General features: G+C 47.6%; 47 protein-coding genes (1 of these 47 cut by a window edge). 31 read left to right on the top strand and 16 right to left on the bottom strand.

The features are described from left to right. Window positions 1-128: 128 nt before the first annotated feature. The 3 genes from U868_RS0117325 to U868_RS0117315 all read left to right on the top strand — a co-directional run bounded on the left by U868_RS0117325 (window position 129) and on the right by U868_RS0117315 (window position 2,651). Window positions 129-914 carry an endonuclease/exonuclease/phosphatase family protein gene (locus U868_RS0117325; protein ID WP_025154399.1) on the top strand — a complete coding sequence of 262 codons (786 nt, stop codon included), beginning with the start codon at window positions 129-131 and terminating at the stop codon, window positions 912-914. 139 nt (window positions 915-1,053) lie between these two features. Beyond that, on the top strand, window positions 1,054-2,241 hold the full coding sequence (locus U868_RS0117320) for an NAD(P)/FAD-dependent oxidoreductase (RefSeq protein ID WP_025154398.1): 1,188 nt from the start codon (window positions 1,054-1,056) through the stop codon (window positions 2,239-2,241). A gap of 14 nt (window positions 2,242-2,255) precedes the next feature. Then, window positions 2,256-2,651 (top strand): hypothetical protein, encoded by a 396-nt coding sequence (locus tag U868_RS0117315; protein ID WP_025154397.1) that lies wholly within the window; start codon window positions 2,256-2,258, stop codon window positions 2,649-2,651. 70 nt (window positions 2,652-2,721) lie between these two features. On the opposite strand, the gene U868_RS0117310 is transcribed toward U868_RS0117315, so the two are convergent. After that, window positions 2,722-4,083: an amino acid permease gene (locus U868_RS0117310; RefSeq protein ID WP_015422464.1), complete on the bottom strand. Its 1,362-nt coding sequence runs from the start codon at window positions 4,081-4,083 to the stop codon at window positions 2,722-2,724. A 149-nt stretch (window positions 4,084-4,232) separates the two neighbouring features. Between U868_RS0117310 and queE the strand changes: the two genes are divergently transcribed. Then, window positions 4,233-4,904: a 7-carboxy-7-deazaguanine synthase QueE gene (gene queE, locus U868_RS0117305; protein WP_025154396.1), complete on the top strand. Its 672-nt coding sequence runs from the start codon at window positions 4,233-4,235 to the stop codon at window positions 4,902-4,904. Here queE and queD read toward each other — a convergent pair whose 3' ends face one another. Then, a complete protein-coding gene (queD, locus tag U868_RS0117300; RefSeq protein ID WP_025154395.1) occupies window positions 4,905-5,267 on the bottom strand; it encodes a 6-carboxytetrahydropterin synthase QueD in 363 nt (120 codons plus the stop codon). A 198-nt stretch (window positions 5,268-5,465) separates the two neighbouring features. Between queD and U868_RS0117295 the strand changes: the two genes are divergently transcribed. The 5 genes from U868_RS0117295 to truD all read left to right on the top strand — a co-directional run bounded on the left by U868_RS0117295 (window position 5,466) and on the right by truD (window position 9,965). Then, on the top strand, window positions 5,466-7,244 hold the full coding sequence (locus U868_RS0117295) for a diflavin oxidoreductase (protein WP_025154394.1): 1,779 nt from the start codon (window positions 5,466-5,468) through the stop codon (window positions 7,242-7,244). Window positions 7,245-7,325: 81 nt separating this feature from the next. Further along, entirely contained in the window at window positions 7,326-7,640 is a 315-nt protein-coding gene (gene ftsB / locus U868_RS0117290; protein ID WP_025154393.1) for a cell division protein FtsB, read from the top strand. 26 nt (window positions 7,641-7,666) lie between these two features. Next, a complete protein-coding gene (gene ispD / locus U868_RS0117285) occupies window positions 7,667-8,443 on the top strand; it encodes a 2-C-methyl-D-erythritol 4-phosphate cytidylyltransferase (protein ID WP_051583077.1) in 777 nt (258 codons plus the stop codon). Further along, a complete protein-coding gene (ispF, locus tag U868_RS0117280) occupies window positions 8,443-8,922 on the top strand; it encodes a 2-C-methyl-D-erythritol 2,4-cyclodiphosphate synthase (protein ID WP_025154391.1) in 480 nt (159 codons plus the stop codon). The genes ispD and ispF overlap by 1 nt, the downstream gene beginning before the upstream one ends. Beyond that, a complete protein-coding gene (gene truD / locus U868_RS0117275) occupies window positions 8,919-9,965 on the top strand; it encodes a tRNA pseudouridine(13) synthase TruD (protein WP_025154390.1) in 1,047 nt (348 codons plus the stop codon). The genes ispF and truD overlap by 4 nt, the downstream gene beginning before the upstream one ends. A gap of 64 nt (window positions 9,966-10,029) precedes the next feature. On the opposite strand, the gene U868_RS0117270 is transcribed toward truD, so the two are convergent. Further along, complete coding sequence (locus U868_RS0117270) at window positions 10,030-10,425, bottom strand: DUF5329 domain-containing protein (protein WP_025154389.1); 396 nt, start codon at window positions 10,423-10,425, stop codon at window positions 10,030-10,032. Between the two features lie 162 nt (window positions 10,426-10,587). Between U868_RS0117270 and surE the strand changes: the two genes are divergently transcribed. The 4 genes from surE (at window position 10,588) to rpoS (ending at window position 14,277) form a co-directional block, all read left to right on the top strand. Next, the gene (gene surE, locus U868_RS0117265; protein ID WP_025154388.1) at window positions 10,588-11,349 is read left to right on the top strand and encodes a 5'/3'-nucleotidase SurE; all 762 of its coding nucleotides are present in this window, start codon (window positions 10,588-10,590) and stop codon (window positions 11,347-11,349) included. Next, window positions 11,346-11,972, top strand: a complete 627-nt coding sequence (locus U868_RS0117260; protein WP_025154387.1) for a protein-L-isoaspartate(D-aspartate) O-methyltransferase — start codon at window positions 11,346-11,348, stop codon at window positions 11,970-11,972. Before surE ends, U868_RS0117260 begins: the two co-directional genes overlap by 4 nt. 141 nt (window positions 11,973-12,113) lie before the next feature. Beyond that, window positions 12,114-13,235 (top strand): murein hydrolase activator NlpD, encoded by a 1,122-nt coding sequence (nlpD, locus tag U868_RS0117255; protein ID WP_025154386.1) that lies wholly within the window; start codon window positions 12,114-12,116, stop codon window positions 13,233-13,235. A 49-nt stretch (window positions 13,236-13,284) separates the two neighbouring features. Next, window positions 13,285-14,277 (top strand): RNA polymerase sigma factor RpoS, encoded by a 993-nt coding sequence (gene rpoS / locus U868_RS0117250; RefSeq protein WP_025154385.1) that lies wholly within the window; start codon window positions 13,285-13,287, stop codon window positions 14,275-14,277. Between the two features lie 91 nt (window positions 14,278-14,368). On the opposite strand, the gene mutS is transcribed toward rpoS, so the two are convergent. Beyond that, entirely contained in the window at window positions 14,369-16,930 is a 2,562-nt protein-coding gene (gene mutS, locus U868_RS0117245; protein WP_025154384.1) for a DNA mismatch repair protein MutS, read from the bottom strand. A gap of 230 nt (window positions 16,931-17,160) precedes the next feature. Here mutS and U868_RS0117240 point away from each other — a divergent pair, with 230 nt between their 5' ends. Genes U868_RS0117240 through U868_RS0117230 form a run of 3 tightly spaced genes read left to right on the top strand, consistent with a single transcriptional unit; the run spans window position 17,161 to window position 19,962 of the window. Then, a complete protein-coding gene (locus tag U868_RS0117240; protein WP_025154383.1) occupies window positions 17,161-18,441 on the top strand; it encodes a tyrosine-type recombinase/integrase in 1,281 nt (426 codons plus the stop codon). A 47-nt stretch (window positions 18,442-18,488) separates the two neighbouring features. Continuing rightward, window positions 18,489-19,313 (top strand): GTPase domain-containing protein, encoded by an 825-nt coding sequence (locus U868_RS0117235; protein ID WP_025154382.1) that lies wholly within the window; start codon window positions 18,489-18,491, stop codon window positions 19,311-19,313. Continuing rightward, complete coding sequence (locus U868_RS0117230) at window positions 19,306-19,962, top strand: hypothetical protein (protein WP_025154381.1); 657 nt, start codon at window positions 19,306-19,308, stop codon at window positions 19,960-19,962. The genes U868_RS0117235 and U868_RS0117230 overlap by 8 nt, the downstream gene beginning before the upstream one ends. Window positions 19,963-20,029: 67 nt before the next feature. Here the strand turns inward: U868_RS0117230 and U868_RS23730 are convergent, their stop codons facing one another. From U868_RS23730 to U868_RS0117220, 3 genes are all read right to left on the bottom strand, one after another. Further along, on the bottom strand, window positions 20,030-20,434 hold the full coding sequence (locus U868_RS23730; RefSeq protein WP_025154380.1) for a hypothetical protein: 405 nt from the start codon (window positions 20,432-20,434) through the stop codon (window positions 20,030-20,032). Between the two features lie 209 nt (window positions 20,435-20,643). After that, a complete protein-coding gene (locus U868_RS26365; RefSeq protein ID WP_071997724.1) occupies window positions 20,644-20,844 on the bottom strand; it encodes a DNA translocase FtsK in 201 nt (66 codons plus the stop codon). A 61-nt stretch (window positions 20,845-20,905) separates the two neighbouring features. Then, entirely contained in the window at window positions 20,906-21,322 is a 417-nt protein-coding gene (locus U868_RS0117220) for a hypothetical protein (protein WP_025154379.1), read from the bottom strand. 137 nt (window positions 21,323-21,459) lie between these two features. Between U868_RS0117220 and U868_RS24650 the strand changes: the two genes are divergently transcribed. From U868_RS24650 to U868_RS0117200, 5 genes are all read left to right on the top strand, one after another. Continuing rightward, window positions 21,460-21,732 carry a helix-turn-helix domain-containing protein gene (locus tag U868_RS24650; protein WP_071997725.1) on the top strand — a complete coding sequence of 91 codons (273 nt, stop codon included), beginning with the start codon at window positions 21,460-21,462 and terminating at the stop codon, window positions 21,730-21,732. A gap of 67 nt (window positions 21,733-21,799) precedes the next feature. After that, window positions 21,800-22,183 carry a hypothetical protein gene (locus tag U868_RS0117215; RefSeq protein ID WP_162817252.1) on the top strand — a complete coding sequence of 128 codons (384 nt, stop codon included), beginning with the start codon at window positions 21,800-21,802 and terminating at the stop codon, window positions 22,181-22,183. Between the two features lie 13 nt (window positions 22,184-22,196). After that, window positions 22,197-22,553, top strand: coding sequence for a hypothetical protein (locus U868_RS0117210; RefSeq protein ID WP_025154377.1), 357 nt, complete (start codon window positions 22,197-22,199; stop codon window positions 22,551-22,553). A gap of 255 nt (window positions 22,554-22,808) precedes the next feature. After that, window positions 22,809-23,231 carry a DUF2787 family protein gene (locus tag U868_RS0117205; RefSeq protein ID WP_025154376.1) on the top strand — a complete coding sequence of 141 codons (423 nt, stop codon included), beginning with the start codon at window positions 22,809-22,811 and terminating at the stop codon, window positions 23,229-23,231. A gap of 122 nt (window positions 23,232-23,353) precedes the next feature. Then, complete coding sequence (locus tag U868_RS0117200; protein WP_025154375.1) at window positions 23,354-23,887, top strand: hypothetical protein; 534 nt, start codon at window positions 23,354-23,356, stop codon at window positions 23,885-23,887. A 140-nt stretch (window positions 23,888-24,027) separates the two neighbouring features. Here U868_RS0117200 and U868_RS0117195 read toward each other — a convergent pair whose 3' ends face one another. Continuing rightward, window positions 24,028-24,501, bottom strand: a complete 474-nt coding sequence (locus tag U868_RS0117195; protein ID WP_025154374.1) for a hypothetical protein — start codon at window positions 24,499-24,501, stop codon at window positions 24,028-24,030. A gap of 307 nt (window positions 24,502-24,808) precedes the next feature. On the opposite strand from U868_RS0117195, the gene U868_RS0117190 reads away from it, so the two are divergent. From U868_RS0117190 to U868_RS25735, 6 genes are all read left to right on the top strand, one after another. Continuing rightward, entirely contained in the window at window positions 24,809-25,021 is a 213-nt protein-coding gene (locus U868_RS0117190; protein ID WP_025154373.1) for a helix-turn-helix transcriptional regulator, read from the top strand. Between the two features lie 62 nt (window positions 25,022-25,083). After that, window positions 25,084-26,235 (top strand): hypothetical protein, encoded by a 1,152-nt coding sequence (locus tag U868_RS0117185; RefSeq protein ID WP_162817251.1) that lies wholly within the window; start codon window positions 25,084-25,086, stop codon window positions 26,233-26,235. A 489-nt stretch (window positions 26,236-26,724) separates the two neighbouring features. Beyond that, window positions 26,725-28,227 carry a hypothetical protein gene (locus U868_RS26010; protein WP_025154371.1) on the top strand — a complete coding sequence of 501 codons (1,503 nt, stop codon included), beginning with the start codon at window positions 26,725-26,727 and terminating at the stop codon, window positions 28,225-28,227. Between the two features lie 204 nt (window positions 28,228-28,431). Next, a complete protein-coding gene (locus tag U868_RS0117175; RefSeq protein ID WP_025154370.1) occupies window positions 28,432-29,148 on the top strand; it encodes an HNH endonuclease in 717 nt (238 codons plus the stop codon). A gap of 301 nt (window positions 29,149-29,449) precedes the next feature. Then, on the top strand, window positions 29,450-30,415 hold the full coding sequence (gene rlmF, locus U868_RS0117170) for a 23S rRNA (adenine(1618)-N(6))-methyltransferase RlmF (protein WP_025154369.1): 966 nt from the start codon (window positions 29,450-29,452) through the stop codon (window positions 30,413-30,415). A 456-nt stretch (window positions 30,416-30,871) separates the two neighbouring features. Further along, window positions 30,872-31,036 (top strand): hypothetical protein, encoded by a 165-nt coding sequence (locus tag U868_RS25735; RefSeq protein WP_006536548.1) that lies wholly within the window; start codon window positions 30,872-30,874, stop codon window positions 31,034-31,036. On the opposite strand, the gene U868_RS0117160 is transcribed toward U868_RS25735, so the two are convergent. Next, the gene (locus tag U868_RS0117160; protein WP_025154368.1) at window positions 31,033-31,650 is read right to left on the bottom strand and encodes a Fic/DOC family protein; all 618 of its coding nucleotides are present in this window, start codon (window positions 31,648-31,650) and stop codon (window positions 31,033-31,035) included. The two genes, U868_RS25735 and U868_RS0117160, sit on opposite strands and share 4 nt — an antisense overlap. Before the next feature lie 612 nt (window positions 31,651-32,262). Next, the gene (locus U868_RS0117155; protein WP_025154367.1) at window positions 32,263-32,718 is read right to left on the bottom strand and encodes a hypothetical protein; all 456 of its coding nucleotides are present in this window, start codon (window positions 32,716-32,718) and stop codon (window positions 32,263-32,265) included. 343 nt (window positions 32,719-33,061) lie between these two features. On the opposite strand from U868_RS0117155, the gene U868_RS0117150 reads away from it, so the two are divergent. Genes U868_RS0117150 through U868_RS0117140 form a run of 3 tightly spaced genes read left to right on the top strand, consistent with a single transcriptional unit; the run spans window position 33,062 to window position 36,350 of the window. After that, window positions 33,062-34,057, top strand: coding sequence for a hypothetical protein (locus U868_RS0117150; protein WP_025154366.1), 996 nt, complete (start codon window positions 33,062-33,064; stop codon window positions 34,055-34,057). Further along, complete coding sequence (locus U868_RS0117145; protein WP_025154365.1) at window positions 34,057-35,199, top strand: BamA/TamA family outer membrane protein; 1,143 nt, start codon at window positions 34,057-34,059, stop codon at window positions 35,197-35,199. Before U868_RS0117150 ends, U868_RS0117145 begins: the two co-directional genes overlap by 1 nt. Beyond that, a complete protein-coding gene (locus U868_RS0117140; protein ID WP_029991263.1) occupies window positions 35,199-36,350 on the top strand; it encodes a DUF4056 domain-containing protein in 1,152 nt (383 codons plus the stop codon). Before U868_RS0117145 ends, U868_RS0117140 begins: the two co-directional genes overlap by 1 nt. Here the strand turns inward: U868_RS0117140 and U868_RS0117135 are convergent. The 5 genes from U868_RS0117135 to U868_RS0117115 all read right to left on the bottom strand — a co-directional run bounded on the left by U868_RS0117135 (window position 36,330) and on the right by U868_RS0117115 (window position 41,661). Then, entirely contained in the window at window positions 36,330-36,809 is a 480-nt protein-coding gene (locus U868_RS0117135) for a GNAT family N-acetyltransferase (RefSeq protein WP_025154363.1), read from the bottom strand. The two genes, U868_RS0117140 and U868_RS0117135, sit on opposite strands and share 21 nt — an antisense overlap. A gap of 82 nt (window positions 36,810-36,891) precedes the next feature. Beyond that, window positions 36,892-37,947 carry a hypothetical protein gene (locus tag U868_RS0117130; protein WP_025154362.1) on the bottom strand — a complete coding sequence of 352 codons (1,056 nt, stop codon included), beginning with the start codon at window positions 37,945-37,947 and terminating at the stop codon, window positions 36,892-36,894. Continuing rightward, window positions 37,944-38,945, bottom strand: a complete 1,002-nt coding sequence (locus U868_RS26005; RefSeq protein WP_240182736.1) for a hypothetical protein — start codon at window positions 38,943-38,945, stop codon at window positions 37,944-37,946. The genes U868_RS0117130 and U868_RS26005 overlap by 4 nt, the downstream gene beginning before the upstream one ends. A 111-nt stretch (window positions 38,946-39,056) precedes the next feature. Next, on the bottom strand, window positions 39,057-40,529 hold the full coding sequence (locus tag U868_RS0117120; RefSeq protein ID WP_025154360.1) for a DASS family sodium-coupled anion symporter: 1,473 nt from the start codon (window positions 40,527-40,529) through the stop codon (window positions 39,057-39,059). Window positions 40,530-40,722: 193 nt separating this feature from the next. Continuing rightward, complete coding sequence (locus U868_RS0117115; RefSeq protein ID WP_025154359.1) at window positions 40,723-41,661, bottom strand: helix-turn-helix domain-containing protein; 939 nt, start codon at window positions 41,659-41,661, stop codon at window positions 40,723-40,725. 80 nt (window positions 41,662-41,741) lie between these two features. Between U868_RS0117115 and U868_RS0117110 the strand changes: the two genes are divergently transcribed. Then, a complete protein-coding gene (locus U868_RS0117110; RefSeq protein WP_025154358.1) occupies window positions 41,742-42,338 on the top strand; it encodes a TetR/AcrR family transcriptional regulator in 597 nt (198 codons plus the stop codon). A gap of 24 nt (window positions 42,339-42,362) precedes the next feature. On the opposite strand, the gene U868_RS0117105 is transcribed toward U868_RS0117110, so the two are convergent. Further along, a protein-coding gene (locus tag U868_RS0117105; protein ID WP_025154357.1) for an alpha/beta hydrolase crosses the window boundary here: on the bottom strand, window positions 42,363-42,492 show its 3' end. It continues 812 nt past the right edge of the window; the window shows 130 of its 942 coding nt (coding positions 813-942); the start codon falls outside the window, past its right edge; its stop codon occupies window positions 42,363-42,365.

Here is a 42,492-nt window from a genome sequence, read left to right as displayed (position 1 = left end):
GTGGCTTTTTTGCGTTTGGGGAAAAAGAAAAAATATTTTTCGCCTGAATACGTGTTCTGAACCGGATAGCATGAATCAAAGTTTGCTAAGATAGTGACGGACAGAAGCAAACAGTATCGGGGTCATCGTTGAAAGAGAGAAAAAACTGGTCTGTCCGGTATGTCGCAGGGCATCCGGCACGACAAATCCGTCCCATGTCAGCTGATATGCTGGGTAACGGATTACCGGTTGGTTTACCATTATCTGCACCGGAGCAAACTATCCGCGTTGTGGTCTGGAATATCTATAAGCAACAGCGTCCTGACTGGCGCAAAACCCTTGATCGTATTCTGCATGACACCCAACTTGTGCTGCTTCAGGAAGCGCAGCCTTCTCCTGAGCTGGTCAGCCTGGCCGGAAAACATCAGCTGGTTGCTGATCAGGTTCCCGCGCTGCATTTTCAGCAGCATCCTTCCGGTGTGATGACACTGGCAACCTCTCATCCAATCTATTGCTGCCCGTTGCAGCAGAAAGAACCCTTATTGCGTCTGCCGAAATCAGCATTAGTTACGGTATATCCACTGCCGGACGGACGCCAGCTGATGGTAATTAATGTCCATGCTATTAATTTCAGTTTTGGCGTGGATGTTTACCGGCGTCAATTGAATACGGTTGGCTCTCAGATCCGCTGCCATATCGGGCCGGTGATCCTCGGCGGTGATTTTAATGCCTGGAGCAGACAGCGAATGAATGCCCTGAAGCGTTTTGCCCGCGCTCAGGGGCTCAAAGAAGTGCTGTTTCCGCATGATATCCGTACCAAAGCATTTGGTCACCCGCTGGATTATCTGTTTTATCGCGGATTTAAACTGGTTTTATCGGACGTTATGCAGACAGATGCATCTGATCACCATCCTTTGATTGCAGAATTTCAATAATTCGGTTTGTATCAAAAAAAATATATAAATATAAATTATATAAACAGTAATGATTAACTAACTGCTATAGTTAACTCCGTGTTGATGTTGTGTGTGATTTATTTAATTTTAATGTTAAATAATTAACCGGAGAAATTAAATGCAGCGTATTGTTATTGTTGGCGGCGGCGCCGGCGGCACGATGGTCGCAAATATTCTGACCAGAAAGCTGTTAAATGATATTTATCAGAAGAAAGTGGAAGTTGTCCTGATTTCAGACAGTGAATGGCACTATTATAAACCTGCGTTTATGTATGTGGCTTTTAATCTGTATCTGAAGGAGGAATTACGGAAGTCACAACGCTCTCTGCTTCGCCCCGAAATTCAGTTTATTCATGATCGTGTCGAGCATTTCGATTTTGCATCACAGACGCTGCAGGGAAAAAGCGGCACCAAATACGGATATGACTATCTGGTGATCGCGACCGGCTGTCAGCCGAGACCGGATCGGATCTCCGGAATGAAAGAAGCCGCCGACCATTTCTATCAGTATCAACCTGCCCGCCAGCTGGCTGAAAAACTGGCGAAATTTGAAAAGGGCCGGATTTTTATCACCGTTTCTTTCCCGAATACCCCGAATGTTCCTCACCAGTGCGGTATCGCACCGATGGAAACCACGCTGATGCTGGATGATTATTTTCGTCAGCGCCGTGTCCGCCAGGATATCGAAATCGTTTATACCTACCCGACAGTATCTCAATTATTGCGTAACTGCCTGTTTATGCAGAAAGATGTTTGTGAAGTACTGCCGGCGATCTTTCAGGAGCGCAATATTCAGGCCCAGCGCGGTTTTACCCTGGAGCGAGTCTGCCCTGAAAAGAAAGTTGCCTATTCCAAAGAGGGGGAAGAGCAGCCGTTTGATCTGCTGATAGGTACGCCGCCGATTTCTGCGGTGGAGTCGGTACGCAATACCGGATTATCCGACGGCGACCCGGAAGAGGGCTGGCTGCCGACAGATCCGGAAACGTTGCAGGTATACGGGCTGAAAAACGTGTATGTTCTCGGGGATACTGTGGATCTGCCGATCAGTAAAGCCGCGGGCAGCTGTCATAACCAGTCAACTGTCGTGGTGGATAATATTATCGGCGAGATGCGTTTCGGCTATACCACCGCCATTTATGACGGACGGGTTCAGGCGGTCGCGCAGATGGGACTGAATGCGGGGATGCCGCTCCAGTATGATTATAAGCATGATGTGTTACCGACACCGGCGACAAAGCTGGGCGGCCTGCTGCGTACCGGTTTTAACCGCGGGCTGTACTGGTCAACCGTTCGCGGTCTGGTATAACGGAGGAAACTGCAATGTCTGCAACAGAACAGATGAATGAACAGACTGCTGCGCCACAGCCTGAATTATCCGCAGCGACAGCGGAAAAACTGGCGGTGTTAATGCAGCTTAACCGCTTTGATAATGTGATCGATCTGCTGTCGCTGGTCTCGGATCTGGTCGATATTATCGGCAAGAATGAGGTCAATAAACTGGCGGATAATGCGGAATCGGGTATCGCATTATTGTGGGAAAGCGGGCTGGCGCTGAACAAGGCCAAAATGGAAATGATGTACAGTGATGAAAAGTACAATTTCCGCAATACCTATAAATTACTGAAAGATCAGGACACGCTCAAAGGCATCAATATGGTGCTCAGAACGTTACAGATTATGGGCTCCCGTATTCAGCGCATCGACAGCGAACCCTGATACCGGACATAAAAAAAACCGGGTGTTGTATTCACCCGGTTTCGTGTTTTCAGAACAGTGAGCTGTCCGTCTATACCCGTTTTTTCACACCGGCAAAATAACCGACAGTCAGAATGACCACCCAGGCAATTCCCACCATCAGTGCCACACGTGTATCCGGGAAGTAACCCAGCAGCGCAATCACAAAGACCATAAAGGCGATGGTCAGAGCGGGTGCAACCGGCCACATCGGTACCGGGAATTTCAGGGTTTTGACCTCTTCCGGTTTCATCTTCCGGCGCATTGCCACTTGTGATAACAGGATCATCAGCCAGACCCAGACGGTCGCGAAGGTGGCGATGGAGGCGATAATAATGAAGATTTTTTCCGGGATCAGGTAGTTCAGAACCACACCGACCAGCAGAACCGCACTCATCACCAGAACTGTCATCCACGGCACACCGTTTTTAGTGAGCTTCATAAAGGATTTAGGCGCCTGACCTTCCTGTGCCATGCCGTACATCATCCGGCCTGCACCGAAGATATCACTGTTAATCGCAGATACTGCGGCAGTGATCACGACCAGGTTCAGAATATTGGCCGCGTAAGAGATATTCAGTTTCTCGAAAATCTGCACAAACGGGCTGCCGTTATGGCCGATCTGGTTCCACGGGAAGATACACATCAGAATAAACAGTGTCAGCACATAGAACAGCAGAATACGCAGCGGTACTGCGTTGATCGCTTTCGGAATGGTTTTTTCCGGGTTCTGTGCTTCACTGGCGGTGATGCCGATAACTTCAATACCGCCAAAGGCGAACATCACAATGGCCAGTGAGGCTATCACCCCGCTTATTCCGTTCGGCATAAAGCCGCCGAATTCCCATAAGTTACTGATACCGGTAGGATGTGCGGTTTCCTGGCCGAAGCCGAACAGCATAATCGCCGCACCGCCGACAATCATGGCGATAATCGCGGTCACTTTGACAATCGAGAGCCAGAACTCCATTTCCCCGAATATCTTTACGTGACATAAATTCAGCGCGCCAATGAAACAGACAATGCCCAGTACCCAGATCCACTGATCGACATCCGGGAACCAGAGCTTCATATAGAAGCCGAAGGCGGTGACGTCCGCGAGACAGACAATCAGCATTTCAAAAACATAGTTCCAGCCGGTGAGAAACCCGGCAAGCGGCCCCATATAATGGCTGGCATATTGTGAAAATGAACCCGGTACCGGATGGTGGACTGCCATTTCGCCCAGCGCACGCATCACCATAAAGACTGCCGCACCCCCGATAAGGTAGGCCAGCAGAACAGCAGGACCCGCCTGCTCAATAGAGGCTGCCGAGCCGTAAAACAGGCCGGTGCCTATCGCCGATCCGAGAGCCATAAAGCGGATGTGCCGCCCTGTAAGCCCCCGTCGTAGCGCCGTATTATTTTCTTTCATGTATTTAATCCTGTCGCTGTCGTGATGAGCAGCGTTTTTACTGATGTGAAACGCGGTCAGAGTCAACCCGGTACTTTAACATAAAGAGTCATGCTGACGGGATAATTATCTGCAATAATACGGTTCTGAACGTAAGGAACAGATGAGTGATGCAATACCCTATTAACGAAATCTTTCAGACATTGCAGGGCGAAGGGGTTTTTACCGGCGTTCCGGCAATTTTTGTCCGCTTGCAGCGCTGTCCGGTCGGGTGCAGCTGGTGCGATACCAAACATACCTGGGAACAGCTGCCGGAAAAAAACTGTTCAGCAGAAGACATGATGAATAAAACAGAGGAGGACGACCGCTGGGCCTCTCTGGATGCAGACGGCATTATTATGCAGTTTGAGGCGAAAGGTTATACGGCCCGCCATGTGGTGATCACCGGCGGTGAACCGTGTTTATATGATTTGCGGCCGCTGACGGCAGCGCTGGAAGCGCGGGGTTATCAGTGCCAGATTGAAACCAGCGGCACACAGCCGGTGCAGTGCAGTGAGAAAACCTGGGTGACAGTATCCCCGAAAGTGAATATGCGCGGGGGTTATGATGTACTGACGCCTTCACTGCGGCGGGCTGATGAGGTGAAACATCCGGTCGGGCGGCAGCGGGATATCGACGAACTGGATTTACTGCTGGCAAAACTGCCGGGGGATAAGCAGCCGGTGGTGGCATTGCAGCCGATCAGCCAGAAACCGGCAGCCACCGCACTCTGTATTGAGACCTGCATCGCGCGCAACTGGCGTTTCTCGATGCAGACTCATAAATATCTTAATATTGCCTGATTATTCGCCGCGGTAAACACAGCCTGCGGTACAGGTCTCTTTGACCAGCACGGCACTCAGCATTGGCAGCAGCGGTTTGGTCTGCTGCCAGATCCACTGTGCCAGCACTTCACTGGTCGGATTTTCCAGCCCCGGGATCTCATTGAGATAGTGATGATCCAGACGGTCATAAATCGGTTTAAACGCCTGTTTGACCTCAGCAAAGTCGATCAGCCAGCCGGTATGCGCATCCACTTCACCACTCAGCTCCAGACGGACAAGAAAGGAATGCCCGTGCAGACGCCCGCATTTATGGCCTTCCGGGACATGCGGCAGGCGGTGGGCGGCTTCAAACTGCAACTCTTTAAAAATCGTGGTGGTCATAACTCTCTCCGGATAATGACGGTATGGCGTAATAAAAGCGTCATTTTACGCAATATTCAGTGAAAATGTTACCAAAAAACAGTAAAGTGACGAATAAATAACAGAAGTATCCGGCTATTTTTTATCGACAACACCGGTGCTTTTCTCTATGTTGGAGCGTCAGAATAATAACGGATACACTCATTTACCGGGTTTACTATGACATCGCCGACCACAATCTCTCCGCTTGCCGCGCCTGACTGGCAGTACCTGCAACCCTTACTTGATACACTGACACCGCAACAGCTGAACTGGTTATCGGCCTGGTGCCGGGAACGGGCAGCGGCAGCGCCGTCTGCGGCAGAACGGGAACCGGCAGATATTCTGCTGATCGCCGCGTCCCAGACCGGTAACGCCCGGCGTGTGGCGGAATCCCTGCGGGATCAACTGTTCAGTGCACAGCGGGCGGTGCGTCTGGTAAATGCCGGGGATCTCTCTCTTTCCGGATTTCCGGAATCACCGCTGGTGGTACTTATCTGTGCGACCACCGGGGATGGTGATGCGCCGGAAGAAGCCCTGCCGCTGTTTCATTTCCTTCATTCTGTTCAGGCACCTTTGCTGACAGAAACCCGTTATGCGGTGCTGGCGCTGGGCAACCGGGCGTATCCGCAGTTTTGTCAGGCCGGAAAGAATTTTGATAACCGCCTGCATGCCCTGGGGGCACGGCGGATCCTGCCGCGTGCCGAGGCGGACAGTGATTATAAGGCCACTGCAGATAGCTGGATCTCTCAGCTGATCCCTGAGCTGCTGAATCTGACACCCCCGGCAGATGCGGAGAAGCTCAGCCGTTTTGCTCACAATGCCGTGGTGCAGATTGATTCACAGCCGCACCGGCGTGACAAACCACAGTCTGCGGTTTTGCGCCGCGCTGTGCGCCTGACCGCACCGGAGTCGGAAAAGCATGTCTGTCAGATTGTCCTGGATATCGGCGGCACCGGTTTGCGGTATCAGACCGGTGATGCGCTGGGGGTGTATCCGGAAAACAGCCCGGAGCTGGTCAGCGAACTGCTGGGACTGCTCTGGTTCGACGGTACTGAGCGCGTCATGCTGAAAGGAAAATCGTATTCGCTGCGTGACGCCCTGCTGACGCAGTGTGAGCTGACCATCAACAGTGCGCCGGTTGTGGCGGCTTACGCCCGCCTCAGTCACGCGCCGGAACTGCTGGACATGATTGCGGATCCGCAGCAGCTGACAGCGTATGCACAGCGCAGACCGGTGGCGGATATGGTTCGTGAGTTTGCGGTGCAGACCTCCGCACAAGCCTGGGTGGATTGCCTGCCGCCGCTGATGCCGCGCCTTTACTCTATCTCCTCGTCGCCGCTGGTCTCGCCGGATGAGGTGCATCTGACTGCCGGGGTGGTGGAATACCAGACGGACGGGCGCTCCCGCTACGGTGCGGCAACCCGTTATCTGACACACCAGTTACAGCCCGGGGATACGGTTGCCTGTTTTATTGAGCATAATGATCACTTTCGCCTGCCGGATGACCCGGAAAAACCGGTGATTATGATAGGACCCGGTACCGGTATCGCACCGTTCCGTGCTTTTCTTCAGCAGCGTGCGGCTCAGCAATCCGGCGGAAAAAACTGGCTGATTACCGGCAATCCGCATGAAAAAAGCGATTTTCTGTATGAGACAGAACTGACAGATTTTGTGCGCCGGGGTGTTCTCACGCAACTGACAACCGCCTGGTCGCGGGATCAGCCGCAGAAAGTGTATGTGCAGGATAAGCTCTCTGAAATGCGGGAAACCGTCTGGCGCTGGCTGGAGCAGGGCGCGTACGTTTATGTGTGCGGGGATGCCTTCCGGATGGCAAAAGACACGGATACCGCATTACTGGATATTATCCGCAGTGAAGGGGCGATGTCCGCAGAAGAGGCTCAGGTTTTTCTGAACGGATTACGGACAGCGAAACGTTATCAGCGGGATGTTTACTGATCTTCTGTCTGAATAACGGACGGAACAGTAGCATCTGCGCCGATCTTATGGGAAGATTAGCCGATCTTTTCGGGGGCGGTGATGGGCAAACTGACGCTATTACTTTTAGTTATTCTGGGCTGGCTGCAATATTCATTGTGGTTAGGGAAAAACGGTATTCACGACTATGTACAGGTCAGTGAAGATGTTGCTGCATCAGAACAGGTAAATGCGAAGCTCAAAGCCCGTAACGAACAGTTATTTGCTGAGATCGGCGATCTGAATGACGGGCTTGAGGCTATCGAAGAGCGCGGTCGCAGTGAATTAGGCATGATCAAGCCCGGTGAAAGCTTTTACCGTATCCTGTCCGAAAAACGGACACAGCAAAACGCGCAGTCACAAAGTCGCAGTAACTAACCGCTATGACACTACTTTCTTCCGCAATGACCGGTGCACAACCGGTACCGGACTTATCCGGTATTTCTGATGATGCTCCGGTTACAGCGCTGATCCCGGCTGCCGGTACCGGTACCCGTATGCAGTGCGAATGCCCCAAGCAATACCTGACAATTGCCGGAAAAACCATTCTGGAACATACCCTCGCTATTCTGCTGGAACACCCGCGCATCACACAGGTGGTGGTGGCGCTGCATCCTCAGGATACGGTGTTCAGTACACTACCGGTGGCACGTCACCCGCGTATCCGGACAGTCACCGGCGGTGGTGAGCGGGCGGATTCTGTTCTGGCGGGTCTCGATTATCTGGCGGAGCATACCCCGGAAAACAGCTGGGTGCTGGTGCATGATGCCGCGCGTCCTTGTCTGCAACTTGCGGATCTGAACCGGCTGCTGGCCGTGATGTCAGACACACAGACAGATAACCGCGTGCAGGGGGCGATTCTGGCCTCGCCGGTACGCGATACCATGAAGCGGGGTGTGGCATCTGCCGGGTATACCGGTATTGATCATACCGTTGAGCGCACACAGTTGTGGCATGCCCTGACCCCGCAATTTTTCCCGCTTCATCTGCTGCGTACCTGTCTGCAGCAGGCGCTGTCCCGGCAGGCAGTGATCACCGATGAAGCCTCCGCGCTGGAATTTTGCGGCTATCAGCCTCTGCTGGTGTCCGGCCGCGCGGATAATATTAAAGTCACACAGCCGGAAGATCTCGCACTTGCCGGGTTCTACCTGTCCAATAACAATAAGGAACAGACAACATGATGAGAATAGGACACGGTTTTGATGTTCATGCCTTCGGCGGCGAAGGCCCGATTGTGATTGCGGGCGTCCGCATTCCTTACGAACAGGGATTACTGGCGCATTCTGACGGCGATGTCGCCCTGCATGCGGCCACCGATGCATTGCTGGGTGCGGCAGCGCTCGGGGATATCGGCAAACTATTCCCGGATACTGATCCTGCCTATAAAGGTGCGGACAGCCGTGTCCTGCTGCGTGAGGCATTCCGCCGTATTCAGGAAAAAGGCTACAGACTGGGCAACCTGGATGTCACCATTATTGCCCAGGCACCGAAAATGCTGCCGCATATCCCGCAGATGCGGGTGAATCTGGCGGAAGATTTGCAGTGTCATATGGATGATATCAATGTGAAAGCCACTACCACCGAGAAACTGGGTTTCACCGGCCGCAAAGAAGGGATCGCCTGTGAGGCGGTGGCGCTGCTTGTGAAGGTTGAAGCATGAGTCTCCCTGTCAGCTATTTCCACGGTAAACCGGCGGCCACCGGGGTGCTGAAAGCACAGCCGGAAGATTTTCTGGTGCAGGAAGATCTGGGTTTTGAACCGGACGGCGACGGTGAACATGTGATGGTCCGTATCCGTAAAACAGGCTGTAACACGCGGTTTGTGGCGGAAGAACTGGCGAAATTCGTGAAAATCGCCGCCCGTGCTGTCAGCTACGCCGGGCTGAAAGATCGTCATGCGGTCACCGAACAGTGGTTTTGTCTGCAGATGCCGGGAAAAGAAACACCCGATTTCACACAGATGCAGATTGAAGGCTGCGAAGTGCTGGCAGTTAACCGCCAGAAACGCAAATTGCGGATCGGTGCGCTGAAAGGCAACCAATTTACTATTGTGCTGCGCCGGATCAGCGATCGTGCCGCGACAGAACAGCGTTTACAGCAGATTGCACAATCCGGGGTACCGAATTATTTCGGTGAGCAGCGTTTCGGGCGCAATGGCCAGAACCTGCATTTCGCACAGCGCTGGGCTGACGGTGAAATCAGTGTAAAAGATCGCAGCAAACGCGGTTTTTATCTTTCTGCCGCCCGCAGTGCCATGTTTAACGCAGTAGCGGATGCCCGTCTGACACAACATCTTCAGGCAACCGTATTACAGGGTGATGCGGTACAACTCGCCGGTCGCGGCAGCTGGTTTGCGGCTCAGGCGGATGAACTGGCGGATGTGCAGCAGCGGCTGGATAACCGTGAACTGCGTATTACAGCGCCATTGCCGGGCAGGGGGGATTTGGGCTCTCAGGATGCCGCACTGGCCTTTGAAAACGAACAACTGGTGCCATGGCATTCTCTGTGGCAGCTGGCGGCGAAAGAGGGGGCGGATAATGCCCGGCGTGCGCTGATGCTGTATCCGGAACATTTCGCATCTGAATGGATGGATGATGAAACCGTCCGTTTATCCTTTTTCCTGCCGGCCGGCAGTTTCGCCACCAGTGTTATCCGCGAAATTATTGAGCTGGAAGCGGATCAGGCCGCAGAATTCAGTGAATAATCCACTGACTGATTAACATAAAGAAGGGGCGGAATAATTTCCGCCCCTTCTTTTATTCCGTTTTTTATTTAGCTTTTGCTGCGGTAGCTTTGTCTGTTTCTGCCAGTAACGCTGTCAGATAAATTTTTGCATCCACCGGATCTTTGCCCGGCAGTTTCACCTGATACGGTTTACCGCTGACGGAGGAGCCGGATGCCACTTTATCCACAAACTGCTCTGCGGTGCTCAGGCGTTTTTTCGTTTTGCTTAATTTCAGGCGCAGATGCGATTCCGCGTCGGCGGCATTATGCTCACTGCTGTTACGGATAAAAATCAGCTGTTCCTGCTTCCCGGCGGCAGTCAGCAGGTTCTCCACTCGGGTCTCTTCCTGAGGTGACAGCGCAAATGCCTCTGAGACCAGAAGCAGTCCGGCAGCCAGTGCGGTGAACAGGGTTGCGGTAATTCGCCGGCAGATAGCCATGCAGAAATCCTTTCGGTGATAAATAATAGCAGTATCATGCAGGTGAATATGAAAAAAGCAATCAGACTAAATCTGTTATAACCCTTTTTTATCGCGGCTAACTTGATAAAATAGTTTTTTGACGTGATAAATGAGCTGCTGCTGACAAAAAAGGATACCGTTGTGCTGAGAATTCTGGTGAGTAATGATGACGGCGTCAGTGCGCCGGGGATCCGGACATTATCTGAGGCGCTGCGGCGTACTTACCATGTGCAGGTGGTTGCGCCTGATCGCAACCGCAGCGGGGCATCCAACGCGCTGACACTTGATCGCCCGCTGCGTACGGTGGTTCATGAGAACGGCGATATTGCGCTGGTGGAAGGCACACCGACGGATTGCGTTTATATCGGCGCTAATCTGCTGATGCGCCCGCGTCCGGAGATTGTGGTTTCCGGCATTAACTGCGGCCCGAACCTCGGGGATGATGTGATTTATTCCGGTACGGTTGCGGCGGCAATGGAAGGTCGTCACCTGGGATTACCGGCGATTGCGGTCTCCCTGAACGGCGAAACGTATTATGATACGGCGGCAGAAATTACCTGTCGTCTGCTGACCATGTTACAGCAGGTACCGCTGCGGGCCGGTAATATTCTGAACGTGAATGTCCCGGATATCCCGCTCAGTGAGATAAAAGGAATGAAAGTGACCCGCTGCGGAACCCGCCGGGCACCGGATGTGGTTTATACACAGATGGATCCGAAAGGGAATCCGCTGTACTGGCTCGGTCCTCCGGGGGAAAAACTGGACACCGGCCCGGATACCGATTTTGCGGCGGTGGATGCAGGCTATGTCTCCGTCACGCCGTTGCATGTTGATCTGACCGCCTACAGTGTGCAGGACAAATTAGAAGACTGGTTACAAAAAGCAGGGGTGATACAGGAATGATCCGCCGGGTGGTACAGGATCTGATTACACAGTTACGTCAAGCCGGGATCCGCGATGAACGTCTGTTACAGGCGATGGCGGCTGTCCCGCGGGAGAATTTTGTCGATGAGGCGCTGACACACAAAGCTTACGACAACACCGCACTGCCGATTGGCTGCGGGCAGACTATCTCCCAGCCGTTTATGGTGGCGAAAATGACGGAACTGCTGGAACCGGCTCCGCAGGCGCATGTGCTGGAGATTGGCACCGGATCCGGCTATCAGACGGCGATCCTTGCACACCTTGCGGCGCATGTTTACTCTGTTGAGCGGGTGAAAGGGTTACAATGGCATGCCAAACGCCGTTTTAAACAGCTTGATTTGCATAATATTTCCACCCGTCACGGTGACGGCTGGGAGGGCTGGCCGTCCCGTGGTCCGTTTGACGGCATTATTGTCACCGCTGCCGCCAGCGATATCCCTCCCGCACTGCTCAGTCAGCTGGCGGATAACGGCCGGATGGTGATACCGGTGGGGGAACAGCAGCAGATGCTCAAGCTGATCCGCCGCCGGGGCAATGACTTTCATACCCAATCGATCGGAACTGTCCGGTTTGTTCCCCTGGTTCACGGGGATCTGGGATAAAAATGGCTATTTTGGTAACAAGACTTTTTCATTTCGCTTAGTATCTGTTTTAATAATACAATCCTGCCATGCGGTCTGCGGCTGCGTGGTGACTTTCTGATTGTCCGTTTTCGCACTATTTCCAGTTTCGGGAGAAGGAATATGAACTCAAGAAACCCTATGAAAACAATACGATGGGTTGCAATTGGGTCACTGATGAGCACAGTTCTGGCCGGGTGCTCAACGCCGTATCATGCCGCACCAATCAGCAGTGTGGAAGAGAGCAGCAGTGCACCGGTAATGACAGCAGGTAATGATAATAACAACTCATCTGTGTCGACACCGATGCCGGTACGTCCTCAGCTCAGTTCTGCCAATAACACACAACCGGTCAGCGGGAGTGTGCAGCAGCCGCGTTCTGCCGGGGTGCAGACCAGCAACAGTGGCCGGATTCAGTATAACCGTAATTATGATGCGATCCCGAAAGGCAGTTACAACGGAAATACCTATACGGTTCAGCGCGGCGATACCTTATTTTACATTGCCTATATCTCAGGATCTGACTTCCGTGAACTGGCAGCACAGAATAATATTCCTGAACCGTACAGCCTGAACGAAGGGCAGGTGATCCGGTTAAGCAATGGCGGTGGTAATACCATTGCACCGGTCAGCAGCGGAACTCAGGTCGCGACAAATAGGAATACTCCGCAAAACAGGGTGGTTGATTCTCAACCAACTAATGCGTATTCTGAATCAGCAGGCGCTAAACCGGCCGGCGGTAAGATGCTCTCATCTCAGGTCACCGCACAGGCAAAAGCGAATAACGGTACTGCTGCTGCGACAGCAGCAACAACGGCTGCCGTTACCGCACCGGCAACAACAACCAGCGCGCCTGCCGCCGTAAATAGTGGTTCCTTTAAATGGGGCTGGCCAGCGGAAGGCAAAGTCATTTCCAACTACACAGGACCTACCAGCGGTAACCGGGGTATTGATATCGGTGGTACACGTGGACAGCCTGTTTTTGCTTCAGCGCCGGGTAAAGTGGTGTATACCGGTAACGCGTTACGCGGCTACGGCAATCTGGTCATCATCAAGCACAACGATGATTTCCTGACAGCCTACGCGCATAACGATTCCATCCTGGTTAAAGATCAGCAGGACGTCGCAGCTGGTCAGAAAATTGCCACGATGGGCAGCAGCGGAACCACATCTGTCAGATTACATTTTGAAATTCGTTACAAGGGAAAATCAGTCAACCCGCTGCAGTACTTACCGCAGCGATAAACGGCAGAACAGCTTGTTCTGCCTGAATTATCGGGGTAGGAGCAAGCTGATGAGCCGTAATCCACTGAACGCTAACGAGTTATACGACGAAGATTTTGCCGCCGGGCAGAATGAAGATGAAGAGCTGTTTGATGAGAAACAGCTGGCAGAGGAAAGTGAATCTGACGATCCCGGCCCGGACATTGAGTTCGTGCAGAGTGTCAGCCAGCGTGTCCTGGATGCTACTCAGCTTTATCTTGGTGAGATAGGCTTTTCACCGCTGCTCAGCGCAGAAGAAGAAGTTTTTTTTGCACGGCGCGCCCTGCGGGGTGATACCGCAGCGCGCCAGCGTATGATTGAAAGTAACCTCCGTCTGGTGGTTAAAATTTCCCGCCGCTACAGTAACCGGGGGCTGGCGCTGCTTGATCTGATCGAAGAGGGTAACCTCGGGCTGATCCGCGCGGTGGAGAAATTTGACCCCGAGAAAGGCTTCCGTTTTTCTACCTATGCCACATGGTGGATCCGTCAGACGATTGAACGGGCTATCATGAACCAGACCCGCACCATCCGTCTTCCGATTCATATTGTCAAAGAACTGAATGTTTATCTGCGTACCGCCCGTGAACTGGCACAAAAGCTGGATCATGAGCCGACAGCGGAAGAAATTGCTGAACAGCTGGATAAACCGGTAGATGATGTCAGCCGTATGCTGCGTCTGAATGAGCGCATCACCTCAGTGGATGTCCCGGTGGGTGCGGATTCAGACAAAGCACTGCTGGATATTCTGTCTGATGAAAATGATGTCACACCGGAAAACCGGCTGCAGGATAACAACATGCAGCAGAGCATTGTGAAATGGCTGTATGAACTGAATCCGAAGCAGCGGGAAGTACTGGCGCGCCGTTTTGGTTTGCTCGGCTATGAGGCGGAAACGCTGGAAGATGTCGGACGTGAGATTGGTCTGACCCGCGAACGTGTGCGGCAGATTCAGGTGGAAGGTTTACGCCGCCTGAAAGATATCCTGCATAACCACGGGTTATGTGAGAATTCACTGTTTAACTGAGTGATCAGTAAAACTGCGTTCTCAGAGCAGTTATAAATATTATTCATGCAAAAGGGGGGAATTTATTCCCCCCTTTTCTTTTGTCCGGCTGTCAGAGCATCTCTTTCAGGCGGTAGAGCCAGTCCAGCGCCTGACGCGGTGTCAGTGAATCAGGGTTAATCCCCGCCAGTGCATCCAGTGCCGGTGCTGCTTCCTCCGGCGCATCCAGCAGATTCATTTGCGGTGTTTCCACATGACTGGCCGTCGCATTCAGTGACAGTGATTCCAGCTCGCGCAGCTTCTGCTTCGCGCGTTTAATCACATCACGCGGCACCCCGGCGAGCAGTGCAACCGCAAGGCCGTAACTTTTGCTGGCTGCGCCATCCTGTACACTGTGCATAAAGGCGATAGTATCACCGTGCTCGACCGCATCCAGATGGATATTGGCCACGCCTTCCAGTTTCTCCGGCAGTGTGGTCAGCTCGAAATAGTGGGTGGCGAACAGTGTCAGTGCTTTGATACGGTTTGCCAGGCTTTCCGCACAGGCCCAGGCCAGCGATAAACCATCATAGGTAGATGTGCCGCGCCCGATTTCATCCATCAGTACCAGACTCTGTTCCGTGGCGTTATGCAGGATATTGGCGGTTTCGGTCATTTCCACCATAAAGGTGGAGCGGCCGGACGCCAGATCATCCGATGCCCCGACACGGGTGAAAATCCGATCGACCGGGCCGATAACTGCTTTTTCTGCCGGCACAAAGCTGCCGATATACGCAAGCAGTGCGATAAGCGCTGTCTGCCGCATATAGGTACTCTTACCGCCCATATTCGGGCCGGTGATAATCAGCAGGCGGCGCTGTGGTGACATTGCCAGCGGGTTAGCGATAAACGGCTCTGTCAGCACATGTTCGACAACCGGGTGGCGACCGCCGGTGATCTGAATACCGACTTTATCCGTCAGTTGCGGACAGGTGTAATTGAGCGTTTCCGCGCGTTCAGCCAGGTTGGTGAGCACATCCAGTTCCGCCAGGGTGTCTGAACTGCGCTGAAGCGCTTCCAGATGCGGCAGCAGCAGATCAAACAGCTCATCATAAAGGGCTTTTTCAATCGCCAGTGCTTTGCTCTTGGAGGTCAGAACTTTATCTTCATACTCTTTCAGTTCCGGAATGATGTAGCGCTCGGCATTTTTCAGGGTCTGGCGGCGGACGTAATGGATCGGCACCAGGTGGCTTTGCCCGCGGCTGACCTGAATATAGTAACCGTGGACACCATTAAACCCGACTTTCAGTGTATCGATACCGAGTTTTTCCCGTTCGCGGATTTCCAGTTTGTCGAGATAATCACTGGCGCCGTCCGCGAGAGCACGCCACTCATCCAGCTCTTCATTGTAGCCGGGGGCAATGACACCGCCGTCACGCACCAGTACCGGCGGCGTTTCAACAACGGCCCGCTCCAGCAGAGCCTGTAATTCATCAAACTGTCCGATACGCTGTTGCAGTGTCTGAATATACGGATCAGATACCGCGCTCAGCTGAGCCTGAATATCGGGATACTGTGAAAAAGCATGGCGCATCCGCGCCAGATCACGCGGGCGGGCGGTACGCAGCGCCAGGCGCGCCAGCACCCGTTCGAGATCGCCAATCTGACGCAGAACCGGCTGTAAATCCGGGCTGATTGTCATCAGCGCGGCAATCGCCTGCTGGCGGCTGGCGAGCACCGCTCTGTCACGCAGGGGGGAGTGCAGCCAGCGTTTGAGCATCCGGCTGCCCATCGGGGTCACGCACAGATCCAGTACGGAGGAGAGGGTATTTTCGGTGCCGCCGCTGAGGTTCTGGGTAATTTCCAGATTGCGGCGCGTGGCCGCATCCAGAATCACATTTTCCTGAAGATTTTCCAGGGTCACACTGCGGATATGCGGCAGTGAGGTGCGCTGGGTATCTTTAACATATTGCAGCAGACACCCTGCGGCCTGTAAGGCCAGCGGGGCATTTTCCACGCCGAAGCCGTGCAAATCCCGGGTGCCGAACTGTAATGTCAGCTGCTGGCGGGCGGTTTCCAGTTCAAATTCCCACAACGGACGGCGGCGCAGCCCTTTCTGATTCTGAATAATGGCGAAATCTGCCATATCTTCCGGATAGAGCAGTTCCGCCGGACGGGTACGCTGCAATTCCGCCGCCATCGCGTCTTTATCCTCTAACTGGAGGATACGGAAACGGCCGGATGTGATATCCAGAGTCGCGTAACCAAACCCGCGCGCATCCTGCCAGACCGCAGCGAGCAGGTTATCCTGGCGCTCCTGTAACAGGGCTTCGTCACTGACCGTTCCCGGTGTGACGATACGGATCACCTTGCGTTCCACCGGGCCTTTACTGGTGGCCGGATCGCCGATTTGCTCACAGATGGCAACCGATTCCCCGAGCTGAACCAGTTTTGCCAGGTATCCTTCAACCGCATGGTGCGGGACACCGGCCATCGGGATCGGCTGACCGGCGGTCTGACCGCGTTTGGTCAGTGAAATATCCAGTAACTGTGCAGCCCGTTTGGCATCATCAAAGAACAGCTCATAGAAGTCACCCATCCGGTAAAACATCAGAATATCCGGATGTTGTGCCTTGAGCCGGAAGTACTGCTGCATCATTGGTGTGTGAGATTCTAAATTTTGGCTGTCAGTCATGGGGTTATCTATATTAACTTATTGAATTAACTTGATTCTGTGTTTTTTTATTGTCTCATAAGATCTCATTATATCTTATAAAATATCACAGAATCCCATATATAAGTGTAGGTTAAAGTATAGGTTGTTGGTGGTGATATGGTATAATGGGCATAACAAAAATGGCAACCTACACTTTTCACTAAAAATCTTTAATTATCTTATAGTCAGCGCTAAACAAGGTAACACTTATGAGCCAAAAGCAGCCAGCAAAACCTTTATCAACGAAAGCCATTGAGGCAATGAAACCTGCCAGTAAAGATAGGTCTGATACAGGTGAAAATACAGGTTTACGTGTATTTTGTGGCGCAACAGGCATTAAGACATTTTTCTACCGTTATAGTAGCCCAGTTACACACAAACTTGTACAGCTAAAGATCGGTAATTTTCCTCAAATTTCACTGAGTGAGGCGAGAGTTAAGTTACAAGAGTTGAAACAGTTACGTCAATTAGGTCGATGCCCTGTCACTGAGCTAAAAGAAGAAAAGCAATATAAAAAACAAGAACAACTCCAGCCGCAAAAAAAACAGTTAACAGTAAAAGAACTTGTTGAACTATACTTAGTTGAACGGATTGAAGATCGTAAAGGCAAAGACGGTAAAATTATTTCTGGCTCAAGAAAGAAGAAAGGGCAAAAGGAAGTTCGTCGCATGCTTGAAGCCGATGCTGTTCGTGTTTTAGGTGAGCTTATGGCGCATGAAGTGATCCGAAAAGATGTGATAGAACTCGTGCGTGAAATTGATAGGCGAGGCGCTAAGGTTCAAGCGGGTAATGTATTACGTGAACTGTCGGCAGCCTATGAGTTTGCAATCGGCCTAGAGTATTTCGAAGATAATTTCGCTAACCCTGCTTTATTGGCGAAATCGAGCTTGCAGCAAGCTAAGTTTAAACTAACCAGTAATAAAGGTACTCGTTATCTAGATGATAATGAACTCAAGAAATTTCTAGCGTGGTTGCCTAGTTCTGCTTACACCAATGTTGTGAAAAATGTTTTCCGTCTGACGCTTTGGACAGGCTGCCGAACTGGTGAAGTGTGCGCAATGGCTTGGGATGATGTGGATCTTGAAAAAGGGACTATTCATCTGAAAGAAACTAAGACAGGAATTAAGCGTTACGTTCAATTGCCTCATCAAGCAATCACTTACTTGAAATCAATGCGCATGAACTCCGATAAATACCTTTTTCCATCTCAAGTAACAAAGTTACCCATTCAGCAAAAGTATTTAACAGAATGTGCATGGCGTTTACGCAAAGAAGGCAAGATGCTAGATATCCCTGATTGGTCACCTCATGATTTACGCCGTACAGTGCGTACAGGCTTGGCTAAACTCGGTTGCCCTAATGAAGTGGGCGAAGCGATACTTGGACATTCACGTAGCGGTATCGCAGGAACCTATGATTTATACAGTTATGAGAGTGAATGCAAGGTGTGGTTACAGAAATGGGCGGATTGGATAGACAATCAGTGTTAAAATTTATTAGAATGTAGACATAGATTATTAATATAAGAGCCCAAATTTTGATTAAAATAAGTAGTAAAAATGCTAATGAGTCAAAGCTTTACACTATTTTATTATTGATACTAGCTATTTTAGGAGTGTTATTAGCGTTTATTAGTGATGATGTAAAAAAGTTTTTTATGGAGAACTTTTTATGGACAGCTTTAACTGTACTAATATTAGGAGGAGCAGTTTTTTTTAATGCTCATTATTCACTAACTTTAAAAATTGTCAAAAGAAAAGATTACGACAAAGAGTACTCAGTTAAGGATCTAGATAAAATTAAGGGTAAACACCCTATAGTTGCTATCATCGGTCTTTCTGAAGTAGGGAAAACAACACTATTAGATTTGATTTTACATAAAAAAAATAAAAATGAAAGGACTCAAAGTGTTTATGGAAAATTAGAAAATTATAAAGGACGTAGTTATTATTTCTATGATATGAAAGGTGAGAGTCATATACAAATTAGTCAGGTATTAGAAAGAGCCGACTGCGCTTTATTTTTATTAGATCATAACTTAGGCGGTGTTGATGAGAATATTAATGATAGCAGAATAAGTTCAAGTAATAGTTTGATAAATAGTCTTTATTCTACACGTGAAAATAAACATGTCATTCCGACATTGTTTATTTTAAATAAATGTGATTTATGGGGTGGAAAATGTGAATTAAAAGATTTATATAAGGATGAAATGGTTAATTGGGATAAGTGGTTTCAGTTTAAGTCTGAATGTGTTTGCTTCTCTACAAAAATGGAAGCTAACAATTTGAATTTAACTGTAAATAAAATTTACTCGATTGATGATATCTTATTGTTTATAGAGAAAAATACAAATGTATAAAAAATTTTTTAAACCATTAGAGTTAAATAATATACCGTTTAACTTTTCTTTGACGTTCTCTGTAGATGGGAAAGATACCCTTTGTATTTACAATGATAGAGTTTTTGCTTTAAAATCATATGGTTATATTATTTCAGGTGAAGAAGGAACGATGATGGAAAAAGGATTTTTTCCTAATTTTAGTAGACTATTTTTCGAGCCTAAAGCAGATGATAATTTAAATTATATTGATTCTAGGAATACATATGAAGATCTAATACAAGATGGAGCTAGGAAATCTCGTATTTATTTTTCATGGGAGGGTGTTTGTGATCCTCAAGGTATAAAATTAATGAAAGAAAAATTTTTTAATAATGAAAAGGTCATTTATTTTGATTTCATTAAATGGTTAAATGTACAAAGAATAATATCCACTAAGGAACGAGACTCTCTTCATAATCATGGAGACATATTAGTAGAGGATCTGTATGATGTGAATGATCGTATTGAAAGAGATCTTGAAGAAAGGATTTCAATATTGGTATATCAGGGAGTAAAAAGGACTAATTATTTTAAAAGTAAAATTAAGAAGTTTAGGTTAAGTATATTCACATTAACTTTCATCTATATTATGGTGATTTCATATACTGTTTTTTATAAATTGTTATGATACATTGTTAAGTAAGGTGGTAACCATATCTAAAATATTTATATTTGGTGTTGTGTTTTGTAAAATATTATAGCTTATTAATATACGCGAATTGACTTTTCCAATAAATTAAATATCGCAAATAATCCCCTCCGTCCTCTTGTAGCCCATACACCAACGGTTTCATGCTTTTATGAGGTAAATCAGGCCACTCACCAATCCCTTTTGGTTGATGAATATTTTCTTCACTTAGGCTTTCCCATCCTGCTTCATTCGGTACCCATAAACCTTGCCATTCTTCTTGTGCTATTCGAGGTAGCTTCCAACAGGGCTGATAGCTAATGCGCCCATATTGTCGTAACACGTCCAATGGGGTTTCAGGGCGCAGCGTGGCAAGAAAACGGTAAGAACTGGCGTTGTTGCGAAGTGTATCCTGATAAATATCATCGCTGTGCGTATCAATCAGGTATTCAAACGGTGAGACAGATTTCAATATATTGGCTGTACCACCTTCAATCTCGATTTCTTCAACTCAGACTACAATACGTTGCCAGACGATAGCCTGAATCAAACAACGGTATTCCAGTGATTGAGTATCCAGCGGTGATTCAGTGAATAATGGGGTTTGGCTGTCTCAATAGGTGCAGCAAAGCCCGATGCATCAAAAGAGCCGTAGTGAGTTGGGTATCCCAGCACTTCACGTTAATCGTATTGATTCAAAGGCGTTATAACACCGAGATAATCTAGTTGATGAATGATCCGCTCAGCACGATGAAATCCTATCCGAAAATGGCGCTGTAAACGTCTCGGTGACGCTCTGTTAATGAGAATGACATAATCAATGGCTTTCGCTATTAATGGGTCGTAACTATTGTCTAAAGTGTTGTGAGTGTCTAACTGCATAATGCCTCTTATGGAGTGACGAAAATACAGTTAATAAAACACAAAAGGGAACTAAAGGATACTACCCAATGTCTTCTTGTTTCATATTCAACGCAACTTTTAATAACGTTTTTCTTTTTTCAACGGGCAGTGATTTATAGATTTCAAGTAAGAGATTAAGGTCTGTACCTTCTGCGGACATGGTGTTTTGCTTGATGAACTCTTTTTCATCTGTGTTTAGGATCACCTTAAAAGCATCAATATGATAGAGATCGCCACGCTTGTTTGGGTTCTTCTTCCGAAGGTGAGGATGAAGCGCGGTGATAGACTCTAAGCGGACTCTAACACCTTTAGCGGTTGTCGGGATATCCATGTCTGGATATTCAGGATAATGAGTGGGATTACTGGCTTTTTCTTTACCAATCGTTGCCAATTCCCCACTGGTAAACCATTTATGAGTATCTGAATTAATTTCTGAAAGGTGCTTTTTATCAGTCATGATGATTTCTAAATATATATATATCAAAGGGATAAAATAACCACACTAGAAAGATGCTAAAATCATAAAGATACCTATTGATAATTCCCTTTAATTAGTTTCTAATATGAATGGAATTAAACAGTGGAGTTATTACCGTGTCTAACCCTGTAGCATCTCAAAAAAAGCCCCGAAAAGGAAGTGCCACGGATTGGCACCGAGCGGATATTGTGGCGGCATTGCATAAAAAAGGCATCACACTGGCGCAGTTGTCCCGGGAGCATGGTCTTTCATCCCGAACATTGAATAATGCGCTGGAAAGGTCATATCCACGCGCAGAGCAGATTATTGCTGCTGCGATTGGAACGACGCCTGAGAAAATATGGTCGAGCCGTTATACCAATAAGCTACCATTAGATAATCAAGGGTAGTTGAATAACCCAACTAGCTGCTACTACATATCCGTAGAAGTATTGCAGCATTTCTGGCGTCAACACCATGGAAAAAACCTTAATTCATTTAATTGAAGGAATAGTTATGTCTATTAAAAATAAATTACAGAAAATCCGAGAAGAAAACGAAGCCAAAGGATTGAACGATCCTGCTTTATTTAAACAGCGTTTGCTCAAAGGTGATTTTGGACTAGCGAAAACGTTTTGGTTATTTTGGTTTGTCCCTGTTTTATTACTGAATATTTGGGAGGCATTGAGTAGTTCTACAGGCACAATATTACGTATCGATGTAGTCACATTAATATGGAGTGGATGTTGTTTGTTTTTTGTGAGTAAAACGCAGGGGCATAAGGTGTGGAAAATGATTGCATTGGCTGTTATTGCACTGGATGCCGTATTTTCGGTATTAGCCTTGTCCATGTTTGCATGAGGGGATTTTCAATATGTCAAATCGATGGGGAGTGCGGGTTATCATAAGTCTTTTATTCGGATTGCTGGTGGGGTGTGATTCGAAGACACCAAATTGCAGTAGTGAAGAAACACAAGCACTTGTTCAACAAATTGTACAAAGAGAGTTAGTTAAAGCGTATCCGAAAGTCCCTAAGGATAGATTAAATTCACTGAAAGTGAGTTTGAATGCGATACGAACACAGGCATATGATACTGAAAGAGATAGTTACTCTTGTGTCGCGGATCTCATGTTTTCTCGATTGGGGCAGAGTAATACGACACCAATTACTTATACGGTTCAAAAAGTCGATAACGAACAGCAATTCTATGTTCAGGTTTACGGGCTTTAATTGGCTAATATAGCTATTCAAAAGGGGAGGAGGTGAATTTCTTTCCCTTTGCTGTTTTTCATAATATTCAATCAATATTCCTCACATGACTCATAATTATTAATATCGCATAACCACCTGATAATAAATAATTTTATTGTTTATGGTGAGTTTTTGATGTATACTATTATAGCAGTAATTACATCCATTTTTAACCAATCATGATGTGATTGCATCCATTCTTGCTAATTTAACTCTATTGAGAAGGACATAATAATGACGATTATCCAGTCAGGGCTTCGCTTGCCCATAAATCCAGCATTAGAAACGCTGTTAATGTTTGAAATACAACAATCTCCAACATCGACACTTTCCGATAATGCGATAGTTTTTAATTTTCGTGATCCGTTTTACTCTCCGGAAAATGGGGGATTTCACCCAATTGAAATACGTCTCTTTCAACTTGATAGTGTGTGGTATTACGATTACATCACCGATTTTGCGTATATGGGGACGGTATACCCTGAACTCGAAAAAGAGTTTGATGTGTGTTGGCCTCAAGGGTATCTCTATCACGTTACTTTGGGGGACGTTGATGAGCGTGCTGGTGCTGAGTTTTTTACTTTATGGCAGCGAAACTTTATTGAGTATTATCATATGGGCTGCTACACAGTGAGTATTCAATGGCAGCGTGATTAAGCCGATTTTTAGTCAGTAATGAGTATGATGCAGTAAAACCGAATAAGCACTGAAATTTTTTCCACCAGCGCTGGTGTGTTTATTCATCATCACAAAGAGATTAATGTTAAAGTGACGATGACATGACACAACCTGACCTTCTCCCTGCCAAACAAGGCCACCTTGATGGCTTATGTGGTATCTATAGCATTGTTAACGCCCTAAGCTTGCTGTATGGCACTGGAATACGTCGCCGTCGGCTCTTTCGCTACCTACTTGAACAATACCACCAGCATTGGTCTGTACTTGAATGCATTACAGACGGTATTTGTGAAATTGAGATGGATTACTTGCTGAGTACCGTGAAACGCTATAACACTAAAACGAAAGCAATGAATGTCAGTATGCCGTTTCGTTATCAACGAGGCTTCAGTAGTCATCGAATATTACAGTCCTGCCAGCAGTTTCTTGATGCCCCTACAGGGAAGCAAGCGATAATATTATGTGATCAGTATCATTGGTCTGTCATTACTCAGATTACCGATACAGAGGTACATTATTTTGATAGCTGTGAGCAGCAGGTGATAGCCCGTGACCAGTTTATGCTCAAGGCTCATGTCCGGCGCACTCAATTGATCAAATCAGCGATATATTGGCTAAAGACTGACATGGAGTGATAAATAATGGAGCGTAAGGCAGACCCCTATAAAAATAAAAGTCATAATACTAGAATTTGACATTGTCATTATTACGTTAGGAGCGTTAAAGACGCAAGTAGGCACTATATTGAGTATTAATTTATGAAACAGAAGTATAGTCATTTGTGGTTGAACTTATGAAGATTATTTATGATGTAATCAATCGAACTCATTTCTAATATACATTGTTCGCTCCATTCGTTGTAATTATTTGGAGGTGTGATGTTTTTTTTCTTTAATTTGTTTTTGATATAAGGTATGTTTTTTCCTTCATATAAGTAGTTTGAAATTAATAAGTGGGATTGATAGAGCTCTTGTGCTATTTTATTCTTCTTAAGTATTGCAGAAAAATGAGTTTCAATAGATAATCGCTGAATTAGTTCATTTATTATTATACAATATTTTTCCTTTTTATTTTCATCCTTGGTGCGTAAATTGTTAGTGGATAATTCATTTAATGTGTCTTCGGATGCTTTTGTAAAATAAATAGTGGCTGAGTACTTGCCAAATCTATCTTTTAAATTATTAATTCTTTTATCTTGCCTTTTGCTTTCTTGGGCATGGATTTTTTTTAGTTTTTGATTTTTATTCATTTTAACCTCGATAATGATTCTGGTATGACTGAATTAGGATGCCGTGAATATCACGATGTTAGAGTATAAAAGAAAAATAGTGATATTCACAGTAAAACATGTGACATTCACGTTGCCATAATAAATGATCTTTTAAGTTGATAAATTTTTAGAGGAAGCCTCATGCGTGAATTTCACGCAAAATATCCCAGTTTTAAGCAAACTAGAATGGTAATAGGGGTGTTTAGGCATTTTTAGTACCTAAAAAAGTAAAAAAAAACAATCTTGTAAATAAGAAATCCGATTCATAACGAAGAGGATTTCTCATATGAAATCATCAAAAATTCTGCGCATCAAAGAGGTCATTGTACGCACAGGTTTATCAAGAGCCACTATTTATCGCCAGATGAATAAAAAGTTATTTCCCCCAAAATTCTCTCTGACAGGGATCGGCGGGAGAGCCGTTGGTTGGCTTGAGGGATCTATCGATGCTTGGATTGCGGCACGAGCAGAGGAGGGCAATGATGATGTTTCTCTATAAGCCTGCTACAACCCCTTCATATGATCCAACACGGATAATAATGATAAGTAATGGAGGTAGCTATGACTATCTCTAAAATACAATTGGATAATTTGGATAAGTCAGTATTGATTTATAATACCTTAAATCATTATCAGATGAAGCATCGGTTTGATAAATTAAGTATAGTCGGAAATATTAAAAGCAACAGACTGGATGATTTATATAACAGGTTGAGTAAATTAAAAAGTGATGAATGTTACATTGTTAAACGGGGTAAGGCTACGGCGGAGCATATAAAAGATCTGTACCTTTATCAAATTGAAATAATAAATCGGTGTAATAAAAAGCAAGTGCTAGTCATTAATTATATTCCAACGGGAAAAGATTTTAAAGATATGGAGGGATATAAAGGGCGAGGGGCAATAAGAATAGAGATTAGTCCTCAACATTATACTACTGATGATATTACTAAATTATTTGTTTATTTAGGGAAGAGAGAACGGATCGGGAAATATTTGTATCATTTGTTAAATAGGTCATGGATAACTCGTATTGATTACGCTTTAGATATCTATGATATGCGGCTATCCGATTATCATATTGGTTATTTGGCTGCTCGTTCAGGTGAGCATTATCCTAATGAGGGCGAACTTCAAGGGCAGCTACTGGGCAGTAATAAATCGGAGTATCACTTGTCTTGCTATGAAAAAATAGATGTCGGAGATGAGCTAGTTTCGTTAAACACTTTACCTGATGAGGAATTGCAGATCAAAGTCGCTAATTGGCGTGATATTCGACATTATCGGCAATTCTTGCGTCTAGAAGTTCGTTATAAGCCCAGAAAGAGGCTCATGTTACGGGATCTCCATGGTCTTCATAACCTATTGGCGCGGATGCAGTTTTATCAAAAGCCATTATCTGCCAAAAGTGGGGACTTAAATTGGGAAGCCCTGCTCGTGAACAGGACATTGCCAGAATTGCGTCAGTATATTCAGGATACATACCCGGATACTTCTAAGAAGCAATTGAAGCGGTTGGAGAACCGATTGAAAAGCAATCAGGTAACACTTTTCAATAAAGATGACCTTTGGTGTGATTTGCATTTATTGATTGATAAATTGGGCATTTTAGGTAAGCCGCAGTATTGGCAGTTAAAATATCGGAAAAAGTGGCTTGAAAGCCAAAAATCCTCGGTTAGGCCAAGGCCAAGGCGCAGACGCATAATTATGTGATCACATGGAGAGGGCTCTTCAGTACGACGGAGAGCCTTTTTGTATCCTTTGAAATTCGGATATGAAGGATGAAAAAAACACGTCAAATTGCAGTAGGCATGGTTATTTCAGATGCCAGAGCGAGGTTGCCCGTTTAGCAAGCAGGTATACCAATACATCAGAGGGCAGGGTTATATAAGTAGGGTATACAATAGAAATATATATATGTATGAGCATCCCTATGCTCAATAATGTTTAGAAATTATCATGTTGGATGATAATCAGTATGCTCATGTTATGACAATATATAGCTATAGAATGGGGGTTCGGAGACTAGCTGTTCTGCCTATACCGTGAGTTATTGGTGTTAACGGATAGTATAGAGCTCACGGCATGGGATTTGGCGAACCCTCTATTATTGCTGTTCATATCGTCAAAAGTGGGGTTAGGGGACTCCATAAAAAAGCATTTGTGTAATTCAGTTTACTATTAACTACATGGTAAATTGAAATGAAAGCATATTGCACCGAAGATAACATTCTTGTCACTGAAACTACGCTTAAAACCTTTAAAGAGATAGTTTTAAGCGTTCCCTTTGATAATTCAGTCGATCAACGTCTAAAACCTACCTATTACCGTGATATTGCCTTGTTCTTACAGCATATTATCTGTAGTGCTACGGTTAGCAAAAATACGAAGAAAAAAGCGAGATTTAAAGGAAACAAAAAGTGGACATATTCTGTGCCGTTTCCATCTGAATTGGGGAAAAATAAAGTTCCGATGGTTTTCATGCAAAATCGAGACCTCGGCTTCCCAAGAGCATTAGAACTTTTAGCTAAAGCTAAAATCATTAAAATTTTTAGGCATAAATATTGGAATCATAAATGCCGCGAATTAGCATTATCAAAAAAGATATTAAAAGCCTTATTCCCCGGTAAACGCAAGGACTATCTTAAGCGTACAGACCGTTATACCTATTTGACGAATATTTTTGGTAAGCGCAATAAGCCAGAAACTTTGTATGAATTGATGTTAAAGAGCCCTCACAATGTAAAACCGCCCAAACATGAGACATCTAAGCGTGCTATTGAGAATAAACAGTTCAGAGAGCGTGTTACCGCTGTTTATCAGCAGTTAGAGCCTTTACCGATTAATCTTGATAAGTTACAGGCCTATTGTAATGACCATCCATCAGCTCGGAATAAAGGATTCTATGCGAATTTTATCTCTCATTTGGTAGAGGTGGGAGTTAGGGTTATCAGTGAAATACCGTTAATTGTTGAATATCAGCAAGCGTATAAAACAGCTAAGGTGGGTAGCCGTTCTTTTGAGGTGGGTACTGGTTTTCAGTATTTACCCAGCAAGATGAAATGGGTATGTTTAGCCAAAGGGTACAATTACGATATTAAAGGTTGCCAATTGGCTATCCTAGCGCAAGAGTTTAAAAAATACGGCATTAGTACCGATTCGCTATCGGTACTAGAAACAGGCTTTATCAAGGACACTCTAGGGCTAGATGATGATCTCATTAAAACTATCCGCTATGGTACTATATTTAATGTAGGCTCTGTCAGTTTGTCAGCGAAGGGAAGTATGGTGAAAAAGCTACAAAAGCTCTATTCCTACGATTCTGTATCAGGAATACTGAAACATTGGAAATCTGAAACCACAGAGCTTCACGACAGTTTAAACCAACTCCTTGACGAGTATCTAACGACAGGAAAAGAAAATAGGTATGGACTGTCTGTGGTGAATGCCGTAGGACAACCATTCAATACAACCAAGCGAAAAACAAAAAACGGGGAGTGGAAGGAGTGGCGTCGTGATGTGATGAAACGTAAGTTACTTGCCCATATGATTCAAGGCTTAGAGAGCAGAGCAGTTTATGATTATGTAAGCTCGCACGGCGGTGTCTGCGCGCTAGAACATGATGGATTCGTGAGTTTACATGAGTTGTTTGATGGTGATTGGCAACATCCATATTTAGAGATAGTGCTGAAACATGGTTGCTAATAGTAAATCGAAGTTAAAATTAATTTTGGGGGATTAGTTTGTCCTATCTCAACCGCACAGAATCATACTTAATTAAGTGACAGTTCTGTGCCAGGAGCGGAACTTGCTTACATCATGCTATGTTAGTTTGCTGGGAGCTGATCAAGATGTTCTCTGCGCCTATGCTTCAGCAACACCTTCCATAACTTTTCAAGGAATAGATAAATGGCTCGTAAATATGTTTATGGTGATAAACCAATCCGTACAACAACCGCTGAGATAGTTGAAAATGAGTTTGCTGGAAAGGCTACGGCTGCTCAGGTTGATGCAATTTTAAAGAAAAGATATCCACATTACAAAGACAATACTTATTTGAATCTGATAGTTAACGCAGTTAACTGCAATCGTGGTCACTGGAGTTTTAACAGGACAGCCAGACGAACAGATGATGCCACCCATCGCCACCATGAATATGACCGACTTTTCAAGCGAGGAAACGTTTTCGAGGTCTATGATCCCGCACTTCATGGTGTGTTTGAAATCTATGAATCTTCAGACGGCAAATGGCTAACACGTCCGGTTAAAAGTGAGTTTGAAAAGGCCATAGAAACAGCGTCTCAACTTACCTCAGAACAACGTAGAGAGAAGTTAGCTACAGCCAACACCTCGCCAGAAAGGTCCATTATAAAGAGCTATATCTTCAAGCGTAATCCCCTCGTTGTAGCAGAGGTATTAGCCTTAGCTGGAGGTAAGTGTCAAAACTGCCTACGTGACGCACCATTCAAGCGGGAAGATGGTAGTCCGTATCTTGAAGTGCATCACGTGGAGTGGCTTGCTAACGGCGGAGAGGACTCTGTTGAAAATGCTATTGCACTCTGTCCGAACTGTCACCGTGAAGCACACTACGGCGCGCTTGTGTTGAAACCGGTTAATATTAAGTAGTCTCCTTATAGCCCTCAACGTCTGCTCCTCGCTCAAAACAGCCATTTGAATTTTACATGTGGGCAGGTTCATTGGCCGCACTCAGCCAGCCGGGGCACATACTAATGTATGTTCCCTGTTTATCTTCCCTTGCCGCCCTCCTGCATCTTGAATTACGTTAGGTATAAAGAGCAGGGCATTCCGGTATAAACTCTGAATGCAGGCTTAATACGGTTTCATCCCGAGCTGTTAGCTGCAACTTGAAAGCTATAGGGTATATGGTATCGTACGCGTCAGAAATACCTTTAAAGAGCCCTTCACGGTGGAAAAAAAGAAAACCTTCCTGCAGCAGAAAAGCGGCTTACACCCGCGTAACCGTCATCGTTCACGCTATGATTTCCCAGAGCTGATCGCTAGTTGCCCTGCACTGGAGCCGTTCGTCAAGCCGAACGCTTGGGGCGACATCTCGGTAGATTTTGCCGATCCTGCGGCGGTTAAAATGCTCAACCGTGCGTTGCTGCAACATTTTTATGGCATTGAACACTGGGACATTCCCGCCGATTATCTGTGCCCGCCGATCCCCGGGCGTGCCGACTATTTACACCATCTGGCCGACCTGCTGGCGACCAGCAACGGCTGTGAGTTCCCTCGCGGTAAAGGCGTGGCGATCCTTGATGTGGGTGTTGGTGCTAACTGTATTTATCCGATTATTGGCCTGCGTGAATACGGCTGGCGTTTTACCGGTTCGGAGATTAATCCGATATCGCTCAATACGGCCAAAATGATCGTGGAAATGAATCCGACACTGAGAAATGGCGTGCGCCTGCGTTTACAAAAACACCCCGAATGTATTTTGAACGGCATCATCGGCGTGGCAGAGAAATTTGATGCCACACTGTGTAATCCACCGTTCCACAGCTCTGAACAGGAAGCGCAAGCCAGCACCCGCCGCAAACTACACAAGCTGGGTAAAGGCGAGGTAGCCGACACGCCGGTACAGAACTTTGGCGGCAAAAATAAAGAGCTATGGTGTGAAGGCGGTGAAGAAGCCTTTGTGCGTAAAATGGTAGAGGAGAGCGTTAACCTGGCGCAAAACTGCCTGTGGTTCACCTCGTTGATTTCTAAAAACACTACCTTGCCTTCGATTTATCACGCGTTGAAGCTGGTGGGTGCGGCCGAAGTCCGTACCATTGAAATGGCGCAGGGGCAAAAAATCAGTCGCTTCGTGGCCTGGACTTTCCACGACGCACAACAGCAGGTCGCCTGGGCGACAGAACGCTGGCGTTAATTTCCCTGGTGCCGGTTATTTGACTGGCACCGATAAAACTTAGCATTTCCCTTTCAATTTCTACACATCCCATGAGTCTCCTTTCCTCCCTCCTGTTTTAAATGACTGGCAGAACTAGGCAGTACTCACTGCGGCATTATTCATCGAATCCGTTTCTGCTAAAATCTATCGTACATGAAGAGGATCGGAAGTAATTCACGGTCAAGCAGCTTAGTCAGCCCCCATTTATTGGTGCTTAGAATTGTTCGTAATCCTCTATCAGAGGCAAGAACATCAGGTGGGGGCTGGATAATACAAGTGGCAGCGACCGTGAATGTCCGATCTTCGTTCAAAGCAGACGGAAATGAAGTGACATGCGCTGTAAAATTTTTAACTAGAAAAGTAATCTATGTTGCCATATAAAACAACGATGATAAAATGTACTATTACCGGTTTGAAGTGAGGCGTGAGACTACCATGAAAAAGAACGAATTAATTCAAGCAACAAGACCAACTCGTACTCAACTTATTCGCTCGGTAGCAACCTCTACAGCGATTGAAACAGGGCAGGAGTCCCGTCGCCTTGAAGAAGAAATGAAAGCGAAACGTGAGAAGTTTGGACACTTGAAACTGGCGATTTAGCTTTCTTTTAAGGCTTCGTTAACCCAATATTTCATGGGTTCATAGTTAAGGTTTAACCCTGCGTGGATTGCTGCAATATACTGTTCAGGGTGTTGAGTCCAACTTTCATAGTCTAACGGCTGGAAACCAGCTTGTACTGCCATCACATCTGCGAGTAAACGCGATAAGCGCCCATTTCCTTCCCTAAATGGATGTATCAGAATTAACTCCACATGTACCGTGGTAATAGCCTCTATGACTTGTTCTCGGCTCATATTGGTGCAAGGTGTGTACTTCGCTAGAAACTCTTTCTCGAATTGAGCAAGTAACTTTGCAACACGTCCCGCAGGGGCAAACATAAAGCCACCCTTGCTAATATTCACCGTACGTAACTGACCAGCCCACTCGTAAACATTCCCTAACCATTGGCGGTGCCAACGCTGAATAAGTGATACGGTAATTTGCTCAGTGGGAATTTGTTCTTCAAAAATGACTTGATACAGTTTTTCTAACAGGACAAGCTCTGCATCATTGATATCATCAACGTTTGAAAGCCCCAGCTTGTTAGCCAGTACCTCTTCATCAGAACCGTCAGCAAATTTTCCTTCGCTGTTAAACACATCGTATTTATTCATATAAGCGTGTTCTTGTGGTATGGGTATGAATTTTGTACGTTATAATGCTAAAAACATCAAATAAATAATAACTACCTATAAATCAACGGATTAATTAAGTGTAGGTTAAATTGTAGGTTTTTCTGGAAAATTAATAAATATCGTTACATTTCAACGTTAACACACCCATGCATCATGGGTGTATGGGAATCAAAGTTTTGGTTGTCAGTCATAAGAATTCTGTTAACACTCTGAAAGAATTACGGTTTATCAACTGCCCGTTCCCGGGATTGTCTTCATTAATATACCTAAAATAACACAGATTATGATGAAAGAGAGGATTCCTTCCCGCACTGCGGTGAATTATTGAAAAGGGTGGAGGAAGATCGCAAACCGGGGGAAGATGAGAAGATCACGCGGAAAACCGCGCAATATACGTTTACGCGGCTTCCTCATTCCGTGTTGTTCTGTTCCCTGAACAATCACGTCAGATTTATACAATCAGACACTGCTGAGAATTTAAAATAGTATATTGAATTATATTTTAAATATTAATCCAATATCCGGAGTAACGAGTTGTATCTTATTATAATATTATCCGGTTAAATTAAATAAATATTACTAAATGATATTTTATTGTTTTTCAGTTACACGAATAGAGGTTATAGTATATTTACCGCTTGCATCTTCACCACTCTGATAAAAATACAGATGTCCGGCGATAAAGAAGAAATTAAATGTCTTACGATCATCGATAACATAGTCAAATTCAAATGTACTGACCAGTCCGAGCGTTGTGGTTAAATAAACCTGCATGGTTTTACCATCTAAGTCAACGCAGCAAAGATAAGTCGTTGCAGTAACATCATCATAAGCTGACTGAATAATATCATAGTAACATCCGAAGTTTTTACTGACGATACTTTCACCCAGAGTACCGTTTTCATAAATAGGTTTGATCAGATAATTACCCTGCTCATCTTCTACCAGAAGGAAATTTTTCTTACCAACATTATAAGAGACAGTCTGTGGATAAATATGACCTAATTCACCTTTTTCAACCATCGTTAATTTTATTTTACGAGCCATAATATTACTCCTTTTATATTAATTGCACTCCGGTGTGGTGCATTTATAGTTATAAGGAAATGGCATAATGTCCGCAATGTTGAAAGTTAATGATCTTATTATTTAAATTATGTAATCTAATATAAAATATAGAGTATTACTATACGGGGGATATTATTCCCTGTATAAATTACATGTCCTGAGAGTATCTGGTTGATAATAACAATAAGTTACTGTGATTATGGATGATAATAACGTTACGCACATAGCCATTATTGCTTATTATCGCACGTAAAGTCCGGAATTTATCAAAATTAGCCGTTAGAATTCATCACCATTTAATTAAACGAAACCGGCTTATATTATGTTACGCCCGATATTTCACACTCTGATTATTACCGGCTCTCTGAGCCTGAGCGCTTTTTCTTATGCTGACGGTCCGACTCTGTCGTTAAGTGTCAGCCAGTCCGGCGGTTCTGCACAAAATGATGATGGCTCTCCTGATGCCACCCGTCCTTCTGAATCCAAATCCCGTATTCTGCCTATCTGGGGTGATGAGGCCCGCGCCCGCGGTTATGATCTTCCCGGGCCTTTTGGTGTAGGTTATAACTATATGAATCTGCGGCAGGATATTGTTGTGGATAAAATCGGGTTTATTATGCCGAAAAACCCCGGGACGGCGAGTGCATTATCAGTCGATGCGGGTCATACCCGGGAAAAAAGTGAAACCCATATGCTGAAAGTGGATTCCTGGATTTTTCCGTTTATGAACGTATATGGCTTATACGGTAAAACCAAAGGTAAATCCCACACTATGCTGAATGGCGGTGCCTTTGATCTCGGGTTTACAAAATTGCCGCTGGAATTTCTGGAAGGGCAGCCGTTTGATTTGGATTTCGAAGGTAAAACCTATGGTGCCGGTATGACGCTGGCCGGCGGATATAATCAGTTTTTCGGCACCGTTGATCTTAATTATACCAAAACCAATCTGGATATCCTTGACGGCGATATTAAAGCACTGGTGATTTCTCCGCGGGTTGGTTATGAATTTGTCTTTTCACCGTTAATTACCGGACAGGGGAACACTAAATTACAGGTCTGGACAGGGGCAATGTACCAGGATATTACCCAGCGTTTTAAAGGGGATATCAGCGGACTGAGTTTACCGGGACAATTTCAGGACTTTGTGGATGCGCTGGATGATCCGGGAATGAAATTTGATGTTGAGCAGCATCTTGCCCATAAATGGAGCAATCTGGTGGGAGCACGGTTAGAAGTGACCCGCAATTTTAATATCACTTCCGAAGTGGGCTTTAATAACCGTAACAGTTTCTTTATTTCCGGAGAGTTCCGTTTTTAATGATATGTCGTTATTGCGCCGCCGGGCTGGCATTTGCCGGTCTGGTGGCAGTTCACACAGCAAAGGCCGGTTATTTACCCTCACGGGAACAAATTGATGATGCACTGTCCGGACTGGGCAGTAATAATCAGTTTGATCGCAGCAAAACCATCGACTGGGGGGTATTACCCGGGCCGTTTTATACCCCTGAACTGGAAGCCGGTATCGGGGTGGCGCTGGTCGGCATGTATCAGGCGGATAGTGATCCGGACAGTAAAATATCCACCTTATCCCTCAGTGGTTTTGCCTCCTCAACCGGGGCTTTCGGGCTGAACCTGAATAATTACACCTATCTGGATAAGGATAACTGGCGTTTTTATCTCAGCGGCACAATCAATAATGTGCCGACGGATTACTGGGGAAAAGGGTATCAGGCCGGGCGCGTCAGTGATCATTTCGGTGAATATAAGTCACAGCAACTGCGGCTGACGCCGTCACTGCTGCGCCGTGTGGCGGATGATACTTATCTGGGGTTAGGCTGGGATTTCAGTACACTGAATGCCGCCTCGCCGGATAAACCGTTCAGCCGCTATATGGATGATCATGATTATGACCGGCATGCGGTCAGTTCCGGGGTCAGCGCCACCTTCAGTTATGACAGCCGGGATTTTCTGCCGAATGCCCGTCAGGGACAGGCGCTGGATCTGCGTTATACTTATTATGCGCCGTCACTGGGCAGTGATACGCGGTTTAATACCACAGAGATTCAGTACAACTATTATTATCCGCTGGATGATAAAACGGTGCTGGCGTTTGATAACTACGCGCGGTTTGCATCCGGAGATGTGCCGTGGGATCAGTACTCCCGTTTGGGTAACGGGCGGCAGATGCGCGGTTATTACGATGGCCGCTATCAGGATAATCATGTCTTTGCCTCACAGGTGGAGTACCGGCGCAAGCTGGACTGGCGGCACGGTATTGTGCTCTGGGCCGGCGGCGGGACGATGAGTGAGAGTGCGCGTCATCTCGGCGGCGGTCACTGGCTGCCGAACGCGGGGGTGGGATATCGTTTTGAATTCAAACCACGGATGAATGTGCGGCTCGATTTTGGTGTCGGGAAGCAGAGCAGCGGTTTTTATTTCCAGGTCGGGGAAGCATTCTGATGCGGGTATTTATCAGCGCAATTGTCATGATGGTGCTGTTATCGGGCTGTCAGAGCCGGATGGCGGATGTGCCGGTTATCCGCGCCGATCTTTCTCCGCAAACCACAGAAACGGCAGCTGAGGCATTTCCGGTTGCAGATGAGGTGAGTACGCCTGACGGGCTGCGTCCCTGCTGTGCATTCGGCTATGATCTGCGGGCAAAACTGGGGCCGGTTCCGGTGCCGTTTTACATCATCGGTAATGTATTGACCGCCGGTTATTTGGGGGAGCATGTCTACAATGACAGCTTCTGGTTTGGCGTGGCGGACGTTATCGGTCTGAGTAATGAAAACCTCGGGATCATCTATTCCCGCCACGGCGGATTTATTGATATTGCCCATGTGCGGGATACCGCTGATTACACTTATTATCTGTTCACGCAAATCTATCCGCACCTCGGTGAGGCCCGGATGCTGACTTTGCCGGATGAACTTTCTTCCCGCCGTATTCAGTTCCGTCATTTTACCCCGCCGCCGGATCCGGCAGAGCGCTATACCCTGAGTGTGTATCTTGCCGCGCGGCTCGCGTTTCGCCTGGCGGCATGGCATGAAATTGCCCAATGGTATGGCTATCACTCTGTTCCCGGTTTTTCTGAGGAAATTTCGGCATTTACCCCTGAAGATCTCTATTCCAATCTGCTGGGGGCGCGCCTTGCCATCACCTTACTGTTACAGGGGCACGGCGGATCAGTCGCTGATTTTAACCGCGGAATGGAGGGTATTCTTCCGCAGGCGCTGGCACAGCTGGATGCACAGCCCGCTGCTGTCACCCGGCAGATGTTTGACAGTATTGACGGGCTCTGGTGGGATAAACGGCAGCGGGTACCGGAGAAGTTTCTGGTGCTGCGCCGGGATTACAGTGTGAGTGATGACCGGCTGCCGTCACAGCCGGCGCAGGAAACCGCCGCCGGGATGCGGCTTGCGCTGCCTCAGCATTACCGGGGCCGGCCGCTGGCGGATTTGGCGTCATTTGAATTATGGCGGACAAACTCTCCCGGAAATCTGCCGGTAACCGCACTGCCGTTTACCGAAGCGGATTTTCCGGCACTGACAGCGCATGCGGCGGCTGAGGATAAAAAAACAGCGCCGGTGTCAGTGCAGCGAAATCAGTAACAGCGGGAGAACCCGGCCGGGCAGGGATTCCGACGGTGTTTCCCCGATGCGGATAGCCCCCTGGCGGATATAAAATGCCTCCGCATTCGGGTCGGCATCCACCAGAAGGGCGCTGATACACTGTGTCCGGGCGGAGGAAACCGCCCACTGATACAGTGCGCTGCCGATCCCCTGATGTAAATAATCCGGATGCACAAAGAGTTTGGAGAGCTTTCCGTTCTCTTCCTGGCGGTTGATGGTCAGTTGCACAACACCGGCGATTTTGCCGTTAATTCGTGCGGTCATCAGCCGCGAACGGTCAAAATCAGCGGAGGTAATGGTCAGTTCATCCCGGCAGGTCGCCATAAAGGTTTCATCATATCCCCAGTGCTGTTTTGAGCGCAGACACAGGCGGGTCAGATAATCCGCTTCATCACGCTGAGGCGGGGCGAGTAAAAAAACGGGTGCTTCTGTGGTCATAACGATCGAATCCGTGATTTTGCTGAGACGAATAATAATAGCAGATCAAATGTCAGCCTGCGTAAGCCGGCGGTGTGTTATTTCACCGCAGGCGGATATCATTTTGTACCGGGGTTATCAGCGCGGAAAAGCTGAACGGCGGATTGTGCATCTGCCCGGTATTACAGTGACGTAAAAAGCGCGATGCCCTGAGCGGCAGCAGATCCGGACGGCCGTGACAGCCCAGTGTCTGTAACTGACCGGGCCACTGTTTTGCCGCCTGTTTCAGGTGCTCTGCCGGATCACCGGCGATCAGATTAAAACCGTAAGGCAGCCAGTGTGACGGTTCAAATTTCCTCTGTAATGTCAGTCCCCAGCCGGATGCCCCGCTGTAAACCGGCGGCCGGAAATCCGGTGCCAGCACATGACGCAGTGTCAGCTCCCGTGCCTTCATCATCTGCAGTAAACGGATATGCTGCGGCAAACGGGGCAGTTCATCCAGCACCTGTGACAGCGAGCTGTACAGCCGTTCCGCCATCATCGGACTGTCGAGGAGAATAAAGCGCGGCGAGTTGCTTACTTCCCTGAAGAACAGGCAGGTATCCCACAGGATCAGTTCCGGGGCAGGTAAATCCGAGCCGCTGATCGCCATTGCGCTGATCTTCGGCCCGTTTTCGGTCAGGCGGATATGCGGCGGGGTGATTTTCCGCCAGTGACGGATCAGGGTATCGGTTCCGGTCACCACCACGGTATCGGTATCACGGAGTAACGCGGTCTCACTCTGCGCCGGATCGGCAAATTCACAGGCGATGTTGTCCGCCCCCGGTTGTCCGCACAGCATCGTGAGCCAGTCGCTGAGGTTACGGGCTCTGATACGGACAGCGGTACCGGTGATATAAGCAGCGATGACCAGCTCCGCCGTGGTCAGCGGGTTATGACCGTTATCAATAATCAGCACACGTTCTGCCGCATACCATTGTGTGCCGCTGAGAGCACTTTCTGCGGCGGTATCAATGGCGCGGGTGTCAGCCAGCCACTGCAGACGCATCTGACAGAATGAGTGTGTGGCCGGGTCGGCGGAAAATACCGGTTTACGGCTGAGCATTGCCGACAGGCGCTCTTTGATGGCTGAAATGCGCGTACTGATAGCGTTTGTCATCCTATTTCATCCCCGCTGAAGCTGTCCCGTGCCGTAATACTGCCCCGGAAATATATCCAGGGCAGCATGCTGCCGCAGGCACAGCCGGTGCCCTGTTCACAGACATCGGTCGTCAGCAGGCGCTGGGCGGGCAGCGGTGTGAGCAGCGGGGTATTCAGCTGTAACAGGCCGGTATTGCCTTCCGCTGCCGGATAGCCATTCTCACCAACCAGCATAAAGCGGGCAAACTGCGGAATATGGAAATGCCCTTCCTGACAACTGATATAATGCAGCGGGTGTGCCGGTGTACTGTAGATTTCACGGATGATGACGGACGGTGCCAGCAGTGTCTGCGGCAGTTTATCGGTGATGATCCTGCGGTGGCTGCTCCGGCCGTGACTGCTCAGTATGCGGATATCCCCTTTCAGGGCAAAAGGTGCCGGGCTGTGCTGTGCGAACTGCACGGCATGATGTGCGGCGGCAAAGAGATACACCGGATCACATTTCTGCGCCCATTCCATCAGCACCGCCCAGGCCAGCACAGTATTCGGCTGACCATCAGAAAAAACAGCGGTAACGCACTCTTTTACCGGTGCAAACTGCGTCAGCTCAGGAAACCGCGGGGTGTCGTATTCATTGTACGGAGAAGACGGGTGCCGGGAAGACGGCGGTGGTGTCAGCAGCAGGAAACGCGCCGGACGGGTGTCGGTGAGTCCGCTGAGGCGGAGAACGGATGCCATCGCCCGTGTAATGGTTCCCGCGTGCTTTTCATCGGTATGTGTGGCAGGGCATCCGTTGCGGAACAGGGCTGCGGGAATGACCGGCGCGGGCTCTGCGTTATCCAGCAGGGCATAGGACGGATTATAACGGCAGTGATAATTGTCAGTCTGCTCCATCGCTTTCTGATAACGGGTCTCCGCTGACGGGGTCAGCGTCGCACAGGGCGACGGGTTCTCCGCGAACTGTTCAATTGCACCGGTGTCCGCAGATACCGGCTGTACAATCTCCTTTTGCATCATCTCCCCTGATAGCACTGATAAAAACGGCGGGGTCAGTATATAAGTATTCGTTATGCGATAATTCTTAATTAGGCAAAGAATACACTCAGGAAGATGATTCCGGTCAATCGGTTACCAGTATCCGAGGAGTTTCCACCACAGGCTGCCAACGATAATCCAGATAACCAGGTTGACGATGCTCATCACCAGGCCGGTTTTCCACCATTCACCGAGTGTGGTGTAACCGGAACCGAAAATAATCGGCGCAGTACCGGTACCGTAATGAGTCAGTGACATCATCAGCGAGGAGGAAAACGCCAGGGTCAGCCCGAGCAGCATCGGCGGTGCGCCGAGTGCCAGCCCTGCGGCATAAAACGCGGCAAACATGGCGGTGATATGCGCCGTGGTACTGGCAAAAAAGTAGTGGGAATAGACATAGAACAACACCAGCAGCAGCATCCCGCCGGTCCAGCCGATCCCGAGATGATCAATACCGCCGCCGACCGTCAGGGAGACCCAGGTTATCAGCCCGAGTTTGCCGAGGAACGATGCCATCATCACCAGCGCGGCGAACCAGACTACCGTATCCCACGCCCCTTTGTTTTTCAGCACATCATCCCAGCTCAGCACACCGCTGCACAACAGGGCGGCAAGGCCGATAAAGGCGGCGGTGGTCGGGTTCACATTATGTTCACTGCCGAACAGCCAGCCCGGAACGCCGGCCCACAATGCCAGCAGCAGGATAAAGACCGCGAGTGTGATTTTTTCCGGCAGGGAAACCGGGCCGAGTTCGCGGAGCCGCTCACGGGCAAAATCCGGGGCATCCGGGGTGGCGGTGATCTCCGGTTTATACAGAAAATAGATCACCAGCGGCATGGTGATCAGTGAGATCAGTGCCGGTAAAAACGCGGCCACTGCCCACATCGACCAGCTCAGTTCCGCCCCTGTTCCTGCTTCCTGCATAATCAGTGACACAATCAGCGGGTTAGGTGCGGTAGCGGTGATAAACATGGCGGACGTGATAGGGTTGGTATTGTAATTCACCAGCGCCAGATAACGGCCGATTTTCCCGCTGGTACCGTCATCGGCTTTTGAACCGAAGCTGTCCGCGATAGAGCGCATAATCGGATGGATGATCCCGCCGCCGCGTGCGGTATTACTGGGCGTCACCGGTGCCAGCACGGTTTCGGCGATCGCCAGGGAATAAGCGATACCCAGTGTTTTCTTCCCGAACAGGGAAATAAAATAATACCCGATACGCGCACCGAGCCCGGTTTTATTCAGGCTGAGGGAGACCATAATAGAGACCCCGATAAGCCAGATAAGCTCATTGGAGAAACCACTCAGAGCATCAGCGAGTGCGGCTTTCGCGGAGCCGGGATTGGTCACGCCGGTCAGGGCGACGAGGGCAATCGCGACCATGGAGACCGCCCCGATTGGCATTGCTTTACCGATAATCGCGGCAATGGTGCCGACAAACAGTGCGAGCAGATGCCAGGCATTCGGATCAACACCATCGGGTACCGGAACAGCAAACCAGATAATACAGGTAATAAGAACTGCAATTAAGGAAGGAACAGGTTTCAGCGGAGTCAGTTTATTCATAGGTCCGTCCGTGGTAATTGTATTTAACTGCCGGAGGGTGACGTATTTATACTGAGTAATGAAGGTATAGTATATTACAACCGGTAAATAACCGTGCTTTGATTTACTGACCGTAATCAATATTATATCAGATGCCGGTTATTTTTATGTAACAGAAAATAACAGGCATAAACAGGAAGAAAAGTGAGGGGAGTTAAAGTACCGGAATATAATAATCCACACACAGATGCTCCGGCGGATTATCCGTTATCGCTTCAGTACGGGTATATTTTTCAATATCCAGACCCGGACGGCGGCATAATCCGAGTTGTGGTAATGCGTATAAATACACATTGAAGGTAAAGTCACGGTAGTCACGGAATAAGCCGTCAAAGTGGAATTTTGCATATTTCCCGCGGTTAATCACCGCCGGTATTAATGCGTTTTCCTGTACAATAAAGGCCGGATCATCCACCCCGATATGATAGCCGATAGCAATACATTCCGGTTGATCCGGTGTTCTGTCATAGGCGGTGCGGACATAACAGTACGGAAGGTCCGGTGACACCAGACGGATAAAGTCCCGCCAGAATGTCGTGCGGATCTCTTCATGCAGATGGCCGATTTCATCCAGCGGTGACTGGTAGTGATAGCCCTTTTCCATAACAGGGATCTCGTCCAGCATAATAATGTCCGGTTGCGGCAGCGGCGGCATTTCCAGCTGTACCGGCGGTTGCAGCGTTGTCAGATCCCAGTTGGGATTGCGGCGGTATTCTGTCGGGGTCATATTAAAGACCGCCTTAAAACGCCGGGCAAAAGATTGCTGGGAATCAAACTGATACTTCAGTGCGATATCGCCGATGTTTTGTGTGGTCAGCCGTAATTCGGTGGCAGCTTTTGTCAGACGGCGGCGGCGGATATAGCCTGCCAGCGTCATGTTGGTAAACCGTTTAAAAATCCGCTGAAAATACCATTTGGTATAGCCGGAACGTTCAGCTACCACATCCAGTTGCAGTGACTTATCCAGGTTATGCTCAATCCACAAAATAATGTCTTTTATCACGCTGAGATAAAAGGCATTGTCATCCTGTTCTTTATCGGTGACCGGTACGGAATCAACGGATTCCGTGACAGTGTTATCATGTTTAAGCATAAGGATTTCCGTTTATTGGCACCCAAAAAAATACTATGATACGATTACATACTGATAGTATGTAACAGGGCATTTTTACCATGAACACACTGACCAGGCAACAGGAAAATTCAGCACGGACGCGGCAGGCATTACTGATTTCGGCACACGGACTTTTTATTGAAAAAGGCTATCAGTCCGTTTCGATTGATGAAATTGCCCGTGATGCCCGGGTCACAAAAGGGGCGTTTTATCACCACTTTAAAAGTAAAAGTGACCTGTTATTGCACTGCTATGAAATACAGCTGCAAAAAATCAGTACTGTCCTCGGTAATATTGAACCTCTGGCGGATAAATGGGAAGAGCTGCAGCTTGTTGTCTGCAGTTTCATGAATTATCTGGAACAGCATTACCGGGAACTGATTCCGGTTCAGGAAGTGATGCCGGTCGCCGGGTGGTATGAATTTGAGGATATTAACCGGCGCTATATCAGCAGCCGGGTGGATAATATTATCAGTCAGCTGAAGGCAGAGCAGGTAATTAAAGAGTATGACCCTTATCTGTTATGCAGTCTGATCCACGGTTTTATGATGCATATTACCCTGAATATTAAAAGTCTCGCGGAATTCCCAGGCTTTAAAGATGATTTCACTGAAATTTATAATAATTTCCTGCAGACACTGAAAAAAACACCCTGACGGAATATACCCGCTGACGTCATGTCAGCGGGCGGATAAAAACAGGGTAATGGCAGGAACCAGATCCGGGTGCAGCGGCAGCGCCGGATTATTGTAACTGCCGATGGCCGCCGCACAATCAGCAGGGGTCGCTTTCAGAACGTGATTCATGGTT

Origin of the sequence: Morganella morganii H1r (assembly GCF_000633515.1) — a bacterium.
GTDB lineage: Bacteria > Pseudomonadota > Gammaproteobacteria > Enterobacterales > Enterobacteriaceae > Morganella > Morganella morganii_B.
Note: the sequence above shows the minus strand (reverse complement) of the source record. Positions and strands in the feature narration are given on the sequence as shown.

What these genes read in the sequence shown, in the direction of transcription:
- U868_RS0117295 (WP_025154394.1), top strand. Translation starts at nt 5,466, where the DNA reads ATGACATCGCCGACCACAATCTCTCCGCTTGCCGCGCCTGACTGGCAG.
- U868_RS0117190 (WP_025154373.1), top strand. Translation starts at nt 24,809, where the DNA reads ATGAAATCATCAAAAATTCTGCGCATCAAAGAGGTCATTGTACGCACA.
- U868_RS0117205 (WP_025154376.1), top strand. Translation starts at nt 22,809, where the DNA reads ATGACGATTATCCAGTCAGGGCTTCGCTTGCCCATAAATCCAGCATTA.
- U868_RS0117145 (WP_025154365.1), top strand. Translation starts at nt 34,057, where the DNA reads ATGATATGTCGTTATTGCGCCGCCGGGCTGGCATTTGCCGGTCTGGTG.
- U868_RS0117195 (WP_025154374.1), bottom strand. Translation starts at nt 24,501, where the DNA reads ATGAATAAAAATCAAAAACTAAAAAAAATCCATGCCCAAGAAAGCAAA.
- U868_RS0117230 (WP_025154381.1), top strand. Translation starts at nt 19,306, where the DNA reads ATGTATAAAAAATTTTTTAAACCATTAGAGTTAAATAATATACCGTTT.
- ispF (WP_025154391.1), top strand. Translation starts at nt 8,443, where the DNA reads ATGAGAATAGGACACGGTTTTGATGTTCATGCCTTCGGCGGCGAAGGC.
- U868_RS0117240 (WP_025154383.1), top strand. Translation starts at nt 17,161, where the DNA reads ATGAGCCAAAAGCAGCCAGCAAAACCTTTATCAACGAAAGCCATTGAG.
- queD (WP_025154395.1), bottom strand. Translation starts at nt 5,267, where the DNA reads ATGACCACCACGATTTTTAAAGAGTTGCAGTTTGAAGCCGCCCACCGC.
- ispD (WP_051583077.1), top strand. Translation starts at nt 7,667, where the DNA reads ATGACCGGTGCACAACCGGTACCGGACTTATCCGGTATTTCTGATGAT.
- U868_RS0117135 (WP_025154363.1), bottom strand. Translation starts at nt 36,809, where the DNA reads ATGACCACAGAAGCACCCGTTTTTTTACTCGCCCCGCCTCAGCGTGAT.
- U868_RS0117310 (WP_015422464.1), bottom strand. Translation starts at nt 4,083, where the DNA reads ATGAAAGAAAATAATACGGCGCTACGACGGGGGCTTACAGGGCGGCAC.
- U868_RS0117315 (WP_025154397.1), top strand. Translation starts at nt 2,256, where the DNA reads ATGTCTGCAACAGAACAGATGAATGAACAGACTGCTGCGCCACAGCCT.
- U868_RS0117110 (WP_025154358.1), top strand. Translation starts at nt 41,742, where the DNA reads ATGAACACACTGACCAGGCAACAGGAAAATTCAGCACGGACGCGGCAG.
- U868_RS0117140 (WP_029991263.1), top strand. Translation starts at nt 35,199, where the DNA reads ATGCGGGTATTTATCAGCGCAATTGTCATGATGGTGCTGTTATCGGGC.
- U868_RS0117185 (WP_162817251.1), top strand. Translation starts at nt 25,084, where the DNA reads ATGACTATCTCTAAAATACAATTGGATAATTTGGATAAGTCAGTATTG.
- U868_RS0117210 (WP_025154377.1), top strand. Translation starts at nt 22,197, where the DNA reads ATGTCAAATCGATGGGGAGTGCGGGTTATCATAAGTCTTTTATTCGGA.
- U868_RS0117220 (WP_025154379.1), bottom strand. Translation starts at nt 21,322, where the DNA reads ATGACTGATAAAAAGCACCTTTCAGAAATTAATTCAGATACTCATAAA.
- U868_RS0117260 (WP_025154387.1), top strand. Translation starts at nt 11,346, where the DNA reads ATGATCCGCCGGGTGGTACAGGATCTGATTACACAGTTACGTCAAGCC.
- U868_RS0117120 (WP_025154360.1), bottom strand. Translation starts at nt 40,529, where the DNA reads ATGAATAAACTGACTCCGCTGAAACCTGTTCCTTCCTTAATTGCAGTT.
- truD (WP_025154390.1), top strand. Translation starts at nt 8,919, where the DNA reads ATGAGTCTCCCTGTCAGCTATTTCCACGGTAAACCGGCGGCCACCGGG.
- nlpD (WP_025154386.1), top strand. Translation starts at nt 12,114, where the DNA reads ATGAACTCAAGAAACCCTATGAAAACAATACGATGGGTTGCAATTGGG.
- U868_RS0117175 (WP_025154370.1), top strand. Translation starts at nt 28,432, where the DNA reads ATGGCTCGTAAATATGTTTATGGTGATAAACCAATCCGTACAACAACC.
- rpoS (WP_025154385.1), top strand. Translation starts at nt 13,285, where the DNA reads ATGAGCCGTAATCCACTGAACGCTAACGAGTTATACGACGAAGATTTT.
- U868_RS0117270 (WP_025154389.1), bottom strand. Translation starts at nt 10,425, where the DNA reads ATGGCTATCTGCCGGCGAATTACCGCAACCCTGTTCACCGCACTGGCT.
- U868_RS26365 (WP_071997724.1), bottom strand. Translation starts at nt 20,844, where the DNA reads ATGCAGTTAGACACTCACAACACTTTAGACAATAGTTACGACCCATTA.
- U868_RS26005 (WP_240182736.1), bottom strand. Translation starts at nt 38,945, where the DNA reads ATGATGCAAAAGGAGATTGTACAGCCGGTATCTGCGGACACCGGTGCA.
- queE (WP_025154396.1), top strand. Translation starts at nt 4,233, where the DNA reads ATGCAATACCCTATTAACGAAATCTTTCAGACATTGCAGGGCGAAGGG.
- ftsB (WP_025154393.1), top strand. Translation starts at nt 7,326, where the DNA reads ATGGGCAAACTGACGCTATTACTTTTAGTTATTCTGGGCTGGCTGCAA.
- U868_RS0117130 (WP_025154362.1), bottom strand. Translation starts at nt 37,947, where the DNA reads ATGACAAACGCTATCAGTACGCGCATTTCAGCCATCAAAGAGCGCCTG.
- mutS (WP_025154384.1), bottom strand. Translation starts at nt 16,930, where the DNA reads ATGACTGACAGCCAAAATTTAGAATCTCACACACCAATGATGCAGCAG.
- U868_RS0117155 (WP_025154367.1), bottom strand. Translation starts at nt 32,718, where the DNA reads ATGGCTCGTAAAATAAAATTAACGATGGTTGAAAAAGGTGAATTAGGT.
- U868_RS25735 (WP_006536548.1), top strand. Translation starts at nt 30,872, where the DNA reads ATGAAAAAGAACGAATTAATTCAAGCAACAAGACCAACTCGTACTCAA.
- U868_RS0117150 (WP_025154366.1), top strand. Translation starts at nt 33,062, where the DNA reads ATGTTACGCCCGATATTTCACACTCTGATTATTACCGGCTCTCTGAGC.
- U868_RS0117215 (WP_162817252.1), top strand. Translation starts at nt 21,800, where the DNA reads ATGGAAAAAACCTTAATTCATTTAATTGAAGGAATAGTTATGTCTATT.
- U868_RS0117320 (WP_025154398.1), top strand. Translation starts at nt 1,054, where the DNA reads ATGCAGCGTATTGTTATTGTTGGCGGCGGCGCCGGCGGCACGATGGTC.
- U868_RS26010 (WP_025154371.1), top strand. Translation starts at nt 26,725, where the DNA reads ATGAAAGCATATTGCACCGAAGATAACATTCTTGTCACTGAAACTACG.
- U868_RS0117200 (WP_025154375.1), top strand. Translation starts at nt 23,354, where the DNA reads ATGACACAACCTGACCTTCTCCCTGCCAAACAAGGCCACCTTGATGGC.
- U868_RS0117160 (WP_025154368.1), bottom strand. Translation starts at nt 31,650, where the DNA reads ATGAATAAATACGATGTGTTTAACAGCGAAGGAAAATTTGCTGACGGT.
- U868_RS0117115 (WP_025154359.1), bottom strand. Translation starts at nt 41,661, where the DNA reads ATGCTTAAACATGATAACACTGTCACGGAATCCGTTGATTCCGTACCG.